At 33.8% G+C, this 57,671-nt stretch carries 50 protein-coding genes and 1 riboswitch (2 of these 51 running past the window's edge); of the genes, 27 read left to right on the forward strand and 23 right to left on the reverse strand.

Annotated elements, in window-relative coordinates; genetic code table 11:
- The 4 genes from CHB81_RS06585 to CHB81_RS06605 all read right to left on the reverse strand — a co-directional run.
- Window positions 1-69: the start of a DUF1634 domain-containing protein gene (locus CHB81_RS06585; RefSeq protein WP_254920992.1), read on the reverse strand. Its footprint begins 321 nt before the window's first position; the window shows 69 of its 390 coding nt (coding positions 1-69); the start codon lies at window positions 67-69; its stop codon lies off the left edge, out of view.
- A 4-nt stretch (window positions 70-73) separates the two neighbouring features.
- The gene (locus tag CHB81_RS06590; protein WP_089351095.1) at window positions 74-910 is read right to left on the reverse strand and encodes a sulfite exporter TauE/SafE family protein; all 837 of its coding nucleotides are present in this window, start codon (window positions 908-910) and stop codon (window positions 74-76) included.
- A 738-nt stretch (window positions 911-1,648) separates the two neighbouring features.
- A complete protein-coding gene (locus CHB81_RS06600) occupies window positions 1,649-1,825 on the reverse strand; it encodes a DUF3606 domain-containing protein (protein ID WP_089351097.1) in 177 nt (58 codons plus the stop codon).
- Between the two features lie 189 nt (window positions 1,826-2,014).
- Entirely contained in the window at window positions 2,015-2,458 is a 444-nt protein-coding gene (locus CHB81_RS06605) for a DoxX family protein (protein ID WP_089351098.1), read from the reverse strand.
- A 78-nt stretch (window positions 2,459-2,536) separates the two neighbouring features.
- On the opposite strand from CHB81_RS06605, the gene CHB81_RS06610 reads away from it, so the two are divergent.
- Window positions 2,537-4,003, forward strand: a complete 1,467-nt coding sequence (locus CHB81_RS06610) for a PLP-dependent aminotransferase family protein (RefSeq protein WP_089351099.1) — start codon at window positions 2,537-2,539, stop codon at window positions 4,001-4,003.
- An 84-nt stretch (window positions 4,004-4,087) separates the two neighbouring features.
- A complete protein-coding gene (locus CHB81_RS06615) occupies window positions 4,088-4,528 on the forward strand; it encodes a GNAT family N-acetyltransferase (protein WP_089351100.1) in 441 nt (146 codons plus the stop codon).
- 109 nt (window positions 4,529-4,637) lie between these two features.
- Here CHB81_RS06615 and CHB81_RS06620 read toward each other — a convergent pair whose 3' ends face one another.
- Entirely contained in the window at window positions 4,638-5,276 is a 639-nt protein-coding gene (locus CHB81_RS06620) for an FMN-dependent NADH-azoreductase (RefSeq protein ID WP_089351101.1), read from the reverse strand.
- A gap of 68 nt (window positions 5,277-5,344) precedes the next feature.
- Entirely contained in the window at window positions 5,345-5,725 is a 381-nt protein-coding gene (locus CHB81_RS06625; protein ID WP_089351102.1) for a helix-turn-helix domain-containing protein, read from the reverse strand.
- 99 nt (window positions 5,726-5,824) lie between these two features.
- On the opposite strand from CHB81_RS06625, the gene CHB81_RS06630 reads away from it, so the two are divergent.
- On the forward strand, window positions 5,825-6,703 hold the full coding sequence (locus tag CHB81_RS06630) for an NAD(P)H-binding protein (RefSeq protein ID WP_089351103.1): 879 nt from the start codon (window positions 5,825-5,827) through the stop codon (window positions 6,701-6,703).
- Window positions 6,704-6,898: 195 nt separating this feature from the next.
- Window positions 6,899-8,974, forward strand: a complete 2,076-nt coding sequence (locus CHB81_RS06635) for a beta-galactosidase (protein WP_217899716.1) — start codon at window positions 6,899-6,901, stop codon at window positions 8,972-8,974.
- A gap of 85 nt (window positions 8,975-9,059) precedes the next feature.
- On the opposite strand, the gene CHB81_RS06640 is transcribed toward CHB81_RS06635, so the two are convergent.
- On the reverse strand, window positions 9,060-9,302 hold the full coding sequence (locus tag CHB81_RS06640; RefSeq protein ID WP_089351104.1) for a hypothetical protein: 243 nt from the start codon (window positions 9,300-9,302) through the stop codon (window positions 9,060-9,062).
- A 607-nt stretch (window positions 9,303-9,909) separates the two neighbouring features.
- Here CHB81_RS06640 and metN point away from each other — a divergent pair.
- The 4 genes from metN (at window position 9,910) to CHB81_RS06660 (ending at window position 13,550) form a co-directional block, all read left to right on the forward strand.
- Window positions 9,910-10,941, forward strand: a complete 1,032-nt coding sequence (gene metN, locus CHB81_RS06645) for a methionine ABC transporter ATP-binding protein MetN (RefSeq protein WP_089351105.1) — start codon at window positions 9,910-9,912, stop codon at window positions 10,939-10,941.
- Window positions 10,934-11,587 (forward strand): methionine ABC transporter permease MetI, encoded by a 654-nt coding sequence (gene metI / locus CHB81_RS06650; RefSeq protein WP_089351106.1) that lies wholly within the window; start codon window positions 10,934-10,936, stop codon window positions 11,585-11,587. The genes metN and metI overlap by 8 nt, the downstream gene beginning before the upstream one ends.
- Before the next feature lie 213 nt (window positions 11,588-11,800).
- Window positions 11,801-12,619 carry a methionine ABC transporter substrate-binding lipoprotein MetQ gene (metQ, locus tag CHB81_RS06655; protein WP_089351107.1) on the forward strand — a complete coding sequence of 273 codons (819 nt, stop codon included), beginning with the start codon at window positions 11,801-11,803 and terminating at the stop codon, window positions 12,617-12,619.
- Window positions 12,620-12,770: 151 nt separating this feature from the next.
- Window positions 12,771-13,550 carry a polysaccharide deacetylase family protein gene (locus CHB81_RS06660; RefSeq protein WP_089351108.1) on the forward strand — a complete coding sequence of 260 codons (780 nt, stop codon included), beginning with the start codon at window positions 12,771-12,773 and terminating at the stop codon, window positions 13,548-13,550.
- A 389-nt stretch (window positions 13,551-13,939) separates the two neighbouring features.
- Here the strand turns inward: CHB81_RS06660 and CHB81_RS06665 are convergent, their stop codons facing one another.
- Window positions 13,940-16,564, reverse strand: coding sequence for a phosphatidylglycerol lysyltransferase domain-containing protein (locus tag CHB81_RS06665; protein ID WP_089351109.1), 2,625 nt, complete (start codon window positions 16,562-16,564; stop codon window positions 13,940-13,942).
- A gap of 441 nt (window positions 16,565-17,005) precedes the next feature.
- Between CHB81_RS06665 and xylA the strand changes: the two genes are divergently transcribed.
- The gene (xylA, locus tag CHB81_RS06670; RefSeq protein WP_089351110.1) at window positions 17,006-18,331 is read left to right on the forward strand and encodes a xylose isomerase; all 1,326 of its coding nucleotides are present in this window, start codon (window positions 17,006-17,008) and stop codon (window positions 18,329-18,331) included.
- A gap of 220 nt (window positions 18,332-18,551) precedes the next feature.
- Here xylA and CHB81_RS06675 read toward each other — a convergent pair whose 3' ends face one another.
- On the reverse strand, window positions 18,552-21,230 hold the full coding sequence (locus CHB81_RS06675; RefSeq protein ID WP_089351111.1) for a T9SS type A sorting domain-containing protein: 2,679 nt from the start codon (window positions 21,228-21,230) through the stop codon (window positions 18,552-18,554).
- Window positions 21,231-21,686: 456 nt separating this feature from the next.
- Here CHB81_RS06675 and CHB81_RS06680 point away from each other — a divergent pair, with 456 nt between their 5' ends.
- The 5 genes from CHB81_RS06680 (at window position 21,687) to CHB81_RS06700 (ending at window position 28,013) form a co-directional block, all read left to right on the forward strand.
- Window positions 21,687-22,343 carry a LysM peptidoglycan-binding domain-containing protein gene (locus CHB81_RS06680; RefSeq protein WP_089351112.1) on the forward strand — a complete coding sequence of 219 codons (657 nt, stop codon included), beginning with the start codon at window positions 21,687-21,689 and terminating at the stop codon, window positions 22,341-22,343.
- Between the two features lie 22 nt (window positions 22,344-22,365).
- A complete protein-coding gene (locus CHB81_RS06685; protein ID WP_141130363.1) occupies window positions 22,366-23,109 on the forward strand; it encodes a hypothetical protein in 744 nt (247 codons plus the stop codon).
- Between the two features lie 166 nt (window positions 23,110-23,275).
- A riboswitch (cobalamin riboswitch) is annotated at window positions 23,276-23,511 on the forward strand.
- Between the two features lie 152 nt (window positions 23,512-23,663).
- The gene (locus tag CHB81_RS06690) at window positions 23,664-25,664 is read left to right on the forward strand and encodes a TonB-dependent siderophore receptor (RefSeq protein ID WP_254920998.1); all 2,001 of its coding nucleotides are present in this window, start codon (window positions 23,664-23,666) and stop codon (window positions 25,662-25,664) included.
- 33 nt (window positions 25,665-25,697) lie between these two features.
- Window positions 25,698-26,855, forward strand: a complete 1,158-nt coding sequence (locus CHB81_RS06695; protein WP_089351115.1) for a YncE family protein — start codon at window positions 25,698-25,700, stop codon at window positions 26,853-26,855.
- Between the two features lie 21 nt (window positions 26,856-26,876).
- Complete coding sequence (locus CHB81_RS06700; protein ID WP_089351116.1) at window positions 26,877-28,013, forward strand: PKD-like domain-containing protein; 1,137 nt, start codon at window positions 26,877-26,879, stop codon at window positions 28,011-28,013.
- A gap of 112 nt (window positions 28,014-28,125) precedes the next feature.
- On the opposite strand, the gene CHB81_RS06705 is transcribed toward CHB81_RS06700, so the two are convergent.
- Window positions 28,126-28,719: a hypothetical protein gene (locus tag CHB81_RS06705; RefSeq protein ID WP_089351117.1), complete on the reverse strand. Its 594-nt coding sequence runs from the start codon at window positions 28,717-28,719 to the stop codon at window positions 28,126-28,128.
- 586 nt (window positions 28,720-29,305) lie between these two features.
- Here CHB81_RS06705 and CHB81_RS06710 point away from each other — a divergent pair.
- The gene (locus tag CHB81_RS06710; RefSeq protein ID WP_089351118.1) at window positions 29,306-29,725 is read left to right on the forward strand and encodes an OsmC family protein; all 420 of its coding nucleotides are present in this window, start codon (window positions 29,306-29,308) and stop codon (window positions 29,723-29,725) included.
- Between the two features lie 52 nt (window positions 29,726-29,777).
- Window positions 29,778-30,575: an alpha/beta hydrolase gene (locus tag CHB81_RS06715; RefSeq protein WP_089351119.1), complete on the forward strand. Its 798-nt coding sequence runs from the start codon at window positions 29,778-29,780 to the stop codon at window positions 30,573-30,575.
- A gap of 435 nt (window positions 30,576-31,010) precedes the next feature.
- On the opposite strand, the gene CHB81_RS06720 is transcribed toward CHB81_RS06715, so the two are convergent.
- Window positions 31,011-31,976: a hydrogen peroxide-inducible genes activator gene (locus CHB81_RS06720; RefSeq protein ID WP_089351120.1), complete on the reverse strand. Its 966-nt coding sequence runs from the start codon at window positions 31,974-31,976 to the stop codon at window positions 31,011-31,013.
- Between the two features lie 336 nt (window positions 31,977-32,312).
- Here CHB81_RS06720 and CHB81_RS06725 point away from each other — a divergent pair, with 336 nt between their 5' ends.
- On the forward strand, window positions 32,313-32,921 hold the full coding sequence (locus tag CHB81_RS06725; RefSeq protein ID WP_089351121.1) for a trans-aconitate 2-methyltransferase: 609 nt from the start codon (window positions 32,313-32,315) through the stop codon (window positions 32,919-32,921).
- Window position 32,922: 1 nt separating this feature from the next.
- On the opposite strand, the gene CHB81_RS06730 is transcribed toward CHB81_RS06725, so the two are convergent.
- Together CHB81_RS06730 and CHB81_RS06735 are read right to left on the reverse strand one after the other, a co-directional pair.
- Complete coding sequence (locus tag CHB81_RS06730) at window positions 32,923-34,290, reverse strand: glycoside hydrolase family 130 protein (RefSeq protein WP_254920993.1); 1,368 nt, start codon at window positions 34,288-34,290, stop codon at window positions 32,923-32,925.
- 285 nt (window positions 34,291-34,575) lie between these two features.
- Window positions 34,576-35,052, reverse strand: coding sequence for a GNAT family N-acetyltransferase (locus CHB81_RS06735; RefSeq protein ID WP_089351123.1), 477 nt, complete (start codon window positions 35,050-35,052; stop codon window positions 34,576-34,578).
- A 473-nt stretch (window positions 35,053-35,525) separates the two neighbouring features.
- On the opposite strand from CHB81_RS06735, the gene CHB81_RS06740 reads away from it, so the two are divergent.
- Complete coding sequence (locus CHB81_RS06740) at window positions 35,526-35,912, forward strand: GreA/GreB family elongation factor (RefSeq protein ID WP_089351207.1); 387 nt, start codon at window positions 35,526-35,528, stop codon at window positions 35,910-35,912.
- Window positions 35,913-35,983: 71 nt separating this feature from the next.
- Here the strand turns inward: CHB81_RS06740 and CHB81_RS06745 are convergent, their stop codons facing one another.
- The 3 genes from CHB81_RS06745 to CHB81_RS06755 all read right to left on the reverse strand — a co-directional run bounded on the left by CHB81_RS06745 (window position 35,984) and on the right by CHB81_RS06755 (window position 40,300).
- Window positions 35,984-37,525 carry a hypothetical protein gene (locus CHB81_RS06745; protein ID WP_089351124.1) on the reverse strand — a complete coding sequence of 514 codons (1,542 nt, stop codon included), beginning with the start codon at window positions 37,523-37,525 and terminating at the stop codon, window positions 35,984-35,986.
- A gap of 443 nt (window positions 37,526-37,968) precedes the next feature.
- Window positions 37,969-38,706, reverse strand: coding sequence for a hypothetical protein (locus CHB81_RS06750; RefSeq protein ID WP_089351125.1), 738 nt, complete (start codon window positions 38,704-38,706; stop codon window positions 37,969-37,971).
- A gap of 253 nt (window positions 38,707-38,959) precedes the next feature.
- Window positions 38,960-40,300 (reverse strand): lytic transglycosylase domain-containing protein, encoded by a 1,341-nt coding sequence (locus CHB81_RS06755; RefSeq protein WP_089351208.1) that lies wholly within the window; start codon window positions 40,298-40,300, stop codon window positions 38,960-38,962.
- A gap of 314 nt (window positions 40,301-40,614) precedes the next feature.
- Between CHB81_RS06755 and CHB81_RS06760 the strand changes: the two genes are divergently transcribed.
- Entirely contained in the window at window positions 40,615-41,814 is a 1,200-nt protein-coding gene (locus CHB81_RS06760; RefSeq protein WP_089351126.1) for an MFS transporter, read from the forward strand.
- 3 nt (window positions 41,815-41,817) lie between these two features.
- Here CHB81_RS06760 and CHB81_RS06765 read toward each other — a convergent pair whose 3' ends face one another.
- Together CHB81_RS06765 and CHB81_RS06770 are read right to left on the reverse strand one after the other, a co-directional pair.
- Window positions 41,818-42,744, reverse strand: a complete 927-nt coding sequence (locus tag CHB81_RS06765; protein WP_089351127.1) for a phytanoyl-CoA dioxygenase family protein — start codon at window positions 42,742-42,744, stop codon at window positions 41,818-41,820.
- 95 nt (window positions 42,745-42,839) lie between these two features.
- Window positions 42,840-43,397 (reverse strand): GNAT family N-acetyltransferase, encoded by a 558-nt coding sequence (locus CHB81_RS06770; RefSeq protein ID WP_089351128.1) that lies wholly within the window; start codon window positions 43,395-43,397, stop codon window positions 42,840-42,842.
- A 304-nt stretch (window positions 43,398-43,701) separates the two neighbouring features.
- Between CHB81_RS06770 and CHB81_RS06775 the strand changes: the two genes are divergently transcribed.
- The gene (locus tag CHB81_RS06775; protein ID WP_089351129.1) at window positions 43,702-44,064 is read left to right on the forward strand and encodes a BlaI/MecI/CopY family transcriptional regulator; all 363 of its coding nucleotides are present in this window, start codon (window positions 43,702-43,704) and stop codon (window positions 44,062-44,064) included.
- The gene (locus tag CHB81_RS06780; RefSeq protein ID WP_089351130.1) at window positions 44,061-46,163 is read left to right on the forward strand and encodes a M56 family metallopeptidase; all 2,103 of its coding nucleotides are present in this window, start codon (window positions 44,061-44,063) and stop codon (window positions 46,161-46,163) included. Before CHB81_RS06775 ends, CHB81_RS06780 begins: the two co-directional genes overlap by 4 nt.
- A gap of 308 nt (window positions 46,164-46,471) precedes the next feature.
- On the opposite strand, the gene CHB81_RS06785 is transcribed toward CHB81_RS06780, so the two are convergent.
- Entirely contained in the window at window positions 46,472-48,847 is a 2,376-nt protein-coding gene (locus CHB81_RS06785) for an outer membrane beta-barrel family protein (protein WP_089351131.1), read from the reverse strand.
- 58 nt (window positions 48,848-48,905) lie between these two features.
- Here CHB81_RS06785 and CHB81_RS06790 point away from each other — a divergent pair, with 58 nt between their 5' ends.
- Window positions 48,906-50,618 carry a histidine kinase gene (locus tag CHB81_RS06790; RefSeq protein ID WP_089351132.1) on the forward strand — a complete coding sequence of 571 codons (1,713 nt, stop codon included), beginning with the start codon at window positions 48,906-48,908 and terminating at the stop codon, window positions 50,616-50,618.
- On the forward strand, window positions 50,615-51,307 hold the full coding sequence (locus CHB81_RS06795; protein ID WP_089351133.1) for a LytTR family DNA-binding domain-containing protein: 693 nt from the start codon (window positions 50,615-50,617) through the stop codon (window positions 51,305-51,307). Before CHB81_RS06790 ends, CHB81_RS06795 begins: the two co-directional genes overlap by 4 nt.
- Window positions 51,308-51,551: 244 nt before the next feature.
- Here the strand turns inward: CHB81_RS06795 and CHB81_RS06800 are convergent, their stop codons facing one another.
- Genes CHB81_RS06800 through CHB81_RS06810 form a run of 3 tightly spaced genes read right to left on the reverse strand, consistent with a single transcriptional unit; the run spans window position 51,552 to window position 53,044 of the window.
- The gene (locus CHB81_RS06800) at window positions 51,552-51,920 is read right to left on the reverse strand and encodes a polyketide cyclase (RefSeq protein ID WP_089351134.1); all 369 of its coding nucleotides are present in this window, start codon (window positions 51,918-51,920) and stop codon (window positions 51,552-51,554) included.
- Window positions 51,913-52,404, reverse strand: coding sequence for a thioesterase family protein (locus tag CHB81_RS06805; RefSeq protein ID WP_089351135.1), 492 nt, complete (start codon window positions 52,402-52,404; stop codon window positions 51,913-51,915). The genes CHB81_RS06800 and CHB81_RS06805 overlap by 8 nt, the downstream gene beginning before the upstream one ends.
- A 58-nt stretch (window positions 52,405-52,462) precedes the next feature.
- The gene (locus CHB81_RS06810; RefSeq protein WP_089351136.1) at window positions 52,463-53,044 is read right to left on the reverse strand and encodes a TetR/AcrR family transcriptional regulator; all 582 of its coding nucleotides are present in this window, start codon (window positions 53,042-53,044) and stop codon (window positions 52,463-52,465) included.
- A 460-nt stretch (window positions 53,045-53,504) separates the two neighbouring features.
- On the opposite strand from CHB81_RS06810, the gene CHB81_RS06815 reads away from it, so the two are divergent.
- Window positions 53,505-53,996, forward strand: coding sequence for a GNAT family N-acetyltransferase (locus CHB81_RS06815; RefSeq protein ID WP_254920999.1), 492 nt, complete (start codon window positions 53,505-53,507; stop codon window positions 53,994-53,996).
- Window positions 53,997-54,374: 378 nt separating this feature from the next.
- Here CHB81_RS06815 and CHB81_RS06820 read toward each other — a convergent pair whose 3' ends face one another.
- A complete protein-coding gene (locus tag CHB81_RS06820) occupies window positions 54,375-54,917 on the reverse strand; it encodes an isochorismatase family protein (RefSeq protein WP_089351137.1) in 543 nt (180 codons plus the stop codon).
- A 394-nt stretch (window positions 54,918-55,311) separates the two neighbouring features.
- Here CHB81_RS06820 and CHB81_RS06825 point away from each other — a divergent pair, with 394 nt between their 5' ends.
- The 3 genes from CHB81_RS06825 to CHB81_RS06835 form a co-directional block, all read left to right on the forward strand.
- Window positions 55,312-56,082, forward strand: coding sequence for a carboxylesterase (locus tag CHB81_RS06825; RefSeq protein WP_089351138.1), 771 nt, complete (start codon window positions 55,312-55,314; stop codon window positions 56,080-56,082).
- Between the two features lie 94 nt (window positions 56,083-56,176).
- On the forward strand, window positions 56,177-56,998 hold the full coding sequence (locus tag CHB81_RS06830) for an alpha/beta fold hydrolase (protein ID WP_089351139.1): 822 nt from the start codon (window positions 56,177-56,179) through the stop codon (window positions 56,996-56,998).
- A gap of 293 nt (window positions 56,999-57,291) precedes the next feature.
- On the forward strand, window positions 57,292-57,671 hold the 5' portion of the coding sequence (locus CHB81_RS06835) for an RNA polymerase sigma factor (RefSeq protein WP_089351140.1). 142 nt of this gene lie beyond the right edge of the window; 380 of the gene's 522 nt are visible here — the first part of the coding sequence; its start codon is at window positions 57,292-57,294; the stop codon falls past the right edge of the window.

The following is a 57,671-nucleotide window of genomic DNA, read 5'->3' on the forward strand; positions in this document are numbered from 1 at the left end:
GACACCGTAGCGCAATAAATTTCCAATGATGGTTTGAAAATCTTTTTCTCCAAATTTTTCGTTTTGCATAACCTTATATTTTTCCATTAATTCCGTTATAAATCATATTCACTGCAAGTACAAAAATCAGGCAGGCAAAAAATACTCGTAGTTTTTTAGGATTTGTTCGCACTAATACTTTGGCTCCGGCCATAGCTCCAAACAAGACTCCAATCACGACAGGCATACAAATTCCGGGTTCGATATAACCTTTTTGAATATAGATTACAGAACTCGCCATTGCCGTAACACCCATCATAAAATTACTGGTTGTAGTAGAAACTTTAAACGGAATTCGCATGATATTATCCATTGCAATCACTTTAAAAGCGCCAGAACCAATCCCTAATAATCCGGACATCATTCCGGCGATTCCCATCATACCAAAACCACCAACGACATTTTTGGTTCCATAACTTACTACTTCACCATCGTGTGTGGGATAAGTTCCGCTTAATCGTAGTTTTTTGGCTAACGGACTTGATTCTAAAACGATATGCTCTTCTTTTTTTCGAAGAGAATTAATAGCTGAGAAAATTAAAGTAAGTCCAAATAATATGGCTATAAAGGATGTTGGTGCAATTGTAGAAAGTAACGCTCCGCAAACGGCTCCAATTGTTGTAGCAATTTCGAGAAAGATTCCTAAACGCATATTTGTGATTCCTTCTTTTACATAAGCCGAAGCTGAACCAGAAGAAGTTGCAATTACAGAAACCAAAGCGGCACCAATTGCATAATGAATATCGACATTAAGAATGACTGTTAGAAGCGGAATAATTATGATTCCGCCACCTAAACCTGATAATGAACCAATAAAACCTGCTAAAAAAGCACCAAGAATCATAATCAGCGTAAATGTAAGTACAGTCATTCGAATAAATTTTGTTTTGGCTAATTTACGAATTGATATTTTCTGGTGAAAAGTTTAGGAGCTTAAAAAATCCTTAAAAAGTAAAATAGCAAACAGGCGAAGCAATTTTACAAATTATCCGAAATGGAATTGATGTAAATTAGTGTAATTTGGGGCAAAAATTATACGCATACCATAATAAAGACCAAATTCTTAAATCGAGACTTTAAGAGTTCATCTCTATAATTTTTTGTACACTGCTAATGAAAATTTCAGTGTTCTTAACTTCGTGTTTAATGGATAGATCATAATCAGTTAGTTTAAACTGCTGGATTATGTCTTTCTTTAAATATTTTATCATTGATTCAATACTTCGGGTATCGTTTTCCTGTTGTCTTGTTAAGTCTCTCTGTTTACTTTCAAGATATTGTAAACTCCTTTTTAATCGTTGAATGTTTAATTTTTCCAATCTTTTTGCTTTATTAAAATTTACTAAAAAAACAATAATATGGAGAATAATTAAGGCTTAAGGTGTTTTAAAACGACTAAAATTTATGCTTAAACACAGTCAGGAATAGAATATCTCCGATAATGCCCGTAATTTGCAGATTTAGTTTTTGTAAACTTTTATATAATTTAAGAAAAAAGTTATAAAATTCCCATGTTTTGGATTTAGGTGATTGGAAATGTTTGGTTTAAGAATATCACAAAAAAAAAGAGACAGTATTAAACTGCCTCTTTTTGATACCGTTAGTAATATTATTTACCAAGATATTTTCTTACCGCTGCTGTAGTATGACCTACTGCTTTAACTGCTTCACGCAATTTAGTTTCAGTAATTCCTAACTCTTTACACCAGTAGTCAACCTCCCATGCTTCAGTAAGACTAATTTTACTGGCATCTTGAGGTCTTTTCTTTTTTAAATCATCAGACATAATATAAAAGTTGATTATTATTTAGCTGATTTTACTCCAGCACATGAGTTTTCAATGTAAAACAAAGATTGCCCTTTAATAATCAGCTACTTTATGGAAATCCATAATCGCATTAGATTTATTCTAAAAATATAACAACAAAAAAAGCTCCCAAAAGGGAGTTTTTTTGAAACTTATTTTTTCTGAATTTTATATTTTCCTAAACTTATTATCAAATGCAAAAGAAGTTCTTTCAATGGTAGAAAGTAATAATGCCGCTGCAGAACTTGTTAGAACTGAATAATCAAACGGAGCTTTTATAGAAACCGAAATCGCCATACTTAAAGCAAAAAGCAGCATTAATCCTGAAGTTCCAAAAGCTGCGATTCTGGTTTTGAATCCGATGATTAAGAAGATACCGAATACAATTTCGAAAAAGGTAGCCAAAGTGCCTAATATTCCCGCCAGAGATTTACTTGCAAAAGAGTTTAGCGTTTGGGTATAGGCAATAAAATTTTCCCAGTTTCCCCATGCTACTCCCGGATTTCCGGGCGCGCCCCAAAGTCCAAAACGATCTGCAACCGCAGATAACATGGTGATTCCTAAAACGATCCTTAAAATTAAACCGGCTTGTGGTATTGTTATATTTTTCATTTGGATAAATTTTTTATGTAAAAGTAAAAAGATGTTGGGTAACTTTGTGAGCCAATTTGCACAAAAACCACAGCCCAGATGTTACCGTATAAATCTTTAATTCAAATCGATCGCCAATCGCCAATCACACTTTATATACAAGTGTGTAATACTTTTATTTCGTTGATTACTAATGGAACACTGAAACCGTCAGATGTGTTGCCAAGTTCTCGTGTTTTATCAGAGTTAATTGGGATTAACAGAAATACGGTTAAGTTGGCTTATGAAGAATTAATAAGCCAAGGTTGGGCAGAATCTGTAGATCGAAAAGGAGTTTTTGTACTTTCGAAATTGCCGATAATTTCAAAAGTAAAATTGCCGGAAATCAATAATAGCCAGTTTCAGGAAGGTTTTTCATGGACGAATAACTTTGAGAAAGAATTGGCTTTGTCGGCTAAAATTATTCATAAAGACCCTATGGTTATAGATGATGGTTTCCCCGATGTTCGCTTGGCGCCAATAGACCAATTGATGCGGGAATACCGAAGTTTATCCCGAAAGTTTTACGGCAAAAATTTCCTGAAATACGGCAGTACAATGGGGTCTGAAAATCTTCGTATTGCGATTTGCAATTATCTCTCTAATACGCGTGGTTTAGTGGTTTCGCCCGAAAATATTATTATTACAAAAGGCAGTCAAATGGGAATTTATCTGGCGTCGCAGTTAATTCTAAATCCAAATGATACGATTGCTGTTGGTGTTTCGAGTTTTATAACTGCCGATGATACTTTTAAATATCGTGGCGCAAATTTAGAACGGATTCCGGTGGACGATAACGGAATGGATGTTGATTATTTGCAGGAAGTCCTGAAACACAAAAAGATAAAAGCAGTTTATATTATTCCGCATCACCATTGCCCAACGGGCGTAACAATGAGTATGGAGCGCCGCTTAAAACTACTGAATCTGGCCAAAGAATATCGTTTTGCAGTTATAGAAGACGATTACGATTTTGATTTTCATTACGATAACAAACCTTATTTACCTTTAGCAAGTATCGATCACAATCAGAATGTGATTTATATAGGATCGATTTCAAAGACTTTTGCACCCGCTTTGCGAATTGGTTTTATGGTTGGACCTCCTGCGTTTATTGAAGCTACAGCATCCTTAAGAAAAATGATTGACAGACAAGGTGATACTCTTCTCGAAGAAGCTTTTGCAATAATGTTTGAAAATGGAGAAATGGAAAGGCATTTTAGAAAATCATTAAAAATCTACAAACAACGCCGAAATCATTTTTGTGAACTTCTGACTTCTGATTTTAAAGATGAAATAGATTTCAGGATTCCGGAAGGCGGATTGGCAGTTTGGGCAAATTTTAAGGAAAATATCGATTTAATAAAAATGTCTGATGAAGCTTCTAAAAAAGGGCTTTCGATTAGTAACGGCAATTTTTATAAAAACGATAATTTCTCTCCAAATGCAATTCGAATGGGATTTGCTTCTTTGACCGAAATTGAAATGGAAAAAGCATTAGCTATTCTGAAAAACGTACTTCAATAAGACTTCTGGACCACTATCGATTTTAGAATTGGGGTATTTTACATTCTGATCACTAGCCTAATTTTGTACAAAAACAACACAATTATGGAGTCTATTTATCAGATTAAAAAAATCGAAACAACAACAGAAATCAATCAATGTTGGGATGTAGCTTATGTTTTAAGACCACATTTGGATAGAAATAACTGGAACGCAACTATTACAGAAATGATGCAAAACGAAAAGTACAGCATCGCCGGAATCATGGATGGTGATAAGGTTGTTGCTTTTGCAGGATATCGAATTATGACTTCTTTGCATAGCGGAAACATTATTTATATTGACGATTTGTGCACGCTCGAAGAGTATAGAGGAAAAGGTTTTGCTACTCAATTATTAAATCATGTAAAAGAAATCGCGATTTCGCTCAGCAAAGAAGCTGTAGTTCTGGATACAGGTTTTACAAACAATACTGCTCAAAAAGTATATTTAAAAAACGGATTTGAATTGACTGCTGTACATTTGTCTAATCGATTAAAGAAGTAATTTTAAACACGAATTTCACAAATTTGCATTAATTGAAATGGTAAATTTGGTTCGTAATTAATTTCACGAAAGATTTAGTGATAATTCGTGAAATTCGTGTTGAATAAAATCAGTTTAATTCCTTTTCAATCAGTGTTTTTATCATCTGATGTGAATCATGTATAGATTGCTGATATTTTTCAGGATCAAAGCTTTCTCCGTTTATGGTAACCGTATGAATATTAGTAATGCCAATAATATTAAAAACGGTTTTCAGATAATTGCTCTGAAAATTCATGTGTTCGTTGTATTCCCCTTTTTCATAACCCTGAGCACCTCTGGAAAGTAATAGAAATACAGTTTTGTTTTGAAGTAAACCAATATACGGATTCTGCATATTCTCCGGATTAAGTTTCCAGGTTTCATTAACCCTCAAAACCTGATCGATATAAGCTTTAAGGGTACTGGGAATAGACCAGTTATACATAGGCGCACCAATTACAATAACGTCGGCTTCGCGTAACTCGGTAATATATTCGTCACTTGTTTTTAGGGCTTCAATTTCTTGCAAAGATCTTAAAGCTTCGGGTTTGAAAGCTGCTGCAATCCAATTTTCATTGATGTGAGGAACATGACTTTCGCCTAAATCCCGATAATTGATAAGGTCATTATGGATGTTTTTCCAGTGTTCTGTGAATACTTCGGTAAGTTTTCGGCTTTTAGAATTATGCTTTCTGGCACTTGAATTTAAAATTAATACTTTCTTCATTTGGATAAAATTTTTATACAAAAGTATTATTGTAGTGGACCAATTTTCTATACCAATTTACATAAAAACTACAGTCCAGATGAAGTTTCGTTAAACCCATCTTCTTTGTCCTTAAAAGCCCAGATTGCCATTGCTTCAATAACTGGCATTAGCCCACTTCCGGCAGCGCTCAAACGATAGGTTACAAAAGGCGGAACAACCGGTTTAGCATCTCTAATAACAAGATTATCAGCTTCGAGCTGCTTCAAATGCTGAATCAACATTTTCTCTGTCACTGCCGGAATAGCTCTTTTTAATTCGCTGTAGCGTTTACTTCCGCCAGAAAGATGATAAATAATAATAGGTTTCCAATAGCCGCCAATTTTTTCCATAACATACGTTACAGGACATTTTTCTAAGGCATATTGCTTATTTTCCTGAATAGTCGACGATTCTTTAATTGCTGTCATTTGTGCATACTTTAGGGTAAGTACTTGTATAAAAGTTAGTACAAATGTACCTTTGTTACAGATAATAAAAAAACAATTACACCATAAAAATAATAAGATATGAAAATTACAATTTTAGGTTCATTAGGAAACATCGGAAAACCTTTGACTCAGAAACTTATCGCATCAGGAAATCAGGTAACGGTAGTAAGCAGTAATGCAGACAGAGTAGAAGCTATTGAAGCTTTGGGTGCAAAAGCCGCAATTGGATCTGTTGGTGATGCTACTTTTTTGAAAAACACATTTGCCGAAGCTGACGCTGTTTTTGCGTTAACGCCGCCAAATATAGGAGGTTCAAATATCATTGCAAATACGACTGATGCCGGAAAAGCGATCGCAGAAGCAATTGTAGCTGCGGGAGTTAAACGTGTTGTAATGCTAAGTAGTATTGGTGCTGATTTACCTGGCGGAACTGGTCCAATTACGGGACTTCACAATATTGAGAAAATTTACGAAACATTAGAAAATGTATCGGTTACTTTTCTTCGTGCCGGATTTTTCTATACGAATTTGTACAATGATGTTCCGATGATAAAAGGAGCGGGGATTATTGGTGCCAATTATTCAGCAGAAACTAAAATGCCTTTTGTACATCCTGAAAATATCGCAACCGCAGCTGCCGAAGAGTTACAAAAAACAACAGCTGAAAAAAACATTCGTTACATTATTAGTGATGTCCGCACACCAAATGATGTTGCAAAAGTTTTAGGTCTGGCAATTGGTAAACCAGAATTACCATGGGTAGAATTTACAGACGAACAATCTCTTGGCGGAATGAAACAGGCAGGATTACCGGACGAAGTGGCCGGATTATATACAGAAATGGGTGCTGGTTTAAGAAGCGGAAAAATTCAGGAAGACTTTTTAACCCATAAAGTTTCTGTTGATGGAACGACAAAATTAGAAGATTTTGCAAAAGAATTTGCTGCAAGTTTCTAAATCTCATTGAAGAGCTGATTTTAGGATCAGCTCTTTTTTTAGTATTTTTATATCATTAATTGTTTAGTTTTTGACAAACTTGATTAATAATTTACTTCTTTTTTCTCTGCTTGTAACAATGTCTTTGTTTGAGGTAATACATAAAGTGTTGTTTTTACACTTTTTTATTTATATTCGTAAAAAAGATCTACCGGTATGAACAAAAAATCACCTATCCTTATAAGTATTATTTTTACGTTTGTTTTAAACTTTAATTCGATTGTTGCACAAATAAAGCAGGATAAATTGCTTTATGGCGTTGCTTATTATGATGAATATATGCCTTATGAACGTCTTGATAAAGATGTGAAAATGATGAAAGAAGCCGGTATCAATGTAGTCCGTATTGCCGAATCTACCTGGAGTACTATGGAACCACAGGAAGGTATTTACGATTTTAGTCATATTGATCGTGTGCTCAATGCCATGCAAAAAGCAGGTATAAGTGTTATTATTGGAACACCAACTTATGCAGTTCCTACCTGGCTGGTAAAAAAATATCCTGATGTACTTGCGATTACAAACAAAGGTCCAAATCAATATGGTCCACGCCAGAATATGGATATTACAAACATACATTTTAGAGCCTATGCCGAAAAAGCAATCCGAAAAATGCTGGAACACATTAAAGACCATCCCGCAATTATTGGATATCAAATTGATAATGAAACGAAAGCCTACGGAACAAGCGGTTCCAATGTACAGGCGCAATTTGTGACGTATATGAAGGCTAAATATCCTTCGCTTGACGATTTAAATAAAATCTTTGGCTTAGATTATTGGAGCAATAGAATTAATAATTGGAATGATTTTCCGTCCGTAAACGGAAGTATTAATGCGAGTTTGAATGCTGAGTTTGCTAAATTTCAGCGGTCTTTGGTTACAGAATATTTAGGATGGCAATCTAAAATTGTACGCGAATACAAAAAGCCGGATCAGTTTGTTACTCAGAATTTTGACTTTGACTGGTGGGGACATTCATACGGAATTCAGCCGGAAGTAGATCATTTTGCGGCTTCAAAAGTATTAGACATTTCCGGTGTCGATATTTATCATCCATCGCAAAGTAAACTTACGGGATTAGAAATTTCTTTTGGAGGTGATGTTGCACGTTCCATGAAAGGTGGACAAAATTATTTTGTAATTGAAACAGAAGCACAGGGTTTTCCAGAATGGGTTCCTTATCCTGGTCAGTTGCGATTACAGGCTTTCAGTCATTTGGCTTCTGGTGCAGATATGGTTTCGTATTGGCATTGGCATTCCATTCACAATTCGGCAGAAACGTATTGGAAAGGATTGTTGAGTCATGATTTTGAACCAAATCCAACTTATGATGAAGCAAAAACCATTGGTGCCGATTTTAAGAAGTTAAGCCCTAATTTACTTCATCTTAAAAAGAAAAATGATGTTGCTATTTTATTCAGTAATGAGGCTTTGACAGCATATAATTCTTTTGGTCCCGGAAGTTACAATGGTATTTTGAGACCAATGTATGATGCTCTTTATAAAATGAATGTTGGTGTTGATTTTGTTGATCCGTCAAGTACTCAAATAGAAAATTACAAATTGCTTATCGTACCGGCTTTATATGCTGCGCCAGATAGTTTATTGGTTCGTTTGAATAATTTTGTAAAGAATGGAGGAAATATTGTTTATACTTTTAAAAGTGGATTTGCTGATGAACACAATAAAGTAAGAACCGTTCGTCAGCCGGGAATTATTAGTGAAGCTTGCGGAATTACTTATTCAGAATTTACAATTCCTGAAAAGGTAAGCCTGAGAAACGACCCGTTTCAAGTAGGAGCAGAGCAGAACAAAGCAGAGAAATGGATGGAACTTTTAGTGCCAACTACAGCAAAAGTTTTAGCTTGGTACGATCATCCGGTTTGGGGAATTTATGCAGCAGTGACACAAAATAATTACGGAAAAGGTGTTGCTACTTATATAGGTTTTGGAGCAACTACATCAATTACAGAAAAAGTGCTTGAAGGAGCAGTTAAGAATGCTGGTTTATGGGGAAAAGATCAGGAATTGAAGTTTCCAATTGTCGTGAAATCAGGAACAAATCAATTGGGTAAGGTTATTCATTACTACTTTAATTACTCAGCAGAATCTAAATCATTTATTTATCCTTACGGAAAAGCAAAAGTTTTATTGACAGATGAAAAACAGGTATCACAAAGCCAAATTACCCTGCCAGCTTGGGGATTTACTGTTTTAGAAGAATTATAAAAAGTAGAAGATCCACTTTATAGATATTTATAATTACGAAAAAGTTCCGAATTTTTATTTGGGGCTTTTTATTTTTTAGAATCGATTAAGTATTTTTCTCTATAATGTTTTTTACATTATTAATAAAAGTGTCCGTGTTCTTAATCTCTCGTTTAATTTTTGGATCATAATGAAACAAGTAAAATCCTTCGATCATATCTTTTTTTAGATATTTTATCAATGATTCAATACTTCGGGTGTCATTGTAAAGGCCTCTTTTTACTTCTCGTTGCTTACTTTCCAAATAAAACAGAGCGGTTTTTAACTTCTCGACGTCTAACTTTTTCAATCTGGGTCTATTTTTAAAGCTAAATAAAAAACGATAGTCTGGAGTGTGATATAATTCAATATGTTCCAAAAACCTACTACCATTTGAATATATACCATTCCAGACTACCGTGTTTCTCTATATACGTAAAATTTGACAGTTTAGTTTTATAGACAAGGGGGTATTTAACAGACTTTTAGCATAGAAAAGGTACGAAAAATTTCGATATGTCTGATTTTTAGTTCTTTTGGAGATTTTAGAAATCAAAATAAGAGATGAAATAAGGTTTAAAACGTGTCATTTTTTAATGATTTGATAATCTTTGTTGTGCAATAACCTATTATGTTGATAGGATAATAAAAGTTTTAGCGTTTTATGCGTAAAAATTAAAAATAACTCTTTAAATTTGCCGCACAAATGAAAAACAATAACCAGAATATAATGTATTATAGCTGCAGCATGATAATGTGTTGTGATTTTGCTATGCATATGTTTTGATCTGGCTGATATAAGAGTTTAATTTATTTTAAGGCCTTTCATAAACACTTGAAAGGTCTTTTTATTTTAAAAAAGGAATTAAATTATAAAGTAATAAAAAAGTATTGCCCAAAATAAACTTGAATAAAAAATGATTGAGTTAAAAAATGTTACTAAAAATTTCCATCAGAAAAACCGAATTGTATCGGCTTTATCAGATGTTTCATTAAAAGTTCCTCCAGGCAAAATCTTTGGCGTAATAGGAACTTCGGGAGCAGGAAAAAGCACATTAATTCGATGTGTAAACTTACTTGAAAGACCAACTTCCGGAGAGATTATCGTAGATGGAAAATCATTAATACAATTGTCAAATGCACAGCTTGCGATTGAAAGAAGACAAATCGGAATGATTTTTCAGCATTTCAATCTGCTTTCGTCCAGAACTGTTTTTGAGAATGTTGCTTTTCCCTTAGAACTTGTTGGAGCTTCAAAATCAGATATTAAAACTCGTGTTTTAGAATTACTGCAATTAGTTGGCTTAGCCGAAAAAGCAAACGATTATCCTGCAAGTCTTTCGGGTGGGCAAAAACAAAGAGTAGCAATTGCGAGAACTTTGGCAAACAATCCAAAAGTGCTATTATGCGATGAAGCCACGAGTGCATTGGATCCGGCGACTACAAGATCGATTCTGAATTTATTGAAAGATATCAACCGTCGTCTTAACATCACCATTTTACTAATTACCCACCAAATGGAAGTTGTAAAATCTATTTGTGATGAAGTTGCTGTAATCAGCCATGGAAAACTAATAGAGCAGGGAAGTGTGGGAGAAATTTTTGCAGATCCAAAACATGAACTGACAAAAGAATTTATTTCGTCATCCTTACATATTGATATTCCAACGGTTTATCAGGAGAGACTTCAAAAAGAAGATGGTGAAGGTTTAAGTCCGTTGTTACGACTTGAAATGACCGGAAAATCAGTAAATGAACCCGTTATCTCTGAAGTTTCAAGATTATTTGACACCAATTTTAAAATTGTAAGTGCACAAATGGATCAGGCTGGCGACGTTAATTTTGGCGTTATGCTGATCGAATTGTCCGGTAAACGTGAAAATTACGAAGCTGCAATTCAATATTTTATTTCTAAACACATTAAAACAGAAATCATAGGTTATGTCTGAATCCATTTTTGAATTATTATTAAAAGGCACTTGGGAAACTATTGTTATGACATTTGTGTCTGGTTTTTTTGGTTTTGTACTGGGACTCCCAACAGGAATTTTACTTTTCCTGACCCGAAAAAATCAAATATTAGAACAGCCGGTTTTAAACCGAGCGTTATCTGTTTTGGTTAACATTTTTCGTTCTATTCCATTCATTATATTAATCGTTTGGATGATTCCGTTTACACGCGCACTTGTAGGAACCTCAATTGGTGTAAGTGCAGCATTAGTTCCGTTAAGTATTGGCGCAGCACCATTTATTGCAAGACTTGTAGAAAATAGTCTATTAGGTTTGCCTTCAGGATTAATCGAGGCAGCAAGAGCTTTGGGCGCAACACCTTTGCAGATTGTCTATAAAGTTTTACTTCCTGAAGCTTTACCATCGTTAATAAACGCAGCATCCATAACGTTGATTACACTTGTAGGATATTCAGCAATGGGTGGAGCCGTTGGAGCAGGCGGTTTAGGGCAAGTTGGATATCAATACGGATACATTGGCTACGATGCTGTAACCATGAACTCAGTTTTGGCATTGCTTGTACTATTGGTGTTTCTGATACAATTTGCGGGCGACAGCTTATCAAAACGATTTGATCATAGATAATAGAATAAGTTTGCCACAAAGGCTCAAAGACGCTAAGTTTATTTAAGTGAATAATTTTTTGTTTCACGCAGATTTGGCAGATTTAAGCAGATTTGAATTTAATAATCTGCGTTCATCAGCTTAAATCTTTTTAAATCTGCGTGAAAAAGCTTTGCGACCTCTGCGGTTAAAAAACACAACAGATAAATATTAATTATAAATTAAAAAAATAGAATGATTACTAAGATAAAATTTTTAAAAACAATCGGAGTTATAACCTTGTCATTATCATTGGCTAATTGTGGGAAAAGTAAAAACGATGATCCGCACCATATAAAAGTTGGAGTGGCAGCAGGACCTGAATATGCAGTGGCTCAGGCAGCGCAAAAAGTTGCAAAAGACAAATACGGTCTTGATGTAGAATTGGTTTCGTTTAACGATTATGTAATTCCAAATGAGGCTTTAAGCCAAGGTGATATCGATGCAAATGCTTTTCAGCACAAACCATATCTTGACGAACAATCAAAACAACGCGGTTATAAATTAGCGATAATTGCAAAAACCTTTATTTATCCAATTGCAGGTTATTCTAAAAAGATCAAAAACCTTTCGGAATTAAAAAACGAAAGCACGATTATTATTCCAAATGATCCAACAAATGGGGGACGTTCTTTATTGCTTTTACAAAAAAACGGTTTACTGAAATTGCGTCCAAATGTGGGGTTATTACCTAAAGTAACAGATATTGTAGAGAATCCTAAAAATCTAAAAATATTAGAATTGGAAGCACCTCAATTACCAAGAGCTTTAGACGATCAAAATGTTACGATTGCAATCATCAACAATACTTTTGCTTCTCAGGCGGGATTAGTTCCTGCACGTGATGCTTTGTTTGTAGAGGATAAAGATTCACCTTATGTAAACCTTATCGTAAGCCGTGAAGACAACAAGAAAGAAGAGAAAATCCAACAATTTGTAAAAGCTTTTCAATCAGCAGAAGTTGAGCAGGCAGCTATTCGCGAATTTAAAGGCGGAGCTGTAAAAGGCTGGTAATATATTAAATTTCAATTTTACTCTAAAACTCATCAGATAATGATGAGTTTTTTTATTTGTAGAACCTTGAAAAGGGTTATATTTGAGCAATCAGAATGTATAATCTGCTAAAAGCGCTTATACAATAATTACATAATCCAGAAAATAATTTATGAAGGTTTTTTTTTCTCAAACAGTAGTGTTTTTAATGTTCTTAACTTTATTTTCCTGCGAATCCAAAAAGCAAAAACAAGAGCCCAAAGCTTATAAAGCAGGTGTTATTTTGTCTTTTGATGATGCTTACGTAGACGAATGGTATAATGCTGATAAGGCTTTGAAAAAGTACGGCTGGAAAGCAACTTTTAATGTCTGCCGAATTGATTCTATTGGTGCGCCTGAGATTAAAAAACTTCTTGAAATGCAAAAAGAGGGACATGAAATTGCAGGTCACGGATACCACCATTACAATGCTATAAAGTTTGTTAAAAAGTATGGGATCACACAATACATGAAGCAGGAAATTGATCCTATGATGGAGTCCATGAAAAGACATTCGTTTAAAGTAACCACATTTGCATATCCTTATGGAGAAAGATCTGATGCACTTGATAATGCATTATCTAAGGAATTTAAAATTATCAGAGGAAGAGCTTTTGGAGGTGAAGTTCCGGAGAAACAAGACAGTTATTTTAATAATTCAAAAATTGTATTTGCATTTGATATTGACAACAGCCACATTCATTTTAGTATTCCGTATCTTTTAGAATTATTGGCTTATGCCAAAAAGCATAATAAAATCTTACTTCTTTGTGGTCATAAAACAGTCAATAATGTAACCGAAAATTACCAGACAAAAATCGAAACTCTCGAGTTTATCTGTAAATACATGAAACAAAACGATCTTAAATTCTATACTTTATCGGATTTAGACGATTTGGTTCCCCAGAAGTAAAACTGATTATTGAGATTGCAACTTTTTTACATAATTAAAATTCGCGATAATTCGTGTAATTAGTGGCTAAAAAAAAACTCAACACATAGAAGAATAGATTTTTGCTTCAGAAAATTTTACTCAATCCCGATAGCTATTGGGAGCAAAGGATTACACAAAGTTCTCAAAGGTTTTTGAATTGCGCTTTGCTTTGAGATCGCAAAGGGATTGTGTTTAAAACTTAACTTAATGACATTGCGTCGCGTGTATTTACATAATATAATTCGTAATGATTCGTGTAATTCGTGGCAAAAAACATTTCTTCACACATAGCTATGTGTATTAATGCTAAGTGAAACACCTTTAATACATCATAAAAAGCTATGACTCTATGTGTTAAATATAAGTAATTAAGGCTTTATCACTTTAGTCAAAATTCGGGGTATTTGAATTAAATCATAATCGTCATTAAAAACAATATATTGATTGTGCCATGAAGGTGAAAATTTGTCTTTGAAGTTGCGTAAACCTTTATAATGCGAAAAGGATCTTACTTTTTCGTACGCATATTTCATTGATTTTTCCTGAATTGTCTGCGGGTTTTCGATTCCGCTCATGGGCGCTAAACCAAGATCGACATAGGTAATGTCTTTAGATTTAAGATAATTAAAAAGTGCGACCATAATAAAATCCATAATACCATTTGGCGCATCGTCAGTTTTTCGAATCAAATCATAAGTGCTTTCGTCTTTAGCATAATCAGGAATGATATTTATGAAAGCGAGAATTTTTCCTTCGTTGTTTTCGACGGTAATAATAGTTTGTTTTTTAAGCTCTTCCCACAGAAAAATTCCTTGCGAAAAAAGAATTTCTTTTCTCGAAGTTTCCTGAAGCCATTGGTCGCTTACAGCCTTAATTTGTTGCAGTAATCCATCTTTTATTGGTGGTTCATTTATTGTTGCCTGTAAGCCAAGATCAGTGATTTTTTTTAAAGCATTTCGCAATGATTTCCGATTTTGTCCTTCCAGATGAAATTCCCTGAGATCAACGACCGCAGCTTGTCCCAGAAAAAAGTGTTTTTTGCCAATATCCGTGTATGTTTTCAGGCTCGCCTGAGGTATTCTATAATAAATACTTCTAAGTCCAAAATCGTAACAAAATTTATCAAATTCAAGAATACAAAGCTTAATTTCTTCATTAGAACTTCCAACAGGATTTTCTAAAGCAACGGCAAAATTTCCTGCTAATCGATACGAAATAAAGGCATTTTTGCTTTCAGAAATAAAGAATAATTTATCAAAATAGGTTTTAAAATAGCCCAGACTTGAGTTTCCGTATTTGTGCATGAGTTCAGTTACGAGTTCTTTTTCTTCATCAGTAGCTGTGTTTTTTAAGATCGACGGTTTTACCAAAGTATAGATTAAAAAACAAAACGAAAGGAATCCGCTAATCTTGAGTGAAGCTAAAAAATGCGTTGCAAAAGTTCCTATTGGATGGAGATTGTCACTACCAATAAGAAAATAATTCTGAATCGTATATTGAATAGATTGTTCTAAACTAAAATCAATATTAAAATGCTTTTTATCAAAGAAATAAAAGCCTAAAACACCATAAATAAGAACCGCGAGAATGCTTAATAAAGAGGTTTGCAAACCAATGATACCAAGTCTTGGATTTGTTTTTACATAATATTCTTTTCTTGTGGCAATCAAAACAAAAAGTACCAGAAGAGCAATAATAGATTCTTCAAAATCAATGGCTTTGGTTAGATTTCCTATCAAAGAGACTACAGATAATAGTACAGCAAACCACCAGGCTATGCGAAGACCTTTTAGCATAAATGCTGAAGTAACTAATAAAAATAGTCCTGTTGATAATACCAGATAATTTGAAGTATGGATTGCTTCGAGAGGCAAAAAATCTTTAAGCGTATGGAGTCTGCTATGGATCGCCGGTGTAATCGCAGAAACAATATTGACAATACCAAGAATCAGCAAAAGCAAGGCCGGAATAATACGCATTAAAAGCTTCTGAATTTTGGAAACAAACAGCATTATACCTGCAAATAATGGAAGCCAGAATTCGAAAAAACGATAGAATAATGTGATTGCAACCGCTTCCATATTATTAAAGCCATATTTAATTAATATATAGCCCATCGAAACTTCGACAGCTCCCAAACCTCTTAAAAATGGAGAAATAATAAGAAAAATAACTGCAACAACATAAGCCATTGTTGCTGCAAAAAGGGACGATTCAAATTGCAGTGCTTTCATAGCAATGTAAATATGCGCGATTCCAACAGCATCAATTATTACAGAGCAAAGAACGATTTTTAAAAACTTATTTCGGTTGATTTTATGTTCTTGTAAATCAATTAAAAATGGTTCGATTTTAGGAAAGCTTCTTAAAATAAACCTATGGAGTTTTCCCTTCTGAATTAAGGAATTAAACAAAAGAACAAAAAGCGGAATAATGACGATTACGAGACCTAAAACCAACCATTCGTCATAACCGACAGATCCTTTTAATAATGAAAAAAGAAATAATGGTATAGCAAAAAGAACCACTGATACAATACCAACAAAGCCGTAAATTGCAGAAGCTAAGTGAACTTCTGTTTTTGTAGTCCCTTTTTTTAACAAAGGTTCCGTAAAAAAATAAAGCGAAGTGATGCCGCCCGCAGGAATAAACACACTTATAAAATTGCGCTTTAGAAACAAAGCTGTAGCATCTTTCAGGGTGATTTTTGAGCCAATTGCCGAGAATGAAACAACATACATTAAACCTTGCAGAAAAATATAGGATATAGCAATTAGAAAGCCAACTAAGATCCAAATTGGTTTTGCTTCGGTAATGCTGTTTTTGATTTGATAAAGTTCGCTTTGTTCTTCCTTGATAAACGAAAAAGCGATAAGAAAAAAGATAAATGTCAAGACAATTTGCACTAGTAGTTTGCCATTTTTAGAGAAGAAATTTAACACTCTTTTTTTTATGGAGTTTAAAATTGTTTTTGTGTTTTTTATTTCTTTCATAGTGGAATCACTTATTTACTTTATTATAAAAATACTACATTTTTTTGTTTTTTATATTGATTTATTGTTTAAAAACCAATTGATTAGAGTTTTGTTGAGATAATCTGAAGGAAGGAAAGAATTAAAAATAAGTTGTTTTTTTTATAAAGTAAAAACTTATTAAATTTTAATTGAAAAACAATTTAAATCAAAATTTTAATGTACATTTAGATAGCGATTTAAAAGAAAGTTGTACGGATCTTAAAATTATTAAATTGATATTTTTAAGGAGATATTTTGTTAGTTTAGTTATTTTATTGTGTTTAATTTATAACAAAATATGCTTTAAGATAAAATTTTGAAGCATATTTTTATTTTCAGATAATCATTTAAATTATATATTTGGTTCTGTATACAATAAGGATTAAAGCAAAAAATTAGGTTAATGTTAAAGTATAAAAAATGGTAATTTTAGGAGACAAAGAGTATTATAAAGGAATTGATAAAATTGATTTTGAAGGAAAGGATTCAGATAATCCGTTAGCTTTCAGATATTACAATCCGGAACAAATTGTCGCAGGTAAAACCATGCGTGAGCATTTTAAATTTGCTATATCCTATTGGTACAGTTTCGGCGGTAATGGTGCGGATACTTTTGGACAAGCAACTAAAACTCTTGCCTGGAACGAATTTAGAGAGCCAATTCAGGCTGCTAAAAATCGAGCCGATGCTGCTTTTGAATTTATAAGCAAAATGGGTTTTGATTATTATTGTTTTCACGATTATGATCTGGTTCAGGAAGGACAGACTTTTGCTCAATCAGAGTTGCGATTAGCCACTATGACAGACTATATAAAAGAAAAACAAGATGCATCAGGTATAAAAGCGCTATGGGGCGCTGCAAATTGTTTTTCTAATCCACGTTATATGAACGGAGCAGCTACAAATCCGGATTTTAAGGTAGTTGCCAGAGCCGCTGCTCAGGTAAAACTGGCCTTAGATGTGACTATTGCGCTTAATGGCGAAAATTATGTTTTTTGGGGAGCCCGCGAAGGATATCTGACTTTATTGAATACAGATATGAAACGAGAACTGGATCATATGGGAAGATTTTTAGAAAAGGCACGAGATTATGCGAGAGGACAAGGTTTTAAAGGTACCTTTTTGATTGAGCCAAAACCTATGGAACCGTCTAAACATCAATACGATTTTGATTGCGCAACTACTATTGGTTTTTTACATAAATATGGCTTAGAGAAAGATTTTAAACTAAATATAGAAGTAAACCATGCAACATTGGCTCAGCACACTTTTCAGCACGAACTTGAAGTAGCGGCAATGTCAGGAATGTTAGGAAGTATTGATGCTAATAGAGGTGATAATCAGAATAATTGGGATACTTCTCAGTTTCCAAACAATATTCAGGATGTTACAGAGGCAATGTTGGTTTTTCTGAAAGCCGGAGGAGTTCAGGGAGGCGGAGTAAATTTTGATTCAAAAATCAGAAGAAACTCTACAGATATGGAGGATATTTTTCTGGCGCATATTGGAGGTGCAGATATTTTTGCAAGAGCTTTGTTGACAGCAGATAAAATTATGACTTCTTCATCTTATGAAAATCTAAGAAAACAGCGCTACAGTTCTTTCGATAGCGGAAAAGGGAAAGAATTTGAAGAAGGTAAATTGGACTTTAAAGACCTGTACGCTATTGCGCGAGAAAATGGAGAACTGGAATTACAAAGTGGAAAACAAGAACTTTTTGAGAATATTGTCAATCGATATATTTAAATAAACATTGTCAAAGTTTCAAGGTTTGACAATGATCTAAAATAATTAAAAATCCCATTTCAGTGCGAAATGGGATTTTTTGCTTTATAATCTTCATGAAATAATTTCTAAATCAATCAAAACCAGAGTAGGAAAGAGAATACTTTTGACTTATTTTTTCTTCCTAATAACTTTAGACGGAAAAGAATTTTTAGTTTAGAATCAGGGCAAATTATAAACTTTAGTTTTTAACGAATTTAAAGCTCTGTATCGAGTTTCCTTCTGTAGAAGCTTTGATCATATAAACACCTCTAGCCAGACCATTTACCGGAATTTCAGAAGTAATCATATCTTCGGCAACAATAGTCGATTTCCATACTTCTTTGCCCGCAGTGTCATACATAGAAAGCGCAACCGGGCCATTAATCGAATGATCAAATTTTATTCTGAAAGTATTCGATGCCGGATTTGGGAAAACATAGTTCGTTGCAGCAGTTTTAAAATAACCAGGAGTACTTAGAACCGATCCCAGCGATATAGCATACAAAGCAGCATCTGCCTTAGGTAATTGAACACTTAATGTTCCTTGTGTTGTACTTGTTGTACCGGAGTATAATTCTTTAACCGTATAAGTTCCAGATCCTAAACCAAGGCGACTTAAACTAACGTTGTTAGTCACTACTGCATCACTATAATTAAATACGGCAACATAAGTAACATCATTATCCGTAGCCGAGAAAACATTAGCAGCATTATACCCAGTATTTCCATCAGCAGGACGAAAGTTTACATCGGCGCGGGCAACATTCATTACGTCATTATTTTGTAAAAGAGACTGTGCTTTTGCTTTCCAGGTACCTGCAACAGAAAAATCATCACCACTAGTAATCGTTCCCGTAACTACGCTGCTTAAAAGTCTAGCACGGTTTTCTCCCGCAGTAACACTTCCAAATACAACATGATCAGCGTCCAGATAATCATATATCTGATTTTGCCACCAGCCATAAGTAGTGCTGTTAAGCGTATAATCGCTATCGCCAATACTGCTGTAAGCATCGCAGGCAATACGGCGCACATGCACATACGGTCCTGTTGCAATATTTGGCGAAATTGCCGCTTCGACCAACATTGTTCCATTAATCTCATCAATTAAGTATTTCATCCCTTCCTGATAAGCTTCCATACCTGTATGCAATTGATAGTTCACAAAACTATCGGCTTCTATACTGGCGTGCGTCAAAAAGTCGACTTTTACCATCTCAAAACCGGCTGCTTTAAAACGGTTGATGAAGTAATGTATTCTAGCTTTAGTTCCCGGACTTGTAGGATCCATCGCATAAGCACCATCAAGTTCAAAAGGACTTCCGTTAACTGTAGTCCAACATTGATTATAATTGTACGAACTGCCTTCGACCTGGCGATTGTATTTACCCCAATCTACAAACGGAGCCCAATAAATACCTGCTTTAAAACCTTTGCTTTTAGCATACGTAACAAATTGTGCCAGTTGCGCATCAGTCATATTATCCCAATATGAATCAAGGTCGATGAATAAAGTGTTGTCTTCGGTTTTGAATGCCGGACAATCGTCATGAAAAAAGTCTGTAACCGCATTCACTTTAGTTAAGTTGATAGAAGTCTGCATCGCGCCCCAACTGTTCCAACCTATAGGTTTTGGAGCCGTCCAGTTAAAAATATATTTAGGTTGCAGCGCTGCATTTGCCTGAGCAAATTCTTCAAAACCAGATCGCCAATCGTCATTAGCACTAATAATTACTTTTGGTGAAGGACAACTCGTCTGACCAACATTTACCCAACCATGACCACGTGTATCTCTTGTAACTTCCTTTTTTGTCCATCCCGCAATAACCGAAACATAAGCAGATGAGGTTCCGCCACCATTTACAGTAATACCGGTTTTCCATTTTGTATGTTCAAGGGAACCAATCACCAAACCTTTACGATTGGTATTGTTGTAAATATTAGTAACCTCAGACGCTGTAAAATCAGCCGAGTTAAGCGGATATGCATTGTAACGAACCCATGCATCATTATCATAAGGCACAAAGACTGCTCTGGTGTCTCCGTTGCCAAAATTTGGCGTAACCTGATAACTCGTCAATGGAGACATTTTATAGCAATTAGAGCCATTTCCTGTAAGGACAACCTGAACGGCAAGATAATTTTTATTGGTATAGGTATAAAAAATCTGTTGCATGCCTAATGTATAATTTCCACTTAAAGTGAAAATATGCTTGGTACCACTGCCAATATTATCTGTAAAGGATTCTGAAGTATAAACAGCTGTTGCAAAATTACTGCTAACATATTGCTGGTCGCTAAAAGCATAAGCCGATGCATTGGTAACTACCGTTGCACCATTAAATTTTACGTTATAGGTCTTGTTAGTTAAATTGTAAACCACACTATTATTGCTCCCAAAATTCACTGTTTGCGTACTGGAAGCGCCCATAGGAGTCAAAACAAATTTATCTAAATTTGGCGCCCACGAACTCGTGTTATCCCAAAGCAGAGTAGCGGTTCCGCTGTTTAAATAGACACTTATGTTTTTTGAAGCTGCGGTACTCCAGCCACCGCTTGGCTCACACGGAATCGCTATAGCGGTCGCCGAACCTGCCGTTAACCGAATCGTTCGCGGATCACCGGTACAATAAAATAATTGCAAATTGTACCAGCCAGTGGCAGATACGGTAACATTTACAGAAACACTGCTATCGCCACCCAAATTACCTACTATTTTGCCGGAACAGGCATCACAGTTTTGAATGTTGGCGTTATTGGTACGCGTGCCGTTTTCGAATTCATAAGTCTGAGCTGAGCTGCAAATGGCAAATAATAATACTATGACGGTAAAAAATACTTTAACCGAAAATTTTTCCTTTGTAATTTTTTCTTGCATAATAATTTATTTTAAATAGTTAAGATGCAGTACTATACTATACTGTGCTACAATGATAAGAAAAATATTAATGTAATGTGTAAAATGTTAAAAAATAATTGATTTAATTATTTTTTAGTGACTTAATTGCGGTATATGTTTATTGATGTCATGCGAATGGTGCTTATAAAAGGAAGTGGTTTTAGGGATATTTTAAAACATATTCTGTTGTAATTTAAATTTGATTTTTTGTTATTATTTATTTGAAAAACAAGTATTTATACTTGTTTGAAGTATTTTTTAAAGAGTTAAATTTGATAAGAAAATTAATCAGTTTTTTAAATGCAGAGCCTTTAACAACAAATAAAACATCTTTAAAATGTTTTAGCATAAGTTTTATTTTTTTGATTGTTGTAGAAAGGTTCATTTTTGAATCATTTTCAAATAATTAAGTGTAACCTCTTAAAATCAAAAAACATGTTCTACAAAGTAAAACCTAACGACTCCTTATCAAAAATTGCTAAAAAGTTTTCGATTTCTATTGATCTAATTTTAGCTTTTAATAAAAACATTAAAAATGTTGATCACATTTATATTGGTCAGCTCATTCAAATTCCCAATATAGAAGATGTTCCTGAAAAGGAAGTATTTGCAATAGCCGAAAATCCCAATAAGCTAGTAGAAAGGGCAAGAACAGCTATTGGTAAAAAAATAAAGTATAAGTTAGGAGCCGGAGGAATAAATCCAGCTTTAGGATTACCAACCTCTAACAATGAATGCGATTGCAGCGGATTTGTTTGCTGGGTATTAGGATTGTCAAGAAAAACAACAATTCCTTTTTATCAAAAATACGGCGGATGGATTTATACGGATTCAATGGAAAAAGATGTTAATAGTAGCGCAGGTATTTTTGAAAAAATCAATATGCCTGAAGTGGGCTGCATTGTGGTTTATGGAGCTGGCCCAAAAATAGGTCACGTGGGAATTGTATCTGAAGTAGAGAATGAAAAAATGAAAAAAGTGATTCATTGCAGTTCCGGAAATTTTTCGAAATACAATGATTCAATTCAAGAAACTGCGCCAACTGTCTTTAATCGCGCTGATGCTTTATGGGGAAGATTCTCCGGAATTTAATATAATATTAAAAAAAGAAATCATGAGCGATAAAGAAAATAGTACCACGTCTACATCATTCTTTTCCGGTTGGGTGTCAACCGGAAAAGATCTGGCTGCATTATTGAGAGATTTTATTCTGCTTATTGTCTTTCTGGCGTTAACATTATGTCCCGAAACATTCAATGACATAATGGTAAGAGCGGGTTTTGAAGAGGGCAGTATAATTGGGATGAAATGGAAAAAAGGTATCACAAAATCAGACATTGCTTTAAAAGATTCTAAAGCAACGATTACTATATTAGGAAAACAATTAGATTCAGTTTCGAATTTACTGAATGAAGTAAAAAATGAAACTAATAATCCTGATTTGAAAAAACGTATCACTGAGGTTTTGGCAAAAAACAGTAAAATCAAAAAAGAATCCAGTCTTGTTCAGGCATCTGTAAATAAGACAATTACTTCAAATGCTGCTCTTGTTGAAAATGCCCAAAAAGCACTTAACGAAAGTAGTACATGGGGAGTAGTGCTGGGAGGTGATTCGACGCTTAAAAGTGCGCAGGATGAAGTTGCAATTTTCAAACGCAAGTACAATATTTCTAATGCAGTGATCTATCTTCGGGATAAATCTTACAGGAGTATTGTAGTCACAAATAATCGAACAGAGGCTGAAAAGGTATTGATTACAGCAAAAGAAAGACGACCGGACGCCTATATTGTTCCAATGTCAACCTGGTGCCAAAACTCAGCTCAGCGAGAAGGGTATCTGGAATGTACCGGAAGATAAAACTTCGCCTATTATTTATCTTATTTTTTTTCGAATCCTGCTTAATACTTTTGCAGTCGGTTCAGTCTATAATAATAATTCTGCATATAAATATTTGATTTATAATTGGATAGTTTTTTGATTTTGGTTTTTTTTAAGAAATTAGATATTAACTAAAGTGTTTATGTATCTTTGCGCTCGCAATGGTTTAGCTATTCTTTTCGAGTTTAGCTAACGAAGAGGGAATCAGGTGCAAATCCTGAACAAGCCCGTTACTGTAAATTCCATGCAACATTTTGGCTGATTTAATGGCTTTTTTAAGCTTTTGAAATCAAATCTTTTGCCACTGCATTTTTTCAAATGTGGGAAGGCTGATCAAAATGGGAATAAGTCAGGAGACCTGCCACTGCATATAATTTTCAAGCTTTCGTGGACCAAAGCTTTGAGAGAAACACAAATATCAAACTAACATTTGATTTCGATTTTACCGTTAACAACTATTTAGTTAAATAGAGTATTTTGCTATGCACTTATGTGAAAATAGGCGTTTTTGCCTAAAACATGGTGGATTGTTTGTGCTTTTATGGATTTTATTTTGGAATCCAATTTATGCACAGAATAATCCTCCAAAGAATAATAAGGAATTAGATTCTTTAAAAAAGCATCAATTGAATGAGGTTATTGTAACCACAAGCAAGCGTGAATTTAAAGTTGAATCTCCTATGCCTGTTCAAATCTTGTCAGGTAAACAACTTGAAAAGCTAAACAGTTTATCTGTGGCAGATGCTGTGCGTTATTTTTCGGGTGTGCAATTGAAGGATTATGGCGGAATTGGTGGTTTAAAAACCATTAACGTTAGAAGTTTAGGAAGCGCACATACCGCAGTTTTCTACGACGGAATGAGCGTAGGAAATGCTCAAAACGGGCAAGTAGATTTAGGAAAATATTCACTGGATAATATTGAAGCCATTGAACTTTATAATGGTCAAAAGTCTACTATTTTTCAGCCTGCAAGAGGTTTTTTCTCCTCAAATACACTTTTTTTAAAGACTAAAATTCCTGATTTTTCTTCGGGTAAAACCACTAAAATCAAGGCTTCTTTAAAAACAGGTTCTTTTGGACTTTTTAATCCTTCTTTTCTTTATCAGCAAAAATTATCGTCTACTTTTTCCCTTACAGTAAGTACAGATTGGCTTAAAGCCGATGGAAAATACAAGTACAGATACCAAAAAACAAATGGTTATGATACTACTGCTGTCAGAAAAAATGGAGATATTATGGCTTTAAGAAGCGAATTAGCCTTGCATGCAAAACTTGGAAATACAGGGCAGGCTTCGTTAAAAGCATATTATTACGATTCAGAGCGAGGACTTCCGGGAGCAATTGTAGCCAATAAATATGAATCTGTGCAGCGACAATGGGACAGGAATTTCTTTGTTCACGGTTCTTTTCAAAATTCATTTTCTGAGAAATACGAATTACTTGCCAATATAAAATTCAGCAGAGATTATAGCCGATACATCGATCCTGATTACAAAACGCTGCAAGGAGCTTTGGATAACAAATACTACCAAAACGAGTTTTATGCATCGGTTGTAAATCAATATACGATTAAGGAATGGTGGAAGGTATCGCTCGCAACAGATTTTTCTATTAATACGCTTGATGCCAATTTATACCGATTTCCGTATCCAACGAGATATTCTTACTTGGGAGCATTATCTACAGAAATGCATTGGTCAAGACTTGATATTCAGGCAAATTTTCTAGGTGCTTATATTGATGAACAGGTTAAATATTATCAGCAAGGAGACAGTCAGCATGTTTTTTGTCCGGTTGTGTCGGCTTCTTACCAGCCATTTGATACTAAAAATTTCAGAGTCAGGGCTTTTTATAAGGAATCTTTCAGAATGCCAACTTTCAATGATTTGTATTACACTTTTATTGGAAACAGCTCTTTAAAACCTGAATTTACTACACAATACGATTTTGGATCAACATACATTATTGAACCCAAAGAGTTTCTACAATCGGCTTCGTTTCAGGCAGATGTTTATTATAATCACGTAAAAGATAAAATTGTCGCCATGCCATCTGCCAATTTATTTAGATGGACCATGATGAATCTTGGCGAAGTTGATATCACAGGCTTTGAACTTAATACCAACTTCGTATTCCGATTTCCAGAGCAAATATTTCTCGATTTAGGTTTGAGTTATACCTATCAAAAAGCAATAGATGTTACGTCAAAAGGCACTACTTATGGCGATCAGATTCCGTATACTCCAATAAACAGCGGTACGGCAACTTCGTCTGTAAGCTGGAAAAATTGGCAGCTCAACTATAGTTTTATTTACACCGGAGAACGCTACAGCCAGAAAGCAAACATTCCGGTAAATTATGTAAAGCCTTGGTACACGAGTGATATGGCTTTAATCTGGGACGGAAAATTGCTAAAACTTCCGGTGAAAATAGGAGCAGAGGTAAACAACATATTCAATCAATATTATGATGTGGTTTTGAATTTTCCGATGCCCGGGAGAAATTATCGCCTGAGCATGTCCTTAAATTTTTAATATAAAAAGATACTAATAATTAAAATTCCTGTTATGAAAACAAACTTCAAGTTCATGATTTTATTAGCCTTAGTTGGCATAGGCTTTCAATCTTGTCAAAAAGATGATCCTATTATTCCTGAGGAGGTCGTTGTATTGCCTCCGGAAACGGTAACAACTGTAGAAGGATTTTATTTATTGAATGAAGGTAATATGAATATGAACAAATCCTCATTGGATTTTTATGATTATCAAAGCGGTACTTACAGAAGAAATGTTTATGGTCAGGCAAATCCTGAAGCTACTTTAGGTTTGGGCGATGTAGGAAACGATATTGGTATTTACGGAACAAAAGTTTATGCTGTAATCAATAACTCAAACAAGGTCGAAGTTATGGATGCAGCAACAACCAAGCGCCTTAAGGTTATTGATGTGAAAAATTGCCGTTATGTAACTTTTGCAAATGGAAAAGCTTATGCAAGTGCTTATGATGGAGAAGTACAATTGGGCGAAAATTCTCCAAACGGTTTTGTAGCCGAAATTGATACTACATCACTTAAAATTACAAGAACCGTAAAAGTGGGGCGTCAGCCTGAGGAAATGGCAGTTGTAGGCGATAAATTATATATCGCAAATTCAGGCGGATACAGCCCTCCAAACTACGAGAGAACAGTTTCTGTGATTGACTTAAAAACCTTCACAAAAATTAAAGATATCGATGTTGCCATAAATCTACACAGACTTAAAGCCGATGCTGATGGAGATATTTATGTAAGCTCTCGCGGAGATTATTATGATACTCCGTCAAAACTTTTTGTTATTGATACTAAAACGGATAAGATCAAGAAAACCTTTGATATAGCATGTTCTAATATTAGTATTGCGGGCGATAAAGCCTACATCGTAGGATCAGAATTTAGTTATGTTACCTTCAAATGGAAAATAAACTATTCTATGATAGATGTAAAAAATGAGACTTTACTCGAAGGAAGTTTTTTACCTAAAGCAGTCAGCGACGAAATTAAAACTCCTTATGGACTGGCAGTAGATCCTTTTTCATTAAATGTTTATATAACAGATGCGGGAGATTATGTTTCTCCGGGTAAACTTTACTGTGTGGATAAAAATGGAATTACAAAATTTGAAGTTATTGCGGGAGATATTCCTGCACATTTTGCCTTTAAATTAAAGAAAACAACTATAAATAAATAACCAGTAAATTAAGAAAAAAGAATGAAGAAGATTTTATTTGCCTTGTCAATGATCTTGTTTTTGACAGGATGTTCTAAAGACGATGATATTGCACCGAGCCCTCCAAAAATTGGAATAACGATTCCTGCAAATGGTTTCGCTACAGATATAATGCAATGGTTTAGAGTTAAACCTCAAGTAGACAGTGAGACAGCGAGTACCTATAAATGGTTAGTGAATGGGCAGGAAGTAGCTGCAACTACTGATTTATCTTATGTATTTGCAACTGCAGGAACTTACAATATTGAATTTAAAGCTAAAAATGCTGCCGGAGAAAGCAACAAGACATTTACTGTTACTGTAAATAACAAAGCTTATTTTAACGGAGTAAAAAATGTATTTGATTTCTTTCCTGCACCGGGACAATTTACAAATGGTTTGCCTGAGTATATTGCGGGAGATACAGATGAAACAATGCGTGCAAAAGCCCAAAAAGCGATCACAACAGATAATAGCATGATTAGTCTTGGAGGATTTGGTGGTTATGTTGTCTTGGGATTTGATCATACCGTAATAAATAAAGAAGGAAATGATTTTATTGTTCTTGGAAATGCATTCAACAATTGGGCAGAACCCGGGATTGTAATGGTTTCTTACGATGCTAATGGAAACGGAAAAGCTGATGATGAATGGTTTGAGATCGCTGGTTCTGAACACGGAAAGTCAACGACAATTAAAAACTACGAGATTACCTATTACAAACCAGCTACGGAGCCGGAAGATCCAAGTGAGCCAAATTATATTCGTTGGACAGATAATCAGGGAAAAACAGGATATGTTGCCAGAAATCCTTTTCACGGTCAGCCTTTTTATCCACAATGGAAAGGAAATGCAATTACTTTTAAAGGAACTTTCCTTAAATCTAATGCATTCGATCAATCAGGAACGGGAACGTATTGGGTTTGCCCGGCATATGATTGGGGTTACGCAGATAATTGGGTAAATACGGATGAAAAAGCGAAAATAGATATTAATTGGGCTGTAAACGCAAAAGGAGAATCTGTAAAACTAAAAGGGATTGACTTTGTAAAAGTGTATAATTCTAATCGTGCAGAAGCAGGCTGGTTAGGAGAAGTTTCAACAGAAGTTTCAGGATTTAAAGATTTGAACTTGCCATAAATTTAAGTTTGTAAATCTTCAATAGAAGATTTAAGCAAAAGCTATTAAAAAAGAAAACCTCCAAAATCAAAAAAAAATGATTTTGGAGGTTTCTTGTTTTTGAAATAATAATTTACTCTTTATACAATATAATAGTCGCTTTGTAGCCCGTTCCCACATTCCATTGACTGGCTTTGATTACAGCACCTTTATCGTCATAAACCTGAAATTCGGCTGTATTTGGTGAAGCAGAACCTTCATTCAAAGCTTCAAAATCAATTTTATTAATTCCTTTTACCAAAGTTATTTTGAATCCCTGAAAATCGCCGTTTAGACTTACTTCTTTTTCAATGACTTTATCATTCAGATAAACTCTGATTTTGTCGCCATCTACAAAAGCCGCATCACGGTAACGAACTGTAGAAACAGATGTATTGGTTACATATCCTCCTAAATATTCATTTCTTCTGTAAAAAATGCCTTCAACATTGGCTTCCCGTTTATAGAGACTATTATTTTTATAAAGATCATCCGGATTGATTTTTAAAACCGTTGGGTCTTTTACCGGTGGTGTATCTGTAGTTGGAGGAGTTTCTGTTGGCGGCGTAATTTCTTTAATTTCAGAATTGTTAGCAGGAATTGGTTTGTATTTACCATTTACTTCTTTCTGTGCGTATCCCTGTAGAGAAACTCCGGTTATTATAATTATAAACAATATTTTTTTCATACTTCTTGGATTAATTTAAAGCATTAAAAATTCCTTAATGCCTAGATAGATAACACTTATTGATAGGTATTTATTGCACTTGGCAAAAATTAATTATCAGGAAATTGTGATTTTAGATCGTAATAATTGCTTCTTGTTTTAGATAATAAAGTTATTAAATTTTTGATTAGTAATGTTTTATGGATAGGAGTAAGATTAATGACTTATTTGTTACAAAAGAGAGTTTCTGTTTTTTTATTTATGGTTAAATATCATTATCATTTTTGATTTTATAGCGAAATAAAACAACTACAAGAATAAAAGTGAATTAAAAGAACTGGTTTTACAAGGTTTTTAGATAATGGCATATATGTTGGCTGAAATAATTTGGAAATAGTAAGGCAGAAAAGAAACTCCGAGACGCACACATCAGGAATCGCTATAAATGGCGGGCAAAAATTTAAATTTGAATCTAGTATTATAAATTTAATTTATAAGGATATAAAATTATTAATTTGATTAATGAAAATAGTCACCATACATTTGTCTCATCAAATCAGAACAAGTATTTGAAAATCAAAAAAATATAACATTAAAAACTTTAATCATGAAATTTACAAGAAACGCAAACGCAAACTGGAAAGGAACAGGAATGGAAGGAAACGGAACCATTACTACACAAAGTACAACATTAAACAATGCTCAACTGTCTTTTAAAACCCGTTTTGCAGAAGGAGTAGGAACAAACCCTGAAGAATTGATCGCTGCAGCACATGCAGGATGTTTTACCATGCAATTGAGCTTTTTATTATCTGAAGCAGGTTTTGTACCGGAAGATTTAAATACAGTTGCCAAAGTAACTTTTGAAGATGGTACAATTACTTTAATTACACTTGAACTTACAGGTTCTGTTCCTGGAATTTCAGTTGAAGATTTCGAAAAATCAGCGAAAAAAGCAAAAGAGATTTGTCCAATTTCAAAATTGCTTAACACAGAAATTGTTTTAAAAGCAACTTTATTATCTTAATTAGTTCACCAACCACAAATAAATTGAATTATTACATCTTAAAAATAAAAATATGAAAACAGCAATTTTAAAAAGACAATTGAATCGTTTATTCTTGTCTGCAGCATTAATTATGAGCGTTTTATTGGGAACAAATACAAACGCACAAACAGCACCAACAAAAGTAAAAAATGTAGTTTTGGTACACGGAGCATTCGCTGATGGTTCCGGATGGAGAAATTTATACGATATACTTTCAAAAAAAGGATATAAAGTGACGATAGTTCAGAACCCGTTAAGTTCTCTAGAAGATGATGTAGCAGCAACAAACGCAGTACTTGACAATCAGGACGGACCAACAATTTTGGTTGGACATTCTTGGGGAGGAACTGTAATTACAGAAGCCGGAAATCACCCTAAAGTGGTTGGATTGGTTTATGTAGCAGCTCTTCAGCCTGATAATGGAGAAACAACATTACAATGGTTACAAACTGCGCCCCCGGCTCCTGAAAATGGTGTTTTACCTCCAAATGACAAAGGTATTGCTTATTATGACGAAGCTAAATTTCACGCAGGATTTTGTGCCGATGTAAGTAAAGAATTAGCAGCTTTTATGTATGCTTCACAAGGTGCATTTTATGCTAAAGGATTTCTAACACCTGTAACAAAAGCGGCATGGAGAGATAAACCAGCTTATGCTGTTCTTGCAACAGAAGATAAAAGTATTGTTCCTTCTATTCAACACGCAATGTACAACCGTTCTAAAACTAAAGTTACAGAAGTAAAAGGAAGTCATTGTGTTTTTATCTCTCAACCTCAAGCAGTTGCTAATGTAATTATTGGTGCAGCCAAAGATTTAAGCGCAAAATAAAACAAACATTTTATTCATAAAAAAGCCGAAATTCTCATAAAAATTTCGGCTTTTTCTGGTTTATCTCAGATTATTCATTAGAACATTACTAAATCACAACTGGTTTATTTTTAAATAGTTGCTGTTTTTGTTCCATCGGAACATCTTATTGGTAAACTAATAATAGCGTGTTTTTTTTACGTTCCGTAGGAACGTTTGATCGACAACAATAGCAATAACAATAAATAATATTTGTTTTGAAATTCATCAAACGTCCCTATGGGACGATATTGAATCGTAAACATTCTACCGATGAGATGTTCCGATGGAACAGAAACATTTTTTTGTTTTAAATAATTAGGTATCTTAATAATGAAAGTGAAATTTATTGTTAGTAATTAAAATAAAAGAGGCACAAAATATATGCTTATAGCTTCATTTAATTTTTTACAAAATCTATCTCGTCGTTGCTTTAATAAAATAGGGCGAATCGTTCCATCTTATTTTTCGATAGGCAAAATTTTGCTGCAAGGATTCCGGAAGGCAATTCCAGATGGCTTCATTCATTTTTTCGAGTAATAATTTTTTCGAAAAAGTATCTGATACAACAAGACTAATTTCACGCACGGGTTTAGGTTCTTTAAAATGCTTAAAAAGTCCCGTTTCTATTTCGTTAATCATCGAAAGTTCCGGTATAATGGCAAATCCTAATTGTGCACGAACCAGATTCTTTAAGGTTTCAATAGAGCTGATATCGTAACTGAACTGATCTTTTATTTTTCCCGGATTTTTAATATCGCAAATATCCAGTAGCTGTGCATTGTAGCAGTATTCATGATGAAGCAAAAGCAATTCGGTTTTGTCTGAAGGTTGCAATTCATAATGAGATTCTGCCGCCATTGGATGCACCGTATTTAAATAAGCAACAAAAGGCTCTTTGAAAACGGGATGTTCAATCAAATTTGGATTTCCGGTTGGCGTTGCCATAATCGCCACATCAATTGCGCCTGTCATCACATCATTCATAAGCTGACCCGTATTGGCTTCTTTGATAATGAATTGCATTTTTGGCGTTGCTATTTTCATTGCCTTAATAAAAAGCGGAATCAGATAAGGTGATAATGTCGAGATTATTCCAATTTTGACTTCTCCTTCAAGTTTGTTTTTTTCATTAACCACAAAATCCCGAATTTCATCGGCTTCACGAAGAATTTTTTTGGCACGATTTATAATTTCACTTCCAAGTAAAGTAGGAGTTAAGGGGACTTTATTCCGATCAAAAATTTTGATTCCAATTTCTTCTTCCAGATTTTTTAACTGAATCGTTAATCCGGGTTGTGTTACCATACAAGCTTCGGCAGCGCGTGCAAAATGACGCTCTTCGTCTAAGGCTACTATATATTTTAGTTGCTGAATGGTCATTGTTATAAAATATTTTTATAAAGATATAAAATTATAGATTTACAATATAAACCTATTGAGGTGTAATTAATTTTAACACATAGAAACTTTTAAAAAATATTTAATGTTTAATTTTTTTACCATTAAGAGATTAAGTTATATTAAGAAGCTAGGCTTAATTTTTTCTTAATCTCTTAATGGTTCGATAAAATATTTTTTAATCTTTTTTTGTTGGTTATTTGTTTTTGAAGTATTAATAATTAATTGAATGAATGAGTTGGATAGATTTGAATTTATACTTTTGCAGAAAACAGAGATACTTTAGAATAGTAAAAATTTTAATCACTGCACACAGAAATGGACAAGAGGAAACACTGGGAAAATGTTTATCAAACTAAAGCACTTACAGAAGTGAGCTGGTATCAGCCAATTCCTCAAACTTCATTAAATTTATTGCAACAATACACCATTCCGTCAGATGCTAAAATTATTGATATTGGTGGAGGTGATAGTTTTTTTGTAGATCATTTGCTGCAATTGGGGTATAATAATATTACTGTTTTGGACATTTCTGAAGAAGCAATTACTAAAGCCAAAAAGCGATTATTAAACAATTCCGAAAAGGTAAATTGGATTGTTAGCGATATAACAGATTTTAAACCAAATATCAAATATGATTTTTGGCACGATCGTGCGGCTTTTCATTTTCTAACAGAGGAGCAGGATATTGCATCTTACTTGCAAGCTACTAAAGACGGAATCAGTGATAACGGAATTTTAGCCATCGGAACTTTCTCTGAATCGGGACCTTTAAAGTGCAGCGGAATACCAATCAAGCAATATTCAAGAAGTGCTTTAGAAGCAAGATTTACCCCAGATTTTGAGTTATTAGATTCTTTTACCGTTGATCACAAAACACCTTTTGATACTGTTCAGAATTTTACATTTGGAGTTTTTAAAAAATAATTTACTTACTGTTTTTTAAAGCATCTAACAGTTCTACCATATCGACTATTGCATAAGTAGAGGAGTAGTCTGATACGGCATAAGGTAAGATAAGGCTATTGTTGTGAATAATGGCACCGCAGGAATATACAACGTTTGGTACATAACCTTCTCGTTCATCTTCAAGAGGAGAAAGCAATGGTTCCTGCAGCCTTCCAATTTCTTTAGTTGGATCATCGAGATCAAACAAAGATGCACCAATGCAATAGCGTCTCATTGTACCAACGCCATGGGTGATAACCAGCCAGCCTTCCTCAGTCCAAAGTGGCGATCCGCAATTTCCAATTTGTGTAAATTCCCAGGTATAACGTGGTTCCTGAAGCAGAACAGGATTATTCCATTGTGTAACTCTGTCAGAATACATGATGTAATTGTTAACACCATCTATTCTGGCAAGCATGGCATATTTTCCATTGATTTTTTTGGGGAATAATGCCAGATTTTTATTTTGAGCACCAATGCCATGCAAAGGCATTACTCTAAAGGAGTAAAAATCCTCGGTAGAGATAAGTTTTGGTAATATAGCGTGACCGTTATAAGCCGTATAAGTAGCCATAACGCGAGTAGAACCATCGTCGTCGACAAAACGGACAAAACGGGCATCTTCGATTCCGCGGCTTTCAGAATCTGATATTGGAAATATAACGCGCTCCGTAATATCAGAATCATGTTTGAATTCTAAATCGTAAAATGATTTGGCCAGCCATAGTATTTCGTTTAATGCAGTTCGTCTTTCTTCCCGAATAGAGGGGTCGCTTAGAGCAGCAGTAACCATATTTTTTAGAACAGCATACTCAAACTCGTTAGGCAGCTCTTGCATAATCTGTGTGATGTATTTGTCCTGCGTATGCATTTCAGACAATTTCAGTAAAAATCGTTCTTTATTGAAAGTGGATTTATGATTAATCTCGGCCTTATCAATATTATGTCCAATTTTCATGATTTGCAGGTTATTATTCTTGTCGAGAATTGCTCTTCTAAAAACAATAGAAGAAATATGACCTTCACCAGTTGCTCTAAAAGAAATAATAACGCGTTTTTCGCCTGCTTCGAGCCATGACTGATCAAAATCTTCAATAATAGAAGGATTAAAAATAGCTGCTGATTCTATGGCGTATTCCATAGTACAATAAGAGCCTATAAGCATTTTTCTGTCCAGAGACATTGCTTCATAATCAATTTGCAATGCTTCGATAAGACCTCTTATTCGTTCGCAATGTTGAAAAAATATAGCCGAAATATTTCGGTGACGCCTGGCAAACTCACGAAGTGTTTGTTCTAAAGTTTCGAGTACTTGCTTTTCATCCAGCATCATTATGCGTAGTACCATTTGTTGGGTTCGTTCATCACCATTCATAAAATATCGGGCAACAACTCTTTTGGAATCAGGGGTAAATATTATATTTTTTCGGATCACGGATACTCGCATAATAAGTTTCTTTTTATGGATTAAAAAAATTACTTCAGATATACTACGTACAAATTGTTCTGAAAATAAAGGAATAGAACGGATTAAAAAAGAGGAATATTATGTAGCGTAGTTAATTCTATACAAGTTAGTGATTTTGTAAAAGAAAAAAAACTTTATTTTTTTATTCTTTTTAAGACTGTGTTATTAATTGATCTCGCAACGCATTTCGGTCAATATTTTTTTGAAACCGGCTTTTTCATAAGCTCTAACGGCAGCTTCGTTATCAGAGTAAACCTGTAATCGAACTTCAGTAATTCCTTTGGATAAAATCCACTTTTTAAGATCATCCATTAATAGACTGTTAAGTCCTCTTCCTCTAAACTCCGGTTTTACAAACATAAAGCCAAGATATCCATATACTTCGTAGCGCTGGTATGGTTTTGCCGATCGGATTTGGGCATATCCAGACCCAACGATCTCATTATCCACTTCGATGACTAAAATTTCTGTATCCTTATCTGATATAAGTTCTTGAATATCATAATAAAAGATTTCTCCATCTTTTAGGGTTGGGTCAAAAGGACGTTCTGCTTCAACGAGAGATTGCAGGAATTCGTTAAGTTGCGGTAAATCTATACTTGTTGCAGGTCTTGTAATGATGTTTTTGTTATTCATATCCATATCTCAAATATATTTAAAATTATCAAAAGCAACAATAAAAAGTTTATGGTTTATTGAAATTTCTTTAATTTAAAAAAGCCTTGAGAACAACTTAAACATAGAATAAATTTTATGTTTTATTTAGTTTTTAGATGTTTTTTCTTTCAAAATAAAGCGGTAACTTGCGCCAATTAAAAGCATTTATAATAATGACTATTTCGAATTTTTATTTAGCAAATAATCACTTGATGCGCCTTATGGGTGCGTTATTATATCTGCATGACGATACTTTCTTAAAAAGCTCTAAAGAGTTTATTTTTTAAGCCCTGTCAAAACTCTGGACAGGGATTTTCTTATTTACGATGCTCATTTATTTAATCTTCAAATTTCATTTAGGAGAAAGATATCATTGAATTCAAAATCATACAAGGGCTATAAAAGGTTCAATGATGAGTTATTATCTTCCCTATGAGATATGGAGCAAACAGAAAGTTATGTCACAAAATATCATTTTAACAACAGGAATATACGATTTAATCAAGGATCATGTAAGAAGAAAGAAAGTAACAATAGAAGAAGAAAAATTACTACTTCATGAACTTAAAAAAGCAACACAGGTGCTTAGAAGAGATTTACCGGAAGATATTGTATCGGTAAACCGACAAGTAACTTATAAAGATCACTCCAACAACGAAGAAAAAACGGTTGTGTTTGTAGGTCCTGAAAAATCAAAACCAAACAAGAATAAAGTATCTATTCTTTCTGACGTAGGTATAGCAATGGTTGGATATAAAGAAGGTAATATTGTAGAATGGCCTTCTGCAAAAGGTCATTTAAAGCTGGAGATCTTAAAAGTAGTAGAAGTAGCTCGTACTATATAAATATAAAACATCCCATAAATATAGGTTTTTATGGGATGTTTCTATTTATAAACAGGATGAATTTGAAAATTTTAATTCTCGCAAAAAGCGCCAATTTGCTTCAAATGTCTTTCTGTTTGGTATTTATTAAAGTTATTCCATTTTGGAGGGAAATTTGTTTTTTGCCCATACATCGCATCCAGGCAAATGTTGTTGTCTTTGTATTTATCATGTAAAACTGCCAGGATTTTAAAGAAAAACTGATCTAACATTACGATAGCTTCAAATTCTGATTTTAAGGCTTCATAATTAGAATCTGCCGGATTTAGTATTTGTAATAAATCTAAAACTTCTTTTTTCTCCTCTTCATTGATTTCAGTTAAATAACCCATTTTTAAGGTTTTAAAAACCAGATTATTCCAAGCGGCGCTATCGTGTCCCCATTGAACATCAGGTAAATTTAAAGAATGCTCACAAATTAATATGATAGAAAAAAGAACATCGTTTAAGTATTCAGCCGGAAATTCATCAAAGCTTCTGAATTCGAAACCGCTTTGGTACATTTTTTCCTGATTAAAATCAAGACCCAATTCCGAAAGCATTTCATATTCCATGTCAGCTTCAATCTGATCACGCCACCAAATATTTTCTTCTTTTTTGAATTTCAGCAATTCCCTAAAATCATCAACTTTATAAGTTAAAATTTTACCTTTTGGCATTGCTTTGTTATAAGTTCCTACACCAATATAACGGGACATGGCGTTTCTCATAGAGCCTAAAGTAAACTTTTTGTCTAAACTGTATTTGTCACTTATAACACCCATAATATCAGGGCTTCCAAGAGTTGCGATGAAGAAAGGTTCAAACCATTGCAACAAATAAATTGCATTGCCATGTGTTTTATTAAACTCATTGTAATCGATAATTCTGCTGTCTTCTGTCAAAGAAGGCAAAGTAATATGAAAATGATAGGTTCCGTTATTGAACAATACAAGATTTTCCTGATTGGTCATGAACATATTAAGACCATTGTTATAATCCGGAAAGCTTAATTTTTCTTTTAATACCGCCGACTCATTAATTTTATCCAAAAACAGTTTTTTAGTTGCTTTTAGTTCTCGGCAAGAATCTGCTATTGTTCTGTTTTCAAAATATTTAGTTACAAATTCTATAGAATCACCATCAAAATGAACAGAACCCATTGTTTTGTTTCTTTGGGTAATCATACTCTGAATATTGTACGGTTGATCTTCAAGAAAAAGTTCCATGATTGATTTACCAAGATAATCCGGATTTTCAATTGGCTGTGCCGTTACTTCACCGGTTTCAGTATCAATTAATGGTTTTATCGGTGATAATGTTTTGTGCTGGTAGTTTATATCGAGTTTTTCAAGCGAATGACTGTTCATCATTCTGCTTACGGTATAGTTTTCGTTTGCACCAAAAGCTTTTTTCAGGACAGGAGCCAGGCTTTCTGGTTTGTAACATTTTCTATAGTCAATACTATATTTTTCAAAGCCAATTTTTTCTTGTATAAACTCACCAGAGACTATTAGGGATTCTTCAAATTGCATGTAGGTTTCGTTTTCTAATCCTATTCCCCAATAATATTTTTGTGTCTGATTGTCTTTCATTTATACTAATTGTCTTTTTTATGGTTAATTTAATTGTTTGAAATCACTGTTTTTTATTCGGAAATACGAAACTAATTTGCTAACAATCAGGGGCAAGAAATCTTTTAATGGATAAAGCATAAATAATTTGCATCCATTAAAAAAGTTTTGTCTTACTTTTAAAATTGTATGAATTTATATTAGTTTCAGAAATTTTGCACTTGTATCGACTGAATGATTGATAAATAGGTATAATTTTACAAGTAGGTTATAAAATTACTATTGCGTTTAATTGCTTTTATATCAATAATTTAAGTAGATGAATAGCCGAATCACAACTTTTGCTATTCCTGTTTTTTCCAAGTTGCAAAAGTAGTTTTTTATTATGTGATTTACAAATACTTAACACATTGAAAATCAATAATTTTTTTAGAGGTTTAAACAATTATGGGAATTGTTTTTGTTTATTCATGGTAATAGAAGACATAAGAGGAATATAGCTCGTCATTCCACCAGTCTTTTCTAACTTCTGAAAAATAATTATAGTTTAATTTTCCTGCTTGCGATTGTAGCGGATATACTACTATACCGTTTTCACGATAGGCTTTATGCAAGTCCGTTTCAGGAACGACGGGAACGATATGACCAGAAAGTCCTTTTTCTCTTCTTTTGGCACAAATTATTCCAATTCCGCCATTGGTATTTACCTTATTCTGAATTTCATCGGCAGTAAACATTCTTTTCCATCCAAAACTTGCTCCCCATTCCAGAAACCAATCGTGTATAGCGCTGGAGTAAATGCGATCAACGGTTTGTTCAAAAATTGGTTCAACTTCTTGTCCATTCAATACTTTTTCAAGAGATTCATCTGTCCACCAAACCGTTGGCAGATACACTTTAGAGAAATAGCAATAATCATACGAATAGACATTGCAATAGGTGTCTTCAACCGTTCTTTGGTATCTCAGATTAGTTTCGACATCTAGTTTATCAATAAGGCGGGCAATAGTTTCTTTTTTAGTAGTAACATTTGTCAAATCTCTAAATGGAATACTGGAATCCATAAGAGGTTTTTCCTTCATTTCCATAGAGTTTAGCTGCGATTCCGGATCCGGTAATAAATCGGCTCTCTTTATTTGACTATTCACTATTGGATTATCACTCAAAGGTAATGATGCTACTGATATGGTATGTTTCTCCATCTTGACTGCTTAAAATTGATTGGCTTACTGCTATAAAAAAACGCTATTTTCATAACGTTATTTTGTCAGCCAAAAGTGTAAATATATTTTAAACTTTTTAAACTGCTCTATAAAAAGGCAAATTTTAGAAAACATTTATAATTAAATTTGTTAGTTTCTGAGCTTTGAGCTTATAAAAGTAATGCTGTATAAGCTTTTATATAAATCGTTAAAAAAGGGTATTTAATTGCAAATAGGATAGTTAAACAGAACCCTATTTCAATGTTATTTTTAAGCTTTTGCCTAATGCCAGTATATCATTACCAATTTTATTCCACTTTTTAAGATCAGCAATTGTTACAGAATGTTTTCTGGCAATACTACCCAAAGTATCTCCTTTTTGAATGGTGTAATATTTTGTTTTTTCAAGCGTTGTTTTGCTTTTAGAACCAGTATTTTTAGCAGCAATTGTCATTGAAATCATTAACGGTTTCTCACGCAGATTTGATTGATAATCTGCATAAGTATAGATTTTATCCTCATTCGAAGTAAAAAGAGCTATTTTATCCTGAGGCAATCTTAAATAATGTTTTTGATTGTCATAAACAGGTACAACATTCAATTTATAAGATGGGTTCAACAATTCTAATTGTGCAATTGGAATATCGATCAAGTCAGATATTTGTTTGAAACTCATTTGTTTTTTTATCATTATTGTATCTGTAGCAAAATGTTTTACTAATGCTTTTTCCGGTTTAATTCCATGAGAGGCATGATATTCATAAAGATACATTGTAGCCAAAAAAGCCGGAACATAACCTTGAGTTTCTTTAGGGAGCTGTTTTCTGATATTCCAATAATTTTTCTTTCCGCCAGAACGGTTAATTGCTTTAGAAACATTTCCCGGTCCAGAATTATAGGCCGCTAAAACCAAATCCCAATCACCAAATGCTTTATACATGCTGGTCATATATTTTGCTGCTGCTTCAGTTGATTTTAAAGGATCGTGACGTTCATCGATATAAGAATCGATTTTTAGATTGTATTGTTTTCCGGTTTGATACATAAATTGCCAAAGTCCGGTAGCACCCATTTCTGAAACAGCTTTTGGATTCAGAGCAGATTCTACTATAGCCAGATATTTGATCTCTAACGGAATGTTTGCTTTTGCTAAAGCTTCTTCAAACAAAGGGAAATAATATTCAGAAATAGCCATTAATCGGCCAAATGATTTTTTTCTGTATTTAAGATATGATTTAATTACATTTTCAAGCTGTGGATTGTATTCGATATTAAATGGTGATTTAGAGTTCATTGCAGCCAATCTTGATTTGAGTAATTCAGTTGGTAATTCTAAGTCAACTTTTTGATCTGTAGTTGCACTATCAATATCTGAAGGAAGAGCATTAAAAGTATTTAGACTTGTTAATTCATTCATCCATAAACTATCAACACGCGCGATCATATTGTTTTTTACAAATGTCTTTTTTATAGAATCGAGGTAAGTATTATTTTTATCTCTTAATGTGATTGATTTATTTTGAGCAATTACTTGCGAAAAGAAAGGAATTAAGAATAGGATATAAAAGTACAGTGTGGTATTTTTTGTTTTCATATTTAAAAGAGTCAATACGTTGCTATTTAAGGTGTTACTTTTGTAATTTGCTTTTTGTTTCAACGGTGCAAAAATACGATTCACTTATATGTTATTGGTATTCAATAAGTTATAAAAGCATCATAATAAGACTTTTATCAGATGAATTTTAGAAAGCATTTGCGATCAATTTTTAAGATTAGAAAGAGCTACGATAGTGTTTAAAGTCTTTATGAAGCCCAATTGTTCTCTTTTCTTTACCTTATCAGGTTTATGATTGATCGATTAGTTTGAAGGTGGGGTTTTCGTTATATTTGCGCTTCTAAAATTACCTCATGAATTCTTCTGTCAAAGCCATTCATCCTATTTATAACCTTCAATTTGGATTAGTATGTTTAAGTTCGTTACTCTTTTCGGCTAGCTTTAATATGTTAATTCCCGAACTTCCTGAATATTTAAGCAAGATGGGCGGGGCAGAATATAAGGGATTGATTATTGCTCTTTTTACATTAACAGCAGGAATTTCAAGACCTTTTAGTGGTCGTTTGACAGATACTTTAGGAAGAGTTCCTGTTATGGCTGTAGGATCAATTGTTTGTTTTGTTTGTGGTATTCTTTACCCTGTTTTAGGAACAGTTTCGGGTTTTTTATTCTTGCGATTGATTCATGGTTTTTCTACGGGATTTAAACCTACGGCAACAGCAGCTTATGTGGCAGATATTGTTCCAAGGGAGCGTTGGGGAGAAGCTTTGGGCTTGCATGGACTTTGCTTTTCTATAGGAATGGCTTTGGGACCTGCTATTGGAAGTACGATTAAAATATATTCTTCGATGAACATGCTTTTTTATGCTTCGTCGGTTTTTGCCCTTATGTCTATTGTAATTTTGATGAATATGAAGGAAACTTTAAAACACAAACAGCGTTTTAGTCTCCGTATTTTAAAGATTTCAAGAAAAGATATTATTGCAGTAGAGGTTTTACCGGCAGCAATAGTAACTTTTCTTTCTTATATGGCTTATGGCGTAATATTGACATTAATTCCGGATTGGAGTCAGCATTTAGGAATTACCAACAAAGGTTTGTTTTTTATGGTTTTTACAATTACTTCAGTAATGATTCGTTTTGGAGCCGGAAAAGCATCTGACAAATATGGTCGCTTACATATAATCGCAATTGGATTATTCTTTTTGATTGTTTCACTTATTATTGTTGGATTTTCGACCTCAATCACCGGACTTTTAGTAGGATCAGCGCTTTATGGAGTTTCGACCGGAATTGTTTCACCGGCTTTAAATGCGTGGACCGTTGACATGAGTTTCGCTGATCATCGTGGTAAAGCCATGGCAACGATGTACATAGCGCTTGAGGCAGGAATTGGACTTGGTGCACTTATCGCAGGATGGATGTATCAGGATGTGATTGCAAAAATCCCGATGCTTATGTATGCAAGTGCCACAATGGTTTTTCTGGCTTTAGGTTATGTTGTGATGCGTTTGCGAAAAGTTGAAAAAAACGTGATTGATTCTGAGTCTTAGATTTTAGATCCATTCTCCCGCAGTGTTATAATCATTTGGTAAATAGGTAAGGTATTGAACCATTCTTGGAGTTTTTCCTCTGTTTGGTGTAGCACAATGCGGTAATGTATTATTCCAGATTATAAAATCACCGATATTACCTGTAATAGCTTTTGGCTGTAATGTAGCAATAGCTTTATCTCTGGGATTTTCGTCTGGTTCAAGATTATCCAGCCAATGATTTATTTGGTTGTGAAACCCCGGAACGCAATGAAATGCTCCGTCATCAGCACCACAATCAGTAAGATAGAGTAGTCCCTGAAGTCCGAATTTTATGGGTTGTTTTAAACTTGTATCCCAATGAAGTAAACTTCCTAAAAAACTAAAATCAGCAGTTTCAGGCGGGTTAAAACTTACTTTGTCAATAGTTTTGTATATTTTATCTGTTTTATAAAGCTGTTCATAAGCTTTTTTTATTCCTGGAGAAAATCTGTTTTTATTTAAGGTTTCATGATCCGAAAAATTAAGCATCAATCCTTTTTGATCCGGATGTCTGTTGTACCACGTTTCTTTTTTGTTGGGATCCATTTTTAAATACTCCCAAATAGCTTGTTGAGTATCTTCGCAGTCTTTTTTCGAGACAGCATTTTTTATAATAACATAACCATTTTTATCCCAAAACCGAAGGTCTTCTTCTGAAAGAACATTAGCTGTAAAATCTGGGGATTCGGTATTTTCGATTTTCGTTTTATTATTAATCCAGGTTTTGAAAGTTTCAAAATCCGGTTTCTCAAAATATAGAAACTGTAGCGTGTCTTCCATACCAATACCCAATTGATATAAAGCTTTTATTTCTTCATTCCAGGTTTGGGTAGTATTTCCAGAAGAAATATTGGAAGGATACAAAGCACGGTTCCATAGTTTTTCAAGAATGATTAGAGGTTCTCTCATTTAAATAGATTTTAAGAATCAGTTAATTCAAAAATAATTCATTTACGGTTTTCTGTTTAAAGTATAAATACCTGATTTAGTATTCGAATAAAGTATTAAAAATGGTTTTGCTCTTTATTATTTCTTAAAGTATAAGTGACCAGATTTTTTATTTTTTCATGACTATTGTTGTATTTTTTGTCTTCAAACTCAAAATTCATTTTCTTAAGCATTGCTACAGAATTGATATTGTCAGAGGATGGAAATGCTGTAATTGTTTTGGCCTGAATTTCTCCAAATGCATATTCGATGACTTTTTTTATAGCCTCGCTCATTATACCTTTTCCTTGAAATTCACTCAGCATTTCATAGCCAATTTCAACAATTTCGTTTTCAAGATCAAAATTCCACAAACAAATTGAACCAATCAGATCATTGCTTTCTTTGAAACTTATAATCCAATAAATGCATTTATTCTGTTCGATTAAATTTTGCATTTTAAGGATGTAATCCTGTGCTTTTTGTAAAGTTGATGAATTATCTCTTCCAACAAATGCATTGACAACTTCATCAGAATGTAGTTTATGAATTAAGTTGACATCAGTATTTTCAATGTTTCGCAATATTAACCGATCTGTTTGAAGTTGTGGGAAGTTTTTAAAATCTAATACCATTCTTTAAATTTATTTGCATTACAAGTTTTTTTTACTGAAAAAAATGGTATTACTCTATTTTTTCAGAGCAGGAAATTTAAAAAATAAATAGCACATACTTGCCATACTTCATAAAATAATAGATCTTAGATTTTCTTGTGATTTCTAAAGTAAAAGTGCTTGTAAAAAAAAGGATCTTTTTTATGTTGTCTTAAAGCTTTTAAAATCAGGAGTTTTTGAGTAAGTACTAATTTGTTAGTAAAAATACTAATCAATTAGTTTGTCTACTAATTAATTAGTAGTATCTTCGTAAAAAGATTTAACCATGATAAAATTAGCCAAACGAGAAGAACAAATCATGCAAGTGTTTTGGGATTTAGACAAAGCCTTTATAAGAGACATAATTCCATTGCTGCCAGATCCAAAACCACATTACAATAGTGTTGCAACAATTGTAAAGATTCTAAAAGATAAAGGATTTCTGAATAGTGAAACGGCAGGGAATATGCATTGTTTTTTTCCGATAATCAGCAGGGAAGAATACCAACAATTTGCCTTGAAAGATATTGTTAGCCAATATTTTGATAATTCGTACCCACGAATGCTTGCTTTTTTTGCCAAAGAGCAAAAACTTACAGAAAATGATTTGGATGAAATAGTTGATATCATTAAAAAAGGAAAAGTATGATACCTTATATCTTATATACAGCACTTATTCTCACAGCTTGTTTTGTATTTTACAAATTGCTTCTGCAAAAAGAAACCTTCTTTCATCTTAACAGATACATCTTGTTGTCTTGTATGATAATGGCTTTTATTTTGCCATTGGTTCCAATTCCTCAGCAATTATCATTAAGAAAGGCAGCTGTAGAAAAACCTGTTGAGGTAACTAAAATTCCCGTTAGTAAAATTGAATCTGTACAATCTAAAGTTCAAACTGTTGAACCAACAATTGTGGAACAAACCAACGAAACTTTCAATCTTGAATCTGGAGTTCGATGGCTGGTTTATTTGTATTGGTTTGGTGTAATAGTTTTTGCACTTAACTTTTTGATGCAAGTTGTCTTGTTACTTTACAGAGCTTATTCAAAATCAGTTATTCAGGATGGAAAATTCCGAATTATCGAAATAACAGACGATAAAGCACCGTGTTCGTTTGCTAATAATATTTTTATCAATCCGGAGAAATACGAATGGGAAACCTACAATCAAATTTTGCTGCATGAAAAAATCCACATTGAGCAAAAACATACTATAGACCTTCTGCTTGCTGAGATGGTTCTTATTTTTCAATGGTTCAATCCGTTTGCATGGCAATGGAGAAAAGCCTTAGAAATTAATCTTGAGTTTTTGACAGACGATCAAATGTTACAACAAGATACTGTCGAAAAAGAAAGCTACCAGTTTAGTTTACTAAAAGTAGCTGCGCCACAATTCCCTTTGAGTCTTACAACTAACTATAATCAATCATTATTAAAAAAACGAATCATCATGATGAACTCAAAAAAATCAAATGTGCACACCACTTGGAAATATTTTTTCCTACTGCCATTATTGGTATTATTTGCATGCCTTTTTAATCAACCGGCAGCGCAAAGTCAAAATCTAAAAACGCTTACTTCTCAGGAGGAACTAAAAGAGAACCTGGATATTAAAAGCGAAATGAAAACAGAAGGGGATTGGTTTGCCACAATCAAAGGCAATACGGTAGAGATTAACTTTAAAAGTAACGAAACCGATAATTCTTCAAGTACTTTTCAATTAAGTGAACTGGCAAATATTCCAAGAGATAAGCAAGGTACATTTGCGTTAACACGTGAAGCAGGAACAATGTCTTTTAACGGAAAATTTGAAGGTGATAAAGGTATGGGAACCTATAAATTTATACCTGATGCAGCCTATAGAGCAGCAATGCTAAAAGAAGGAGTAATGGTTAAAAAAGACATTGATATTATTGTTTTCTATATGATCAATATAAAAGTTTCTTACGTGCAAATGCTGAAGAAAAACGGTTACAATGATATTGACAAAGACCAGCTGATTCCTCTTGCAGCCTTAGATATAAATGAGGCTTATATTACTTCTATCAAACAAGCGATTCCGGATATTGATTTAGACAATCTGGTTCCTTTTAAATCATTAGGTATAGACAAAGCCTTTATTGAAGAAATACGTAAAGCAGGATATAAAGATGTTAGCCCAGGTAAACTTATCGCTTTGAAATCTCAGGGTATTGATGGGAAATACATTACTGATGTTCGTAATTCTACCAAAGGAGATAAGACAGATAATGATAAAGATTCTGAAGATGACGACGATATCATTGCTTTTAAGGCCTTGAATGTTGATCAGGAATATATTAATTCTTTCAGAAAATTAGGTTACAATAACATTTCAAACAGTGATTTGATTGCTATGAAATCCCTAAATGTAACTGCTGAATATATAAGTGGTTTTCAAAAAGCGGGATACAAAGATATTCAGGTAGATGATTTTATCGCAATGAAGTCATTGAATGTAACGCCAGAGTATGTAACCGAGTTTCAAAAAGCAGGATATAAAAATATCAGCGCAAGCGATTTGGTTGCCTTGAAATCACAAAATATAACACCGGATTTAATGCAACAATACAAAGACCTTGGCTTTACTGATGTAGCTATAGACGATATTATTGGCGCTAAAGCAACCGGAACTACACCATCTTTCATCAAATCAATGAGAGGTAAGGGACACGATTTTAAAAACTTAGAAAAGTATATCGAATTAAAAGCTGTTCTTGGTAATTAATATAAGTTGCTAGTTTAACAATTTGATAAATAAGTTGGCTTTAAAAAAGTTTAATCCCTACGGGATATTTTTCTGGTAGATTTTATTATTCTACTACCAATATTTAACTCCTAACGGAGTAACAAAAAAATATCTCTGAGAGATTACATATTGGTAAAAATCAATTTATTCATGTCAATTTTTGTCCCGTAGGGACTACACTTTATTAACCAGCAACTTGAATTAATTAAGAAAAACCAAAATAATCAAAGTTGTAAGACTAAAAAAGCCCAAACCGAAAGGAATGGGCTTTTTCATTATATATAGGCTTAATTGCGATTGGCACTATTTGCTTGTCTGATTCCTTTTGGATCGGTTAGATTAAAGCGATAAACAAAACTGAGTCGGTATCGGGCGGCGTTAGGGATACTATTTTCTGTAAAATAATAATCTGTACCAGTTGTGGTACTTTTGTTTTGGCGCAAGTCAAAAGCATTAGTCACATCAAATACAATAGTGGCTTTGTCTTTTAATAAAATCTTGCTCAATCCAAAATCCAGAGATTGCAATGCTGCGTTTTTGGTTTGCGCATTTTGTTGGGCGCCACGAAAGTTATAACGCCCCTGAAAACTGTATTTGGCTGGCAGTTTAATCTGTGTACTTAAACGTCCGGTAAAGGTGTTGCCGCTATAGCCGAGATCTTTTTCCATATAATTTCCTTTTTGCTCAAAGCGATAAAAATTCATTTCGGCATTAATCTGGAGCCATTTCAGCGGATTGTATAATGTAGAAAGTTCCATACCACTACGTATTTCATAATCAATATTGATGGGCGTTGTAAAAAATATATCATCCTGACGATAGGTAAAATCTTGAATATAATCCTTCTCCCGTTGGTAATAAACAGAAGGATTTAAGGTCAGTTTTTTCCATGTTTTAAGAAAAGCCAGTTCAAACACATCAGAATAAGAAGGATTTAAATCTGGATTACCAATATATTGCGCGTTTAAATCGGTCAGTTCATTAAAAGGATACAATGCATATAGGGGCGGACGGTTAATGCGCTTGCTGTAATTAAGCTGTAAAGTTGAGGCATTAAATTTATAACTCAAATTCACGGTAGGGAATAGTCGTCCGTAATTTTTCTCGTCGCTATACGTATTTTTAATATCGGTAATAGAAATGTGAGTCAGCTCTGTTCGCAAGCCCAGCATATAATTGAATCGTTTTATCTTGTCGCTAAACTGCGCATAAGCACCCGTTATGTTCTCATTATAATTTAAATGATTATCAATATTTTGATAGATTATCCAGTTATCCTCTTGCTGTTCTTCTGCAAGGAAATCACTGGAGACTTTACGAATTTCCGTTTTGACTCCAAACTCTAAAACCGCAGTACTATCAATAGGTTGTATAAAATCACTCTTAATCAGCAAATCTTTACTGTTACCTATTGAGTTTGTTCTAATACCGGGATAAACCTTTGCTGTTGGAGCTAAACGTTGCGTCATAAGATTCCAGTTTTTATCGCTGTTCCACCAATCATACTGCATATCTATGGTCCATTTTTTTGCAGCCTGTTTAAATGTCTGCGTATAATTAAATTCTAATTGGTTATAATCTCTTTTTTCCAATGATTTTCCGTTCCTTCTTAAAATGCTGTCCTGAATGTTGTTAGTAGTACTGTAATCATACAATAAACGTGTTTTATCATTATCATGAGTAGCATTTTTTAAAAAAGCAGCCGTTATAGTGTGATGGTCATCAATAAAATAATCGGCACCAAGATAAATCAATTTACCGTCGTCGTGTCGGTCTTCGTTCTGTACACGGTTCATTAATGATGTTGTGCCATTATTAACGGTCGACTGATTTGTGGTATATAAGCCAACATAATCAGAAGAACGGATACTGAAATTGGAAAAAATGTTAATCTTATCTGATTTATAGTTAAGGCTTGGATTAAAGCGGCTATCGTTTGGTGATCCGGCTACCAATCGTGCCTGACCGCTAAAACCACTTTTTTTGTTTTTCTTCAATATAATATTAATAATACCTGCCGAACCTGAAGCATCATATCTCGAGGACGGATTGGTAATTACTTCTATACGCTCGATCTGGTCAGCTGCGATTTGATCAAGCGCATTACCTTGTGTAAGCCCGGATTGACGGCCATTAATCAATATTAAAACACTACTATTACCGCGAAGACTTACTGATCCTGTTGGACTTACCGCCACCGATGGAACACCATTCAGGACATCATGTGCAGAGCCATTCTGCGAAAGCACATCTTTGCCTACCTCAAAAACTTTTTTATCCAGTTTTAAACTGACATTAGGTTTTTCTCCAGTAACCATCACTGAATTCAATTGTACGGCATCACTATTTAAACCTATTATTCCCAACTCGATTTTTGTCTTGCCTGAAACGACTTCCAACGGCCGAGTATAGGATTGATATCCCATAAAGCTAAAGGTGATATTCATTTTTCCAAGAGGTAATTTCTCCAGACTAAAAATACCATGCTCATCAGTAATACCAACAACCATTGTTTTTAAGGCATTGTCTTTTATGGTTACAGTTACATACGGCAATGTTTCTTTGGTTGTATTGTCCAGAACTTTACCAGAAACAGCGCTTTGCTGTGCGTTGGCAAAAAGAGGAAACAATAAAATTAAAATGTAGGTTATTAAAGCTTTCATATCGATTGGTTTTATAGTACAAGATTAGTTGATAAAACAAAATCCAGCCTTTTAAAACATGCAAACGGCTCTAAGAGCTTTTGAAATGCATTTCTCTATTCGATATTTATTTTATCTTTATCTCATGTATCGATTTTCCTTTTTTATCGTTTTTCTACTGCTCCTGTTTACCTCATGTAAACAGTATAATGAGTATGTAAAATCGGATGTAACCTATTATATCGATGATGACCATTTTAACGATTATCTGGGCAAATCTGGAGATTCTATCTTTAAAGTTACTATAGATGTAGAACTATTTACACGCGAAAACAAAGCTACGCCGCTGGGTTTACAGGTCAACGGTTTTGGTGCTTTTGATGTTTATTGGGATAATGTTTTGGTGGGAAGCAACGGCATAATGGCAAAATCAGGACAGGCCGAAGTACCGGGAACAGAAACAACGTATTATCAAATACCCGAAAAATTGTCTGCTATTGGCAAACACGTTGTAACGTTAGTGGGAACTCAGTCGCATTTACGAGAAGTACGACGAGGAATTGATGTAAAACTTGAAAGCTTTTTAAGACTTCATCGCGCACCGCTTATTGTCATGTCTTATATGAATCTCATGGCAGGAGCTTTTTTGATTGCGTCTATTTATTATTTTTTTCTGTACATAAACAGTACCCGTAAAGAAACAACGGTTTTACTTTTTGGAATAATTTGTCTGCTTTTCTTCTGTTTGTTAATAATAGAATACGTCAAATTTTATATAGACATTCCTTATACCCGATTTTTTATCCGCATGAAGATTGTGGGCTGGCTCACCTTTGCCATTTCAGTACTGGTTCCGTGGTATTTTATGCTACAGTTTGATTTCGAAAAAAAGCGATTGTTCTTGATTCTTTTGCTTACCAGTCTTATTGCAATATATATAGTAAATTATCACCATTACGATCTTACCGCAATACTTTTTAGCGACGTGATGTGGCTTACATCAATGGTAGTCGCCAGTAATGCTGCTGCCCGAAAAATTAAAGGAGGACTAATTGTTGTAGTTGGTTTATTTGCAAGTGCGGCAGTTAATTATTTTATGTTTTATGATTTTGGATTGTTTATCGCTTTTACAATCATCGTACTTTCGATGCTTTATCTTCATACCATTAGAGCCAAAGCTATTGAAGAAGCTCATAATGCCTCATTACTGCTTTCCTCAAGATTGCAGTTAGAACTGATTAAGAAAAATATTCAGCCCCATTTCCTTCGTAATACACTGACTTCATTGATTGATTGGGTCGAAGAATCACCGCAGCAAGGCGTTGTATTTATTCGGGCATTGGCGGATGAGTTTGATATTATGAATGCAATTGCCGAAGATACACTTATCACAATCCGACAAGAAATAGATTTATGCCGAAAACATTTAGAAGTAATGTCTTTTCGTAAAGAAGTCTGTTATGAATGGGACGAAAAAGAGATTGATGATAATGAGACTATTCCGCCTGCCATTTTTCATACTATTGTAGAAAACGGAATTACACACAGTTTACCGCCAAAACAGGGTTGCATCCGTTTTTGTTTGAGCTTTACCAAAGAAAAAAACTATAAACAATACACACTGCTAACCGAGGCAAAAAACCGAAAAATAAGAAAAGATAAAAGCAGTGGAACTGGTTTTAAATATATCAAAGCCAGACTGAATGAAAGTTACGGCGACAACTGGCAGTTTGATTCTTTTGCTGTAGAGGAAGGCTGGCTGACAACTATTAAAATTTTTGATAAAAGATGAAGATCCTGATTATTGAAGACGAGGCCCGAATTGCCAAACGGATAGAAAGAATGACTCGGAATTTCTTTGATAAAGAGGTTCAGATTTTGCTTTGTGATTCGATCGAAAATGGATTAAATACGATCGATCAGCATTCAATCGATTTGTTGTTACTCGACTTAAATTTAAATGGGGAAGACGGATTTGATGTTCTCCAAAATGTCGTGGCAAAATCTTTTCAAACCATTATTATTTCGGCTTATACAGACAAAGCAATTACGGCATTTGCTTATGGCGTATTGGATTTTGTACCCAAACCATTTGATGAAGGCAGATTATCACAAGCTTTCATGCGTTTTACAATGCCAGAAAAAATAGGTCAGGACATTCAGTTTTTGGCAGTAAAAAAAGCAAAAGCTATTAAACTGGTAAGAATTGCAGACATCCGATATATTAAAGGCGCAGGAATTTATACCGAATTGCATTTGTCAGATGGGCGTATAGAACTGCATGATAAATCATTGGAGGCGTTAGAAAAATTACTTCCTCCAACATTTGAACGAATACATAAATCCTATATTCTTTCCTGGCATGAGGCAGATAAGTTTGCGGTAGAAGCAGGAGGCAAATACAGTATCTTGCTTAAAAACGCTGAGGTATTGCCCGTAGGGCGTTCCAGATATAAAGAAATCAGGCATAAACTGATTTAGAAATTCATATTATTTACCAATAATTTAAACCAAGCAAAAGTTGCTTAAATTATTGGTAAATAGTTTTTAACTCATTGGAATTGGGTATACTGCAACAAGATTTTCGAATTGAATAGCCTCCAGCTTGAGCTGGAGATTAAAAAGAATTGTATTAGATTTGTGTGTTTAAAAAAGTGAAATGCCTTTTTGAGCCTGCAGAATCTATGTTCCTATGTGTTAAAATCAATGAGCCAGTTTTTAATATTTACATCTCCAAAAACTGCTTCGGGTCATAAAAAAACTTTTCTTTCTTTATCAGTTCACCTTCCCATTTTTGACAAGTGATTTCTTCAATTTCAGAAACACGTCCGTCTTTCCACTCAAATTTAAAAAACCATTGAATTACAACATCATCGCCATTAATAAAATAAGGGCGAATGCATTTAGACACTAATGATTTAACTTTCGAAAGAGTGTTTTTTTCGTTAGCAACAAGAAAATCCCGACCAACCCTTGGTTCCGACTGATTTTCCTGCATGGAAGCTTCAATCGTATAAAATTTCTCGATTGCTTTATCATGCTCGTTAGATTCGACCATTGCGATAAATTCTTCTATTGTTTCTAATTTAGGCATGAGTTCTGGCTTTTAGATTTTGAATAGTCGCGATATATCTATTTTCAAAAATGAATTGATCAACAGGCACAACAACTGATTGAAATAGTTTCATTAAATCTTCAGAATGATTGGCCGCTTTTTTTGTCTGAATGTTGTACGGAATAAACTTTATCCATAAAATTGCTTTTAATTCGGTTTCGTTTTCGTTCCACATTTTCATTTCAACCAGCAGAAGATTATCGGTATATTGAATCAATTGCGATTCAATTAATACGGTTTCCATTGTAAAAGCTGGTTTTATATAACTGATCTGATTGGAAGCAACCACCCAACTAAGTCCCGTTGTGTGCATGTATTTAAACACATCAAGATCATAGTGTTCTGCAATTTGATCTTCGCGGGTATTAAGGAAGTATTCTAAATACTTGGAGTTGTTTAAATGATTAAAAGGATCACAATCCTGAAATCTGACTTTTCTTTTTGTTTTTAATACTTTTTCCATTTTTCTAATTATAATTACATCAAATACCGATCGGTATTTGATAGGTTAAAAAATTTTTCTACTTCCTGATGCTTTCAATAAGTGTACTATCTATAAAGTCCATTGCATTATCAATATAAGATTGATCATTATGGGTAAATGCCAAAAGCGAGCTTCCTTCAATAAGCGACAGTATTGTTTTTGCATATTTATCGGGATCAGTATTGGCTTGAATTTCGTTATTTGCGATTCCATCGGTAATGATATTAGTTAAACCCAAAGTAAATTTTTGAGATAATTTTTGCGCCGTTTCGAATAATAGCGGATTAATAAATTTGGTGTCAACCCCAACTCGCAACATAGGACATCCGCCTCTGTCTTTGACTAAATCATAATAACTGCGTTGATAATTTGTTATCGTATATAATTTATTCAAAGACCCTTCTTTGGCAGCAACTAGTTTAAATAATGGCGTTATGGCTACATTTATATTGAGTTGAAATGATTGTAATGCTAAATCTTCCTTATTAGAAAAATTGCAATAAATAGCTCCTTTTGTTAGACCGGTCGCTTTTGTGATATCAGTTAGGCTCGTGCCAATGTATCCCTGTTTATTAAAAATAGGAGCCACTTTGTCCAGTATAAATTCAGAAGTATTCATGATTTTTCTGTTTGAAATAAAAAAGTTAGAACAAATATAATTATAAATACCGATCGGTATTTGAAAAATTTCATTTAATATTTGAAAAATTAAAAAACGGGATTATTTAGTTCGATTATTGGAAGAGTTGAAGATATCAAAATGATAAAACCATATCATTTTGATACGCATATAGTTCTGTAATAAACATCTTTATTTTGTTGTAAATTATTTATAAATAAGATGTTATGTTTGATTGTTGATTAGAGAAGTGATTATGGAATATCGTTTGAACAGGAATGTTTTGTATTTCTAATAATCAATTATGAAAACCAAACATTCTACCATAGATTTTTCATGCAAAGATTTTCCGTTGCCCGATCCATTTTTAAACAAAACAATTTTACAGCAAAGCAATCAAATCACAGAAGAATTACTTGATTTTACGATTGAAGTTGCGAACGCCAATCATGTTTTTTGGATCAAAGAAATTTGCGAAGTCACATTAACTTCCGCTTTAGCGAGAGGAACAGGTATTTCCGGACGTTCTGCTGAATCACTCGAATTAAAAATGAAAAACGGTGAAGCTATTATTGCCTTTGCATCAGATGGAACATGGGCAGGTTTTTCTTTTATTTCTTCGTGGGAAAATGGTAAATATGTTTCTAATTCCGGATTGATAGTTGCACCTCAATTTAGACATACAGGTCTTGCAAAACGTATTAAAAGGAAAATTTTCGAATTAAGCCGTCAAAAATATCCTGATGCGAATATTTTTAGTCTGACGACTGGATTAGCAGTAATGAAAATGAACCACGAACTGGGTTTTGAGCCCGTCACATATTCAGAATTAACAAAAGATGAGGTTTTTTGGGAAAGCTGCAATTCTTGTATCAATTGTCCCATTTTAATGAGCAAAGACAGAAAAAACTGTTTGTGTACAGCGATGTTATACAATCCGAAGAATGCGTAAGTGATTTGTATTAATTTGTAAAATGTAGTCACTATGAGCAATGTCATTAGGTTAAGGAAAAATCCAATGGAACAAATTGATTATGAGAAAATAAATTTCACAGTCATTATTACTATACGTATTTATATTTCTTTTTTTGTTCCATCGGAACATCTCATTGGTAGCCCAATAAATTGGGCGTTTTTTCACGTTCCGTAGGAACGTTTGATTTTATAAATAATATTGATAAAAACAAATACAGATTAGATATACTATGCTCAAACATCCCAATGGGACGATGTTTCTCACGATGCATTTTTTTGTCTACCAATGAGGTATTCCGATGGAACACAATCTTAAGTATCTTAATTTGATGATATTGCCTGTGGGGGATTAAACCTATTTAATAAACCTATTCAGTACAATTTTAAAAAGTTCTGTTTCGGCTTTTTCCAGCCATTCAAAAGCCAGCATATCGCGTGTAATTATTTCGGCGCCATTTTGTTGCATTCTTTGTAGCGCTCTTTCCTTATCGTTTGGATTTCGGGTTCCAACGGCTGAATCAAGTATAAAAACTTCATAATCCAGTTCTAAAAGATCCAAAACCGTTTGTTGCACGCAAATGTGAGCTTCGGTTCCGGTTACAATAATCTGTTTTCTTTCCTTTTGAATATGAGCGAGAAGATTTCCTTCACGAACCGCCGAAAAATAAGTTTTGGTTATCATATCAACATCATTAAATTTTTCTCTGATTATTGAAGGAGTAGTGCCAATTTTGTCCGGACAATGTTCTGTTAAAAGCATCGGAATACCAATTATTTGGGCTAAATCTATTGCCCAGATAACATCTTTCATAACGGCTTCATTTTCATGAATTTTCGGCAACAGCCTTTCCTGAACATCTATGACAAGTAATGTAGAATTTGATGCTGAAATTTTCATAGACCTTATTTTTGGTTATACAAGTTTGTAATTGATAATACTCTCAAATTTACTAAAAAGTCAATTCTTTTGCTCCAGCAAACTTCTCAATTTGTGAATTGATATTTATGAATCGTTAATTCCAATTTTTACCTCTTTTTATAGAAAGTCACTTTTTGTTATATATCACAATAGTGATTGAAAATTAGCGAAATGTAGTTATAAAAAAAATGTTTATATTGGTGTAGTTTATTGATAATAAGTAATTTGTGATTTTGGCTTAGTGATTGCTCAGAGTTTTCGAGATCATAAAATTAAGGTCTTTTATTCTGAAAAATAACAAATCAGTATGTAGACCTTAAAATTATTCAACCGTCATTGACAATACTTTATTACTCATTAAATATTCAATCTTATGACAAAATCAAAATCCATAATTTTAATACACGGAAATTTTGTAAACAACTTAACCTGGGAAAAATGGAAAACCCATTACGAACAAAAAGGTTATACGGTTTACACACCGGCAAATCCAGGGCATGAAGGTGTTCCGGCAGATTTAAGAAACAAAGTTCATCCTGCGCTTACCAAAACAGGTTTTATAGATGTGGTTAATAATATTCAGGAACTAATTAAAAGTTTGCCTGAAAAACCATTAGTTATAGGGCACTCTATGGCAGGAATGGCAGCAATGAAATTGTTAGAACTAGATAAAGTTGCGGCTGCAGTAAGTGTAGACGGTGCGCCGCCAAAGAATGTGTTTCCGCCATTTGCAACATTAAAAGCAGTGATCCCTGCATTTGGTTTCTTTTCTGGCAAAGACTATTTTATGGGAAGTCGGGAATGGTATGATAGATGCTTTTTCAACACATTGCCGGAAGTAGAAAGAGCTAAAGCTTTTGATAGTATTGCAGTACCTGAAAGTTTTAAAGTGAGTCGTGAACTGGTACTGAATTCTTTCTCTAACATTAATTTCAAAAAACCGCATGAGCCAATTTTATTTATTGGCGGCGGAAGTGATAATATATTTCCACAGGCTCTTACAACAACATTAGCACATAAATATACAGATCAAAATAGTCGTGTCGATTTGAAAATTTTTCAGGGAAAAAGCCACTTTATCTGTGGAGAGAAAGGTTGGGAAATTGTAGCAGACTATATTTTAGACTGGTATGAGGAACTGTAGACTTTTGTCTAATGATTTTAGAAATTTAGAAAATCAAACTTAATAAGACGCATTCAATTTTAAATCATTAATAAACCCATTAAAAGAAATTAAAATGAGCACGATTACAGTAAAAGACGGAACAGAAATTTATTACAAAGATTTGGGAACAGGACAGCCAATTTTCTTTCACCACGGTTGGCCATTGTCTGCAGACGATTGGGATGCACAAATCATGTTTTTCTTAGAAAAAGGATATCGAGTAATTGCACACGACAGACGCGGACACGGAAGATCTACACAAACTTATACAGGCAATGAAATGGATACTTATGCTGCTGATGTAGACGAATTAACAACGTTTTTAGGGCTGAAGGATGCGATACATATTGGACATTCAACCGGAGGGGGTGAAGCTATTAGATATGCTGCAAAATACGGGAAAAATAAGGTTTCAAAAGTAATACTTATAAGCGCTGTAACGCCTTATATGATCGTAGATGCTAATAATCCGGAAGGTGTGCCATTGGCCGTTTTTGATGATATTCGTTTTAATACAGCCAATAACAGACAGCAATTTTATCACGATATAACCTTCCCGTTTTATGGTTATAATAGGGAAGGGGCCAATATAAAAAAAGGAATTCAGGACAACTGGTGGCGTCAGGGAATGATGGGCGGTATTAAGGCACATGTTGATTGTGTAAAAGCTTTTTCGGAAACTGATTTTACCGAAGATTTAAAAAGTGTCGATGTTCCTGTGCTTGTCTTACACGGAGAAGACGATCAAATTGTTCCTTATAAAACGACTGCTTTAAGAGCAGCTGAGCTTGTAAAAAACGGAAAACTGATAACTTATCCGGGGCTGTGTCACGGAATGCCAACAACTGATGCTCCAACTATTAATGCCGATATATTAGCATTTATTAAATCTTAGGTATCAGAATTTAAATAACAGATAATCAATGTTATTTGATTTTATAATAACAGAAACCTCTTTTGTAAATAAAGAGGTTTTATTTTTGCCATTATATTAAAGTTATTTCTGATTATTAGGATACAATTTTTTAAAGTATAAATTTCTGTTAAATAATCTCAGAATAAAATTTATTTCTGTTCTTTGTACCTTAAGATTTATTAAGAAAATGATTAAGGAAAGCTTAAGTACGTTTTTTTATAATACAATATTATAAAAGACATTGAGTTTAAACTAATTATCGTATTTAGTTTATGGACAATAGAAAGTTTATATTAAGTTTAAAAAAAGGTAATGAGGCTTCTTTCAAGGAAGCTTATTTAAACTACTATGATAAACTGGTGAACATTGCCAAACGATTTAATTTTACAGTTCTGACCCCGCAGGATTTTGTTCAGGAGACTTTTTTAAGACTTTATAATAAAAGAGAATTACTCAATGAAGATGTTTTATTGGATAAACAATTGTTCGTGATCTGCAAGAACATTATAATTAATCATCTTAACAGAGAAAATAAAATAGTTCAACTTGATCCTTTGCATGTTGTAATGGAGGAAGAAGATACCGAAACTGAAATTTTTGAAGAGAGACAGGAAAAATTATATAACTTTATAAATCTGCTTCCGGAACAACA

Source organism: Flavobacterium sp. ov086 (genome assembly GCF_900187965.1).
Taxonomy (GTDB): Bacteria; Bacteroidota; Bacteroidia; order Flavobacteriales; family Flavobacteriaceae; genus Flavobacterium.

Coding starts and splice junctions, on each gene's coding strand:
- CHB81_RS06780 (WP_089351130.1), top strand. CDS start 44,061: ATGATACCTTATATCTTATATACAGCACTTATTCTCACAGCTTGTTTT.
- CHB81_RS06830 (WP_089351139.1), top strand. CDS start 56,177: ATGAGCACGATTACAGTAAAAGACGGAACAGAAATTTATTACAAAGAT.
- CHB81_RS06785 (WP_089351131.1), bottom strand. CDS start 48,847: ATGAAAGCTTTAATAACCTACATTTTAATTTTATTGTTTCCTCTTTTT.
- xylA (WP_089351110.1), top strand. CDS start 17,006: ATGGTAATTTTAGGAGACAAAGAGTATTATAAAGGAATTGATAAAATT.
- CHB81_RS06720 (WP_089351120.1), bottom strand. CDS start 31,976: ATGACCATTCAGCAACTAAAATATATAGTAGCCTTAGACGAAGAGCGT.
- CHB81_RS06665 (WP_089351109.1), bottom strand. CDS start 16,564: ATGAAAGAAATAAAAAACACAAAAACAATTTTAAACTCCATAAAAAAA.
- CHB81_RS06745 (WP_089351124.1), bottom strand. CDS start 37,525: ATGAAAGACAATCAGACACAAAAATATTATTGGGGAATAGGATTAGAA.
- CHB81_RS06600 (WP_089351097.1), bottom strand. CDS start 1,825: ATGTCTGATGATTTAAAAAAGAAAAGACCTCAAGATGCCAGTAAAATT.
- metN (WP_089351105.1), top strand. CDS start 9,910: ATGATTGAGTTAAAAAATGTTACTAAAAATTTCCATCAGAAAAACCGA.
- CHB81_RS06755 (WP_089351208.1), bottom strand. CDS start 40,300: ATGAAAACAAAAAATACCACACTGTACTTTTATATCCTATTCTTAATT.
- CHB81_RS06620 (WP_089351101.1), bottom strand. CDS start 5,276: ATGAAGAAAGTATTAATTTTAAATTCAAGTGCCAGAAAGCATAATTCT.
- CHB81_RS06805 (WP_089351135.1), bottom strand. CDS start 52,404: ATGGAAAAAGTATTAAAAACAAAAAGAAAAGTCAGATTTCAGGATTGT.
- CHB81_RS06765 (WP_089351127.1), bottom strand. CDS start 42,744: ATGAGAGAACCTCTAATCATTCTTGAAAAACTATGGAACCGTGCTTTG.
- CHB81_RS06605 (WP_089351098.1), bottom strand. CDS start 2,458: ATGAAAAATATAACAATACCACAAGCCGGTTTAATTTTAAGGATCGTT.
- CHB81_RS06770 (WP_089351128.1), bottom strand. CDS start 43,397: ATGGTATTAGATTTTAAAAACTTCCCACAACTTCAAACAGATCGGTTA.
- CHB81_RS06700 (WP_089351116.1), top strand. CDS start 26,877: ATGAAGAAGATTTTATTTGCCTTGTCAATGATCTTGTTTTTGACAGGA.
- CHB81_RS06820 (WP_089351137.1), bottom strand. CDS start 54,917: ATGAAAATTTCAGCATCAAATTCTACATTACTTGTCATAGATGTTCAG.
- CHB81_RS06735 (WP_089351123.1), bottom strand. CDS start 35,052: ATGGATATGAATAACAAAAACATCATTACAAGACCTGCAACAAGTATA.
- CHB81_RS06725 (WP_089351121.1), top strand. CDS start 32,313: ATGGACAAGAGGAAACACTGGGAAAATGTTTATCAAACTAAAGCACTT.
- CHB81_RS06795 (WP_089351133.1), top strand. CDS start 50,615: ATGAAGATCCTGATTATTGAAGACGAGGCCCGAATTGCCAAACGGATA.
- CHB81_RS06695 (WP_089351115.1), top strand. CDS start 25,698: ATGAAAACAAACTTCAAGTTCATGATTTTATTAGCCTTAGTTGGCATA.
- CHB81_RS06660 (WP_089351108.1), top strand. CDS start 12,771: ATGAAGGTTTTTTTTTCTCAAACAGTAGTGTTTTTAATGTTCTTAACT.
- CHB81_RS06685 (WP_141130363.1), top strand. CDS start 22,366: ATGAGCGATAAAGAAAATAGTACCACGTCTACATCATTCTTTTCCGGT.
- CHB81_RS06740 (WP_089351207.1), top strand. CDS start 35,526: ATGTCACAAAATATCATTTTAACAACAGGAATATACGATTTAATCAAG.
- CHB81_RS06790 (WP_089351132.1), top strand. CDS start 48,906: ATGCAAACGGCTCTAAGAGCTTTTGAAATGCATTTCTCTATTCGATAT.
- CHB81_RS06635 (WP_217899716.1), top strand. CDS start 6,899: ATGAACAAAAAATCACCTATCCTTATAAGTATTATTTTTACGTTTGTT.
- CHB81_RS06625 (WP_089351102.1), bottom strand. CDS start 5,725: ATGACAGCAATTAAAGAATCGTCGACTATTCAGGAAAATAAGCAATAT.
- CHB81_RS06750 (WP_089351125.1), bottom strand. CDS start 38,706: ATGGAGAAACATACCATATCAGTAGCATCATTACCTTTGAGTGATAAT.
- CHB81_RS06710 (WP_089351118.1), top strand. CDS start 29,306: ATGAAATTTACAAGAAACGCAAACGCAAACTGGAAAGGAACAGGAATG.
- CHB81_RS06730 (WP_254920993.1), bottom strand. CDS start 34,290: ATGGTACTACGCATAATGATGCTGGATGAAAAGCAAGTACTCGAAACT.
- CHB81_RS06825 (WP_089351138.1), top strand. CDS start 55,312: ATGACAAAATCAAAATCCATAATTTTAATACACGGAAATTTTGTAAAC.
- CHB81_RS06675 (WP_089351111.1), bottom strand. CDS start 21,230: ATGCAAGAAAAAATTACAAAGGAAAAATTTTCGGTTAAAGTATTTTTT.
- CHB81_RS06590 (WP_089351095.1), bottom strand. CDS start 910: ATGACTGTACTTACATTTACGCTGATTATGATTCTTGGTGCTTTTTTA.
- CHB81_RS06775 (WP_089351129.1), top strand. CDS start 43,702: ATGATAAAATTAGCCAAACGAGAAGAACAAATCATGCAAGTGTTTTGG.
- metQ (WP_089351107.1), top strand. CDS start 11,801: ATGATTACTAAGATAAAATTTTTAAAAACAATCGGAGTTATAACCTTG.
- CHB81_RS06760 (WP_089351126.1), top strand. CDS start 40,615: ATGAATTCTTCTGTCAAAGCCATTCATCCTATTTATAACCTTCAATTT.
- CHB81_RS06705 (WP_089351117.1), bottom strand. CDS start 28,719: ATGAAAAAAATATTGTTTATAATTATAATAACCGGAGTTTCTCTACAG.
- metI (WP_089351106.1), top strand. CDS start 10,934: ATGTCTGAATCCATTTTTGAATTATTATTAAAAGGCACTTGGGAAACT.
- CHB81_RS06680 (WP_089351112.1), top strand. CDS start 21,687: ATGTTCTACAAAGTAAAACCTAACGACTCCTTATCAAAAATTGCTAAA.
- CHB81_RS06715 (WP_089351119.1), top strand. CDS start 29,778: ATGAAAACAGCAATTTTAAAAAGACAATTGAATCGTTTATTCTTGTCT.
- CHB81_RS06610 (WP_089351099.1), top strand. CDS start 2,537: ATGTTACCGTATAAATCTTTAATTCAAATCGATCGCCAATCGCCAATC.
- CHB81_RS06630 (WP_089351103.1), top strand. CDS start 5,825: ATGAAAATTACAATTTTAGGTTCATTAGGAAACATCGGAAAACCTTTG.
- CHB81_RS06615 (WP_089351100.1), top strand. CDS start 4,088: ATGGAGTCTATTTATCAGATTAAAAAAATCGAAACAACAACAGAAATC.
- CHB81_RS06810 (WP_089351136.1), bottom strand. CDS start 53,044: ATGAATACTTCTGAATTTATACTGGACAAAGTGGCTCCTATTTTTAAT.
- CHB81_RS06800 (WP_089351134.1), bottom strand. CDS start 51,920: ATGCCTAAATTAGAAACAATAGAAGAATTTATCGCAATGGTCGAATCT.